Here is a 57,671-nt window from a genome sequence, read left to right as displayed (position 1 = left end):
GTTTGTTCAGTTGATGTAGATTCTGATGTAGACTTTTCATCACTATTGATTGCGTTATTTGGTTGACTAGTATCAACCTTTTTAGAGAAAGCATCAACATCAGCTAAAATTTTATCCAATTGTTCAAGATTTCCATTATCATTAGTTGTTGCATGCGTATTTGTCGTTTCTGCTGATGACGCGTTTGTCGTTTTATCTGAAGTGTTATCTTTAGAATGATCTGTCGTATCTTCTTCGGCTGACAACTGGTCTTCTTCTTTTGCATCACTTACAATCTTATTAATTTCAGATTCAGTTTTAGCAGCTTCAATATCTTCTTTGTAACTTTTCAATTCTGTAGCATCTAAATGTTTCAAACGATTAATATCTGTTTTCGCTTTAGCTATTGTTGTATCAAGTTTATTTTGAACTGAACTGACTTTCTCAGAAACATTATGAGTATTTTCGGATTGCGCAAATGCGTCCTTAGTAAACCCGTAACCTACCAATGATCCACTCAATAATAGCACTGAACATGACACTTTTAAGTACGAACTGAATTTAGAATTTTGTATATTATTCTTCACTCATGTCACCCTTTTTAATTTATATTCCCCTACATTATATAACATTTAATTTGAAACTTATACTTCTGTTTTTTGAAAACTACCGAAACATATTAATATTTTATGAATTTCTAATACTTATAATTTTATACGTTTAGTACTCACGTTTTTAATATCAGTAACTTTTACAGAATACTGATACCTATTTGTGATATCTATAAGCGACAAATATTTACCATGCCCTGCTCCAGTATCAATATCTAATAGATTTTTCTTTTTATATAACGCATCATTTTTTAAACCAAATCGATAATTTGGCACATGCCCGTGAATTAAATATTTATGTTTAGGGATATTACGATTTAAAGTATGATTATAATGTCCTGTCGTATACTCTTTAATTTGTTTATTTAATGGTTTGTCACTGTCTATCCCAGCATGCACAAATATATAATCATCTATAACCTCAATTGTAGATAGGCTTCTTAAAAAAGAGTGCCATCGTTTGACCTTTTTATCATTACGCTCTAACCAACGCATTTCATGATTACCAGCCAATGCCAATGCACCTTTACGCTTTAACCTTTTAACTAATTTGAGCGTACCAAATGAGTCCGGCCCATTATTAACATAATCACCCATTAATATGAGTTGGTCTCTTCTCGCATTATATTTCGCTGCTTTTAAAAGAGTAACGAGTGCTTTCCGATGTCCATGTATATCAGAAATCACAAGTATTCTTTCCTTCATGTTTCATTCTCTCCTTGCATCTAAACTTTCATTTATTATCTATATGTATTATAAAAACCACTGATTAACTAACTTTAAACAAAATATTTACGTAGCCTCAAAATTCTTTATTTATCATAGAAACTAGTGCAAACAAATTCTATACTTTGGGGAATCAAATTTATGAATACTAAGCAAATGTTAATCTTTAAACACTTTGTTGAAGCGCAAAATGAAAATATCGTGGCTGACAAACTTGGTATTACACAGCCTACTGTTACATTTCATTTAAAAAACTTAAACAAAGAATTAGGCGTTCCATTATATTTCAAAAAGGGTAAACATTTCAATTTAACTGAAGCAGGTGAATTGTTATACCTCAATTCTAATAAAATGTTGAATCTTATAGAAGAAACAACAGATATGTTAGAGGACTTTAAACAATCAAAGCGAGGGACACTACGTATTGGGGCAACACATGCACCAATCTATAGTATCTTGCCTACCGCCTTCAAAAATTATATGAATGAACATCCTAATATTGATATAAATCTGACAGTAGATACTGCACCTATCATTATTGAAAAAGTTAAAAACAGAAAAATAGATATTGGTATTATTTCTGAAAAAGGTTTTAACGAAAGCGAGCTACACGTGAAACGATTACAAAAGAATCCGTTAGTACTCGCAATGGATAAACGCCACCCGCTTGCACAACAAGAAACCATTACAATGGAAGATATTGCTAAGTATCGTTTCATTATTCACAATAGTGGATCCACACGAGACAGCATCGATGAGTGGTGTAATAAAAACTTTATCAATTTAAATGCTCATATGGAATCGAATAGCATTAATAGTATCCTTACTATTATTAAGGACTCCAATTATTTAAGTCTAGTTAGTTCAAATACGTTATACCATCATCCTAGTATTACTAGTAAAACGTTGCCAAATCCCCCAACAACTGCTTATGTATCATTATTATATCGTGAAGATCGCCATCCCACATCTGTAACTCAAAATTTCATTGACTTATTATAACGTTTAAGTCGTTGAATTTTCATATTAATAGTAGGGAGTGGGACAGAATTCTTGTTAAATTCGTCGTCCACTCCCAACTTGCTTTGCTTGTAGAATTTCTTAGTGAAATTCTCTTTGTTGGGGCCCCGCCCGCAAGGTGACTAGAACTGAAAAAAGCTTGATTTAAGCGCATTTTCAGTTCAGTCAGCTACTGCGAATTTTGCAGAATAACATTATTATATTATTTTGTCCCAGGCGCTTTCTTACATTATAAATAACTTCGTTTTAATTCTCAGATATCGATTCCTAGATACGAAATCATTACCAATTACAATTTGGTCCCATTTCTAATATGAATTCATGACATTTTTCGTTTATTTAAAAGCTTTGAAATCTCTCAATTTACTCATCGTGCAAACAACAAATCACCTAAAAATCATTACTTACTTTATAAATTGTTAAATTTACATAAAGTTTATTAATAAATATTCCTAAAAAGAATAACAATTTTACAATATATTAATATATAGCTATAAAAATATCGGAACACATAATATAATAAAGTTGAAAGACTTGTTCATACTTATCAATTTAGCAAAATAAACAATTATTGATTAAGGAGGCTGAGTTGATGTTCGCTCTTTCAATCATATTTTTACTTATTGGCATTATTTTAATCGTTATGAGTAGGTTTATTACTTATCGACGTGACATTGACATCAGAGAAAAAATATATATTCCAGGCGTAATATGTATCTTAATTGGTGCAATATTACTATTAGGTCACTTCGTCAATTAACATTATACATATCCCTTCGCACATCAGGTAAATTCTCATTAGATTACCTGTTTTTTTATTATCCACTTAAATCTCTATCTTATTATTCCAACAATTCTTTCATATTGTTGCATTTTCCGACGACCCACAAATTTTAATGGTACCAAATAAGGGTATAACTTGTTACATTGTCAAATGTACCATTTTAAATACGCTAAAATTTAGGTCATTAAACTCACATAAATGCTCACACATTATCAACATTATTTCCAGACCTTAGGCGTTAAAAATTATATAAATAGGAGGAAATGTCTTGGCAAAGCTATTATACAAACTTGGAAAGTTCATAGCTAAGAACAAATGGCTTAGCGTTATTGGATGGCTTGTTATTCTAGGCGTCATCATTACACCATTAGTGATGAATTCACCTAAGTTTGACAGTGACATCACAATGAACGGTTTAAAATCACTAGACACAAACGACAAAATTAGTAAAGAATTCCATCAGGATAGTGAAAAAGCCTCGATGAAAATCGTCTTCCATTCAAATAGACATGATGGATTAAAAAATGACGATACTAAAAAAGATATTGAAGATGCATTAGATAACATCAAACAAAAAGATGATTACATCCAAAATGTTTCAAGTCCTTACGATAGTGGACAAGTAAATGAAGATGGCGATACAGCAATCGCTAATATTAGTTATGTTGTCCCACAAACAGGATTGAAAGATTCGTCTAAAAAAATCATTGATAAAGAATTACAAGATGTAAAAGATAACCACAATGTACAAATCGAAAAAACACAAGGTGGCGCTATGGGCGGTGAACCTGGTGGCACTTCAGAAATTGTTGGTATCGTAGTAGCATTCGTTATTCTACTGATCACATTCGGTTCACTTATTGCTGCTGGTATGCCAATTATCAGTGCGATTATCGGCTTAGGTTCAAGTGTCGGAATCATTGGTTTATTAACATACGTCTTTGATATTCCAAACTTCACACTGACATTAGCTGTAATGATTGGTTTAGCTGTCGGAATCGACTACTCACTCTTTATTCTATTTAGATATAAAGAACTTAAGAAAAAAGGTCTTGATACGGTAGAAGCTATCGCAACAGCAGTAGGAACTGCTGGTAGTGCCGTTATATTTGCTGGTCTTACAGTTATGATGGCCGTATGTGGTCTATCACTTGTAGGTATCGACTTCTTAGCAGTTATGGGATTTGCCTCAGCTATCAGTGTGTTATTCGCAGTATTAGCAGCATTAACACTGTTACCAGCATTGATTAGCATTTTCCATAAAAGCATTAAAATTAAAGAAAAACCAACAAAAAGTAAAGATCCTAAAAATCATCCATGGGCTAAATTCATCGTTGGTAAACCTGTGATTGCGGTAATCGTAAGTTTAATCATTTTAATTCTTGCTGCAATTCCTGTAAGTGGCATGCGCTTAGGTATTCCAGATGATAGTTTAAAACCAACTAATTCATCTGCACATAAAGCTTACAATTTAATTTCAAATAACTTTGGTGAAGGCTATAATGGCCAAATTGTCATGTTAGTTAACACTAAAGACGGCGGTAGTAAAAAAACAATCGAACATGATTTAAACAATATGCGTAGCGACTTAAAAGACATTGATAATGTCGATACAGTGTCTAAAGCACGCCTTAATGACAATAATCACTATGCATTATTTACAATCATTCCTGAAAAAGGACCTAACTCTAAATCAACTGAAAACTTAGTATATGATCTACGCGATTACCATAAAGACGCTCAAGATAAATACAATTACAGCACAGAAGTTTCTGGACAAAGCGTAATCAATATTGATATGTCAGAAAAACTTAATAATGCAATTCCAGTATTCGCTGGCGTTATCGTAGTATTAGCATTCCTATTATTAATGGTAGTATTCCGTTCAATCTTAGTACCATTAAAAGCCGTACTTGGCTTCATCCTATCATTAATGGCAACATTAGGATTTACAACACTTATCGTTCAAGACGGATTCCTAAATGGTTTATTCGGTATCAGTAATACTGGTCCATTACTCGCATTCCTACCAGTTATCACAATAGGATTACTATTCGGTCTAGCCATCGACTACGAACTATTCCTAATGACACGTGTTCATGAAGAATATAGTAAAACACGAGATAATGATCACTCAATCCGTGTAGGTATTAAAGAAAGTGGTCCAGTTATCGTAGCAGCAGCACTTATCATGTTTAGTGTATTCATTGCCTTCGTATTCCAAGGCGATAGCTCAATTAAATCAATGGGTATTGCACTTGCATTCGGTGTCCTATTTGATGCCTTCGTAGTACGTATGACACTAATCCCTGCCCTTACTAAACTATTTGGTAATGCATCATGGTACCTTCCTAAATGGTTAGGCGCAGTGATACCAAACGTTGACGTTGAAGGTAAAGCTTTAGAAGATACTGATAATAATCAAGCCGCTTCTTCTGAAAAAGGTCATGAAGATGCACGCTATCAAGATTACGGTAGACCAGACAATCACAACGCTAGCTACCAAGATGATAGACGTAGCTACAATAATGATGACAACAACAGAAACCATCATTATGACAATAACTACTACAATGCCGGATACGTAGACAACAAATATTCTAACGATAACTATCGTGATAACAGTCAGCGTCCTCATTACAATAATGAAGATTACAACCATTCTGTACGATTAGATAGCGATCAAGCACAACCAAACAATCGCTACGACGACCGTCGTGACTACGACCGTCGTGAAACGCGTCAACGCGAAGAAGACGCAAGATATCAACAACGTCGCGATAATTATTACCGTTATGATGATATGCCGCAACGTGCTTATGAAAACGAACAACATCATGGTCGCCCATCTTATGGCCAACCTATGACACAACGTGACGATGTTGATTACGAATCACTCTATACTCAAAATGGTAATAGATACAGCCATGAAGGTAGAAATCATGAACAACATCATCAAGATTATCAATATAGATACAATGACCAACACCATAACGGCTATGCACACCAAGATTACAACGATGGCAGACAACATCATCATGAAGAACATCATGATTCAAGCTTTGATGAAACAACAAACTTATATAAAGATTTAACAGAAAATAATATTGACCAAGATGTATTATTTAAAGCATTAATGTTATACGCTCGTGAAAACAATAAAGGTGTTTACGATAGATATAACCAACAGTCTAATACAAATCGTCATGACGACGAACGTAGAGATTAATACTAAAAAGGAGGAAACACATTATGTTTAGACGACGTAGTTCGAAATTTCTAGGACTACTTGCCACACTTGCCTTAGTCGTTGTACTAAGCGCATGTGGTAATGGTGGCAGTGGTAGTGGTTCATCTGATGATAAAAATACGTCACTAGGTAGTAAAGATATCGAAATTCCTTATATTGCGAGTGATAACTCTACACCACGTTCACTAGTAATCGCAGAAGTATTGAAGAAAGCCGGATATGATGTGACAACTTCACCTGTACCTTCAAGCGGTCCGTTATATGCGACTGTTTCAGAAAGTACCGATTCATTCCATGCATCTGGTATCTTCCCAGATACTGATAAAAGTTACTATAATAAATTCAAAAGCAACTTATCATTATATGACGACAAACACTTAGTAGATGATGTAAAAGTTGGCTTAGCAGTACCTAAATATGAACAAGATATTGACTCAATCAGCGACCTTAAAAAAAGCGACTTTGGTAAATCTGTAGATTGGACCATTCAAGGTACTGATGCTAGAAACGGTGTTATGAAAGAAACTAAAGATGAACTTGATGGCGATGATTTAAATAAATATAGCTTGAAAGAAAGTTCTGACCAAGATCAATTCAAAACAATTCAAAAAGCATTTAAACAACAACAACCAATTGTGTTTACTGCGATGGAACCAAATTGGTTCTCTAAAGAGTTAGATATTAAAATGTTGAAAGATCCTGACAATATTTACGGTAACAATAATCAACATATTGATTTAGTATTTAACAAAGGATTCAAAGAAGCTCATCCAGCTGCATATACTATTGCTACACGTATGGCTGATGACTGGAGTCAAAAAGACGAAGAAACAATGGCTAAAAAAATCTTTGTTGATAAGAAAAATCCAGAACAAGTAGCTAAAGATTATGTTGACGATCATGACAACAAAGTAGATGAATGGTTAGAAGGTATTGATACGAAATAACCTTTCACATGGGAGAAATTAAATAAGGGGCATGCTTGCTTTATATAGCATGATTTAAAATGGGAGTAAAATAGAAATTTCTATCACAATTGATTTCTATTTTGCTCTCATTTTTTGTATTCATTTACCTTTCATAACTATAAACGTGTTACGCACATATTTTACTTTTTTATTTTTGATTCATATTCAATTGCACTATCCACATATGTAATCCCATTACATAATGGTTATTTTTGGAAATATAAAAGTCATTGTGATAAATTACTCTTATTACAATAGGCTATTTTTGTGGCTTGATTAAAGATATAGGAGAATCAGTTTATGCCGACTGCAAATCAAAAACGAATGATTAAACATATTCATGAAACTGTGTTTGTACTCTTACACGACTATCATTTTGATGAAATAACTGTACAAAAAATTTGTGAAGTAGCAGAAATTAACCGTAGTACGTTCTATAGATACTTTCAAGATAAGTATGATTTACTCTATACATTACCGGACTTTATTACGCATCAAATCATGGTCGACGGAAGTAAATCAGCGGATATCACGACCCCTGAATCATTTCAAGATTTCATATATTATATCGGTAATAATAAAAAGATATTCAAGCATTTATTAGTATCATCACGACAAGTTGATGTCTTTAGAAGTTTAACAAGTGTAAGTCGCGATATGATGCTTAATAATTCCAAACGTCAAGATGGTCCATTAGCTAAGAAGATTAGAGAAAGTAAACATCCTGAAATTGTGGCGGATTTTTATAGTAGTGGCGTGATTGAAGTGTTAAGACGCTGGGTTGAAAATGACTATAATTATACTGTTGAAGAAGTCTTTGAAACGTTAAATAATGTTCTTGAAACATCAATATATTGTTATAAAGAATAAAAGCAATCTCACGCCAATTAATAGTGAGATTGCTTTTTAATTGATTACTTCCGTTTTCTATCTCCTGTTGTTTTATAAATCATAAAGATACTATTAGCAACAATCAATATCGCTAAAATAACCATTAGCCAAGTACCTACACTACCAATATTAAATATAATAAGCACTATCATTAAAACAAGATTTAGTGCATTTGAAATCATCAATGATCTATCCACTAAAATCACCTCTTACTATGTTATAACCTAATCTATTAAATTTAATTGTTTTTTTACTTCTTCGGCAACTAATTTAGGTGACTGTGGATTTTGCCCTGTAATTAATCGACCATCAACTTGTACATATGGCGTAAATGGTAGTCGTCGGAATGAATAATGAGCACCACGTTTTTTTATTTCATTCTGTAAATGAAACGGTACTAATGTGTCACGGTTGGCTAATACTTCTTCTACGTTAGAAAAGCCTGTGATGTCTTTATCTTTAATTAAATATTCTCCACTGCTATTCTTGGCGTTGAGTAGTGCTGCAATACCATGACACACTGCTGAAACGATGCCACCTTTATTGTATATCGTTTCGATAGCGTTTTGTACGGCACTATTTTCCGGGAAATCAAACATCACACCATGCCCGCCTGTGAAGTATATGACGTCATAGTCTTCTACAAGGGCTTCAGATATTGGTTGTGCATAGCGCAATTGATTCATAAAGTCATTATCTTTATAATATGCTTTTGTTACTTTGTCTAACATAAATGGAGATAAACTAACTGGATCTATTGGTGTATTCCCACCAGTCATGTTATAAATATCAATATTTACATCCTCATTTTTGAATTGATTGTAAAAGTGGACAAGTTCTCCTAACCATAGCCCAGTTGGTTTATTATTATCACCAAAATAATCTGCACTTGTGTTCACTATCATAATATTTTTCATAAATTTAACACCTACCCTTCTTAATTATTCATTTCAATAATAATCTTACCTTTAGCACGACCACTCGTTGAATAATCTAACGCAGCCTGAGTATCTTTAAAATCAAACACTTTATCAATAATTGGTTTGATTTTGCCTTCTTCGATTAATTGACTAATTTCTTTTAATTGAGTGCCACTTGGATGCATAAATAAAAAGTCATAATTGACGTTAAACTGTTGGGCACGTCGTCTTAATTTATAAGAAGCAACGCGTAATAATGCTTCTTTACCAATATTTAGATTTAAATCTCTAGCATTTTTATCTGTTGGAACACCAGACACTGATGCAATTGTGCCACCTGTTTTCAAGATTTCGAATGATTTTTCTAAGTTATCTCCACCTAATGTATCGAAGACACCATCATAATCATTAAGTTCTTGTGCGAAGTCTTGTTCTTTATAATTAATAAATTGATCTGCACCGAGTGACTCGATAAGTGCTTTACCACGATGACTTCCTGTAGTAGCAACATATAGTCCCATAGCTTTTGCTAATTGAATCGCAAATGAGCCGACACCACCTGATCCCGCTTGAATAAATACTTTATCACCACGCTGTAATTGCATGACTTCATTAAGGGCTTGGTATGATGTTAAACCGACTAATGGAATACTGGCTGCTTCTTCAAAAGATAAGTTTTTAGGCATCGGTGCTATTTCTGACGCATCAATTGAAATATAGTCTGCAAAAGTACCAATTTTAGTTTTACGTGGTCGACCATAGACTTTATCACCGACCTGATACGCTGTAACATTAGCACCCACTTCTGTGATAATACCTGAGAAATCGTTTCCTAGAATTAATGGAAATTCATATTTCAACAGTATTTTAAGTCCGCCATCTCTAATTTTAAAATCAATTGGATTAACGCTTGCCGCTTTAATTTGAACACGAACCTCGTTAGGATTCATGTTTGGTAAAGGCATACGTGTTTCTTGTACTGGGTAATCACCATATTGATGTACAACCATTGCGCGCATATCCGTTTTCATAGGCACTTCTCCTTTATCTCTTTTTGAATTGTTATCCATTATAGTACGGTTGATAGTTGTTTACTAATAATCTGATTAAACAAAAAAGAGTGGAATAGAATTCATTCAGAATTCATTATTCCACTCTGTCTTGCATAGCTTGTAAAAGCTTTTTTGAGATTTTATATGTTAGATTCCTTTCCGCAAGGATAACTAAAATTTAGAAAAGATTGATATAAGCGGCTTGTTAGTTCAGGCAGCTACGATAACTTTGCAAAGCAGACTAATAATAGATGCGTTCGTTATCTTACTTCGTGTTTTCTACGTGGTAAAAATAAGGCAATAACAATCGCAATGATGCCTATACTTGCTATAATATTAAATTGCATCAAAAAGCTTGGCATTGTTTTTAACACGATACTTAATACTGGTGCAATTGCTGTACCTAAAAATAAGATAAACGTATTCACAGATAAGAAGAAACCTTGATTGCTATTAACAATCAGTCCTACTTTAGAAATCGTTGATGGAATCGCGAACGCTATACCACTCACAAAGGTTACACTCCAAATAGTTAGAAAGATGATATTCGTCGTTACTGACATCAAGATCAGTGATAGTGTACTTACGATAAGTGCACCTAAAATAACATTTTTAACACCAATACGATCACTCATACGTCCCGCAATCAAAGATAAGAGCATGCCAATAACACCAAACAATTTAGCATTAATTGCAGTTGTATCATTTCCTCCTATCGTGTCCGAAGTTACATAGTTATTAAATACCGTATACATACTAATAAACATTGTTAATAACGTTAAAGACACGCCATAACAGAGTAATACAGTTTTATTTGTTTTAAAATCACTAAAGTTATTTAAGAATTTGAGTAATTTAATTTGTGGATTTTTCACTGGGCTTTCAGGAATATTTTGAAGAATTACTAAAGCTAATACAATGTATAGTACCGTCAACGTAAAATAAACGACATGCCAATTAGAAAATCCAACTATGATTTCACTTAGGTTCTGTCCAATAATTCCTGATAACATGAAACTTGTACTAATAAAGCTAATCGCAGTCATACGTTTAACTGGAGAATATGTTTCAGTCACATATGTAATCGATATAGGTGAAAAGGCAGCCGCAAAAATGCCTTGTATCGCTCGTAAAATAACGAGTAAAGTGAACGAGTGTACTAATCCTATGACCAAGCAAATGACAACGAGTCCGCTAATACCAAATAGAATTGTACGTATGCGTCCAAATTTTTCCGAAATTGTACCATAGAATAGACAACTTACCGAATAAGTAATGGAGAATGCAACACCATTTAGCGTTGCAACCGATTGTGGAATTTTAAAGTCTTTGGCGAATTCAGCAGTTAATGGGATTGCAGTATATAAACTGCTCATAACAATGATTCCAGCAATGAAAAAAATTGTGGTTATTTTATTATAATTCATTGGCTTTTGTATGGACATTATGATTCTCCCTTCTCGATGTTTTATACAACATATCTATTATGCCACTTTAACCACTTTTACAAAAGACTACTCAAAATTGACGAAATACTTTTAAAGTTCATACATTAGCTCACTTAACCATATCTATAATTTAAAACTGCCCGCAGTCTTAATAATTGAAAAATGATAGACTCAACATGTTTCATCATAGCAGTGAAATAATTCGTTTAATCTTTTCAAAAAATAAAATCTCTAATTCGAAACATTTCTATTGACTATTGTCAAAATAAGGACTACAATTTCTAGTATAAATTTTATACCAATAGGAGGTGGCGTGTTGAAAATAGAATTAGGATTGACTTCATTTGCGGACAATGGCGATATTTATATGCCTGATGGTAAGCATGAAGCAGTTTCAAATGCTCAAAGAATTCGTGATATCGTTGAAGAAATAGAACTTGCAGATCAATTAGGCTTAGATATATATGGTTTAGGTGAACATCATCGTAATGATTATGCCGTATCAGATCCAGTCACTGTATTGGCTGCCGCTGCAGGACGTACAAATCATATCAAATTGTCTTCTGCAGTAACTGTTTTATCATCTGATGACCCAGTACGTGTTTATCAAAGATTCTCAACATTAGATGCTGTATCTAATGGTCGTGCAGAAATTATGATAGGTCGAGGGTCTTTCATCGAATCATTCCCATTATTCGGTTATAATTTAAATGACTACGAAGACTTGTTTAATGAGAAATTACAATTACTCTTAAAGATCAATGAACATGACGTAGTGAGTTGGAATGGTAAATTGCGATCTAGCTTTGACCCAACTGTTATTTACCCTCGTGTGGAACATGGTAAATTACCTATTTCCATCGCAACGGGTGGCACTCCTGAATCATCACTCAGAGCTGGTGCCTTTGGATTACCTATCACCTATGCTATTATTGGTGGTAATCCTAGACGATTTACACGCAATATTGAGATTTATAAATCTGTTGCTGCATCTTATGGACACAACCCAGATGAATTATCTGTATCCGTTCATTCATGGGGTTATGTAGCAGAGACAGATGAGGAAGCAAAGAAAGAATTCTTCCCTTCTTTGAAAGCACATCATGATGTACTAGGTCGCGAACGTGGTTGGCCTAGCTTCGATGAAAATATGTTAGAACGAGAAATCGGAAGTCAAGGTGCAATCTATTTGGGTAGTCCTGAAACGGTTGCCCAAAAAATTATTGATACTGTTGAAACCCTAGGTCTTAATCGTTTTATGATTCATACACCTGTAGGTTCTATGCCACATGAGTATGTAATGAAATCAATCCGACTATTTGGAGAACGCGTTAAACCTATTGTTGATAAATACTTTGAAAACAAATAAAAAGGAGAAATTCAAATTATGATTTTACGTTATGCTGCAAATTTAAAACTTGCTAAAGAATTATATAGCTCTGCTAAACCAAAATTAAAAGGTGATCAAGGTATGATCGATACATTCCAAAATGTATTTGGTTTACCTGAAAGTTCAGTTAAATTAGCTGGTGCTGTCGAAGGTGCTGCTGCCGCTTTCTTCGCTGCTAGTTTCTTAAACAAAAACTTATCACGTTTAGGTTCAATTTGTACTTTCGGCGTATTAGGTGTTGCTACTTATAAACACTTTGAAGCTGGCCATGGTAAAGAAGGCGCTCAACACGCTTTAGACTTATTAGGCTTAGCTGCTTTAAGTTTCGCTGATACTTTCGATTGCGATAACAAATAATATGATTTAACTATAATATGAAAGCAGGACGTGTGATTAATGCTATCACACGTCCTGCTTTCTTTATTTATCACTTTTCAAGAATTCCGGGAAGGTTTGTGGTTTATCATGGACAAGTTGTTCAAAGTCATCTGAATGTTGATCAAGTAAACCTCGGGCACCCGCTTCGTACATTGACGCCAGCAATGCACCAAATCCTTTCGGTTCATCGTACATTTCTGAGAATTCTTCCAAAGAAACAGGATCATATTGAATCTTCGTACCTGCTGCTTCAGACAATATTGCTGCCAACTCTGTCATAGAATAGCTATAGCCAGAAAGTAAATATCTTTGCCCAAATTTCTCAGGTTGTTGTAATAATGCTACGATTCCTCTCGCAATATCATCTCTAGAAATATAATTAACACGACCATCACCTGCTGGATAAATTAATTTCTGCATGTCCGCAAGTTCTGGTAAATACGGTTTCAATGGATCCATGTACATCGCCATTCTGACATAAGTGTATTTAATACCGCTAGAGGCGAGTAAACGCTCCGCATAACCAAAGTATGGACTCATATGGAATGGATTGTTATGTTGATCGGCATAGTATCCAATAAACATAATATGTGAGACATTTGCTTCATGTGCTGCACTCACTAAATTCTCAACTTCAGGAAGTCGTTTAAATGACGGATGTATGATACTTGGAATAAAGATAACTGTATCAACATCTTTGAATGCATGAACCATACTTTCTTTATTAAAATAATCTAAATCTCTAATGCCTACTTTTTCTTTCCAATGTGATGGTACTTTATCAGGATTGCGAATACCAATATTAAAATCAGGCAACTGTGTTTTAATCGCATGTTCAGTTATATGTGAACCAAGATGACCTGTCGCTCCTGTAAGTAAAATTGTCATATCTATCGCTTCTTTCTCTTTATATTTAAGTGACTATTATTTCGTAATTGGCTATAGTATTGTATTGCCTATATTTATCTTGTTATGCATATATTTTTGATGAAAATGAATTGAACCAACCTATACATGATAGGGCCAACTACAGCGACACCTTTTAACTAAAGATGTCTTTCCAACATTTCAGGGGAAATATGGCAGTATGCAATATCTTCTGGATATTTATCAAGTCGGTCTTGGTGTTCATCAGCGCTTGGAACATAGTTATTTAAAGGCAATACCTCAATAGCAATTCGTTCTTTATCAGGGCGCTGATTAATAAAATACTGTGCTTCTTCTAGATGTCTTGAATCTGTGCTATAAATTCCTGTACGATATTTAGGTCCTTCATCTACGCCCTGCTTATTAATACTATATGGATCTATAATCTCGAAAAGGTGGTTCATTAAGTCAGTTATTGTTAGTTGCGTTGGATCGAATGTCGTTTTTACACATTCTGCATAACCATCATAGTTATCACTCCGATGCGCAGAAGTACCATTTGCACGTCCCGCTTCAGTTTGGATGACCCCTGGTAATGTTTTAATGAATGCTTGCACACCCCATAAACATCCACCTGCAATATACACCGTTTCCAAGTTAAACACCCCATCTCCTATTAATTACTTAATGTTAATCATAACCATAAAAAAAGAGAAGTGAAACTAATAGAATTCAAATTTTTATAAAATGAATTCCTTGCTTCACTTCCACTTTAGATACACGACTTGCGTCTTGTACGTTCAATCCCTAATTTTGAACGGATTTGTATTAATACTGTTTATGCTATCATTTATGACAACTCATTTATTTCCGAACTAGTGCAATGATACCTGCCACAATAATTAGAATACCTGATAAATAACCAAAGAACCCTAATAAATATATATGAATAATCGATGCAATAATTAACGAAATTCCGACCAAAATTCTGTTCTTATTAATAATACAACTGAGTGCTAATGTAATCGCACACAAAACAATTGAACTTGTTGCAACTATAGTCATTAAACCAGTTAGTTCAGTGCCATATCTTCTATCATAATCAGTGAGTATTAATGTTATTAATCCTCCAATAATGCCAAAAACACTGCCGATTATTCCAAGAACCATTTCGATTATTATACTCGTAGGTTTAGGGCTGTTCATTTGTACATTTTCCATTGTTGTCTCCTTTTCTAAGCTGCGTCATCTTCGTCGCTAGCACTATCGTCAGTGTTTGTTTCATTCGTACTCTTTGCTTCTGATGGATCATCTGATCCAGGACCATTCGAATTACTATCATCTTGTGAAGTTGCTTCTTCTGATTGTGTATCATCTTGTTGGTCTTCTTGTTGAGCTTGTTCTTCTTTATCTAATTGGTCTTCATAATCTTGCATTGCTTTATCATATTCCGCTTGTTCTTTCGCATTTTGTTTTTCATACAATGCTTCTACACGTGCTTCTAATTGATCGTATTCAATTTCTAACACATCTTTAGACACATGATTCATCTTCTCGCCATCCGTAAGCGAATTATATTCGTCCACTAATTCGTTATACATATAAGCCGGATAAGTCACGCCTACATCAGCTTGATCTGAATCGCTTTCCTTTTTACTTGAATCTGTCTCTTTTGTACCTGTGCTTGTGCTACTGTCTTTAACCGAACTATTAGCTGAAGTATCTTTCGCACTATCTGCATTTTTAATTTCTGATTTGCTAATGACCCACTTAGCTCTTATTTTATTAAAATTAGGTACCGTATCTAACTCTAACGTATATTGATCACTATCTGGCACGTCATAGGTAATGTAGCCTGATGCTGTATTATTATGATTCAACTGATGGCTAAATCCTTCATGCATGTCTTCGCTACCATACCACTCTTCATAGTTTTCATTATTCACTTTCATACTAAAATCTGTATTATCCATTAAGACTTGATCATCGTTATTATTTCTAAACTTTATGTATACTCTCAAGGCTTTGCCATTTGTAGGTGCACTATACTCATCATAGTTATTAATAAATTCTGCTTTAACCACTTTAATATCTACACCGTCAGCATCCACGACTTGACCTATTTTAAATTTCTTCATTTTATCTGTAGCTTTAGCCTTGCTATTTGATTCTTCACCCTCTGCCTTATCTTTGTTGCCACTAAAGGAGCATCCTCCTAAAAAAACTAAAAATATAATACTTATAAAAAATAATCTTTTCATATTAGCCTCCTCATCTTTTTTTTGTAAATTGAAAAGATACTATTTACATATATTATTTTATATTTAAAAACTAGAAAAGCAATATATTTTTTATATTTAATTTAAATTTTTTAATTACTTTACAAATAAGAATTATCGTACTGGTATTTGTTTAACCTACACTTTTTTCTCTCAATTTAATAAGAAATTACTTTTTATTCATAACTTTTTCAGAATTGGTTTATAAACTTATATTACAAAATCAGATAAAGGAGTGCAGACAAATGACTAATATCATAGCTTCAATATTATTACTCATCTCAATGGGGAGTTTAGCAGTAGCATTTCTTACAGGAATTTATCAAATACTTTCGTGGTTAAGAGACAAAGATTATTCTCCTAGTTTTAAATTATCTATACTATTCTTTTTATTATACGTGGTATTCTATATCCCAACATTTATATTAATCAATTAAACATAAAGGTGGATTATATGAACGGTTATCATATTTTATTAGTAGAAGACGATGACACAATCGCTAAAAATCTTAAACAAATATTAGAACTAAATGGTGCACAAGTGTCACTAGATTATACTGGCGATAATGTGTTTAACGTGTTGGATAATATTCATCTCATTATTATGGATATCATGTTACCTAATAATGATGGTTTATCTATTACAGACGAAATAAGAAGAATTTCCTCTGTTCCTATTATTTATTTATCAGCTAGAGTTGATATCGATTCTAAAGTTAAAGGACTGGAAAATGGAAATGATTATTTAACAAAACCATTTAATCCTAGAGAACTTATTTCTAGAATAAATAATCTATTAATTATTTATTATTCAGATAAAGACATTCAATTTCATGATTTTATAATTAATGCAAAAGATAGGAACATTAAAACTAAAGATGGTGAATTACTATCATTGACGAAAACAGAACGTAGATTATTTTTCTATATGTATGAAAATAAAGATTTAATTTTAACTAAAGCGCAAATAATTGATTATGTTTGGAATTTTGAATCTGCTTCTGAAAATACATTGAATGCTTATATTAAAAAATTAAGAACTAAATTATTAGATTCTGGAACAATTATAGAAACAATTTATGGCATTGGTTATAGATTAAATGGAGGTTAAGTTATGGGGTTATTAAAAAAATATTATATGTTTATGGGGCTGGGTTTATTATCTATTCCACTCGTTTTTTTATCTATCAATAGCTTAATACTTTTAAGTATCTTATTCATTGAAAAATGTTTCAACCACCCACTTGATATAAACTTCAAATCAAGTGGTCTTACAATTATTTTTTATATTATTTTCTTCCTAACTTTATTTACATTAGTTATTATAGCTTCACGATATGTATATAAAATTGTTGAACGTCTTCGCTTACTAAATAATAAATTACTAGAAATCGCGAATAGCGACAATCTACCCAATAAGTTAGACATACCTTCAAATAAAAATGATGAAATCGATATGGTAGGTCAATCTATTAACGTTTTAATAGATAGATTAAGATATAGAGAAATAGAAATTATTGAAAATAAAAATAATGAACAAAACTACATTAATCAACTATCTCATGATATTAATACCCCTTTAACGGCATTGAATTTAGAACTATACCAACTTGGAATACAATATCAAATTAACGATAAAGATATTGAATTATCTTACGAAAAGATAAACTATATTTCCAATTTAATTAAGGCATTACCTAAAAAAGATGATATTTCTAAATTTTATACTTTTAATCATCAAGTAAATATACAAGAATGTATCAATAAAACACTTGATAAGTGGCATTATCTTTTACATTCAAAACATATTATCTCTGTCTTAAATGTTGAACATGATAATATTTATTGGATTGGTGACCAACTATGGTATGAACGCTTATTTGATAACATAATTTCAAATGTGTATAAACATTCGAAATCATCACGTATTACTATCTCACTTAATGAAGAGTGTATTACAATTCAAGATAATGGCATTGGCTTTAATAATAAATCCACACAATCAAAAGGATTAACTATCATTAAAAATATATGTGACAGATTCTCTTTAAGTTTAAATATTGAATCTGATTCAAATGGGACTTTAATAAGTATTAAAAAAACATCAAAGTAATATTATATATTAATGACTGATTCGTTTAACTTAGTCCACATTCTTTAAAAAATAAGCCAGCAAATGAATTTTTTATAAATCCATTTACTGGCTTATTTAATTTCATTCATGTTTATATCAACTCAAGTATTAAAGTACTTAAGTAAGTAGTTCTAAAATGGGTAATGGAACGTAGTTGAGCGACGCCTGAGGGAGTTAGAATTATTGACGAACGTAAGTGCACACACTTACGTAAATAGTTCTAAGATAGATAACGAAACAGAGTTGCGGAGACTCCTAGGGGAGCAGTAATTTTAATGAACCTAAGTGCAATAGCACTTAGGTAAGTAGCTCTAAAGATGGATAATAAATGGCGTTGCGCGACTCCTAGTGGAAAAGAAAGTGTCGAGTGACTACAGGCACGAGCCTTTCCCACAGGAAAGCGTCGCAACAAAAGAATATTATCCATCTAAGAGCTGCTTTAGAGACGGCACCCTAGGAACGCGAAGCAACTTATGTGAGTGTTTATCTATCTAAGAACTATTTTAAAATCATCTTTTAGAATTATTCCATCGCATTACTAATTGCTTTCTTAAAGGTATGTTGATCAATGCTATTGTTCTTATCTTGTTGTGCCTCGACACGTTGTTTAAATGCTTCATTATCGCGTGCGATTTCGCTCAGTATATCTATTAATTGCTGTGGTTCATTTTGCTGCGTCATATTCTTTTCAGCGATAAAAGAACGACGATGTGCAGTTTCGTTATAACCTAAAATTAATTGATTATTAAGCATTGCTCGTTCAACTGCATTGACAATTTCGCCACCATTATTGATATCTAAATAAATATCACATAGTTCAAATAACTTATCTGTTTTGTCTTGTGTGATGGTAGGATAAAGTTTCACATTCTCATATTTACCTAAATCAGTTAATTTAGCTGACATTTCCGTAATAGCACCAATATGAAATTCATAGTCATTACACTGTTGTATCATCGTTTCTAAATGTGGAATATCATCAGAATTTGTTAAATTAAGTATGCGTTTTGTAAATTTATTATCCTTTTGATAATCATAAAGATAACCAGATTGACAAATGCGTGAACGATATTGAGGTCCAATATTTGATGAAATAGCTTCAAATTCTGAACTATCTGGGATCATCACTTTTGCATTAAGCGCTTCATTATCTAACAATAACTTCATATTTCCCGGGACATTTCCATTACTTCGTTCTTGCCAGAATAGCACTACATTTCTCACACTAGATGAATCATAAATGACAAAGAACGGTGTCGCTAATGAATTAATGATAACATTCGATGCATCAACGTCTAACTGTTCTAAAAAGAACCCAATGAAGTCGTGTTTAGAAGCAAAGAAATACGATGCACCTTGCCAATCTAATACAAGGTCTTTTGTGACAAAGTTCTCATATAACACTTCTTTACCTTGGCGGTCCACATATGTCTTCAAAATCGCCTTATTATTTAAATCATATATGGTTTCCGCAAACTTGAAGCCATCTTTATTATAATGATCAACAGAACGAAGATGGCCTGTCGTATCAAACCATTCCACAAAACTGACAATTCTACTTTTAAAATGTTCTCGATAGAAAATACGACCTCTAATTTTACCATTATCCATAATTTCTGCTTGATTATGGTTGCCTTCAATTTCCCATAATGGCGGTATTTGAACGTCATTGAAGAATGCTGGTTTATCATGCGCAGTACGTTGATAATTCGCAAAAAATTGATAAGGCGAAATAAAATCGTCAGGTAAAAAGCCATCGTCATCCATGACAATTGTTTTATGCTGATTGCCTGCAAGTTGAAGTGAACGTTGAAGTTTTTGTGATGCTTCGTCATATTTTTCAAATAAATTAATCATATAGCACCTCATCAATTAGATTTTGCCATTTTTGCGTAATATGCTCTGTTTTAAACGGTTCTGCAATTTTATAAGACGCCTCATGTGGGAATTTAGGGCCATTATTAAAGTATTGTACAATTTTATCAGCCATATGATCTGTTATAACCTCAACATCTTGGTTGTCTTTATCGATGGGTATAAGGTATCCATTGTCACCATGGTTAATAAATGTTGGATTACCATAGTTAACATCGAAACCGATCATCCCTAGGCCCGAACCGATCGCTTCCATTAATGTCAAACCGAAACCTTCGCTTGTAGATGCAGACATAAACAAATCATAGTTGGCGTAGATATCATCTAGTTTCACATGCCCTTTCAGTTGAATATAATCTTGCGCATGATGTTCAGTGATAATCTGCTCAATTTTTGCTCTTTCGTTACCATGGCCGTATATGTCGAATGTTAATTGTGGAACTTCTTTTTTAGCTTTAATGACCGCTTTTACAATCCAATCTACATGTTTCTCACTGGCTAATCTTGAAGCTGTAAGCATAGAATACGGCTTTCTTTCTGAACTTGGATAACTCAATTGATGTAAGCTTCCCACAGGTATCGTACGGACCCGTGGTTGATGTTTCGTATATGTTTGAAACTGTTCAGATAGGACTTGATTTTGTAAATCTGTTGCTGTGATATAGAAATCAATATATGGTGCTTGTGAAAAGATATATTCATAGTAATTATTCCATAGAATATACTGCTCATTCGTCGCATTTTCACTGAAATGTTCTGCATGAACCACACTACCAACTTTACTTTGTCCCTTATTTTCCAAAATGGTTTGCCCAAACTTAGTCGAACGATCAATAATGACAATATCTTGTGCAGTTAAATGTAATTTCTTCAGGAAGTAAGCCACAAATTCTTGTTTACTGTATAGACGAGCGTCATCAAAGACATAAACACTTGAATCGCCATCAATATATTCTTTATAAACGATTGAACCATCTTCATTGTAAAATTGACGCATATACAATTTCGCACGGTTCTCACTTGGTGCGTAGTACTCTGAAAATGTACGTACATAACTGTAGTAATCTTTACGAATCAACATATCATTCACTACAAATTCAGCACGGTCAACAATATCTCGGTCTCCATCTTTCAAATAACAACTGACATATGAACGTGCATTCCCTATATGTAAACGAACTACCTTCCCTGTTTGATTTCGCGTTGTGACTGGGTTACCTAAATCGTTAATCAAATCATCAATCGTATAAGTTGTGGGCGCAATCGGAATATCGCTAAAATATTGATACAACCAAATTACTTCATTATCTTTGAACCCAATATTCTCAGTTAAAGTCTGGATATTTTCAGCTGAAATAAAATCTAAAAAGATAAATTTAGCAGGCTGATTTACCTCTCGTAATAATTTCGCACGGTAGGCCTGGGCATATTCCACACCACTGCTCGCCCATCCGATGCCAAAATTAATATTGTATACTGTCATCTATGAACACCTCATTTTAAGGAAAATGTACTACTAAATCGTTGTCTTTATCAAACGTTAAAATGCTCAAGCATAAATTACGGATTATATCGCGTTTCACTTTAATCATCATCATTTCATAGGTTTCCAAAGCCACTTTATGATACTCGAAAATCGCATTACGTTGACCGTTTTGTCGATTGTTGACACTCGCTTTAAGTTGCTGTAACTGATCAACTTGGTTAATCCATTCCAAGTCAATCGCTTTTAAAATCGCTTTTTGTAAGAAACGTAATTTGAAATAATCATCATTGGCAACCTGTAAATTACTTTGTAGTTGTTGATTAAACTGATGTACTAAATAATCAATTGTATCTTCACGACTTTGCATGTGTTGGCTGATATTGTCATCATTGAAACTAAAACTCAATTGCTTATAAATATAATGAATTATTTCATCTTCTGAACGAATATTCTGTGTTCTCAAATCATGTTCAAAAACATCTCGTGCTAAAGTATCAAAATTAAATGTGCTAAAGTCTGTTGTTTCTAGTATACGATTACGTTCTGCGTACACACGATCACGTTGGATTCCAATACTCTTTTCAAATTCATTTGCCATTTCACGTGTCATCATGGCAGTTTCTTCAGATACACGTTGGGCTTTTGTTACAATGCCGCGCACTCTATTTCTGAAAAATGGACTACTTTGCAATTTATCAGGGTCGATGTCTCCTAATTTTTCATTTTCAGCTAATTTAGCGTTACTCCAACGTTTCACAATATAATCATCTAATGAAACATAAATTTGCGATACACCTGGATCACCTTGTCGGCCTGAACGTCCTCGTAATTGTCTATCGACTCTGCTATTTTCCATATGTTCATTAATGATAACAGCCAACCCACCGAGTTCATGAACACCGTTACCAAGCTTAATATCCGTACCGCGTCCAGCCATACTCGTAGACACTGTAACCGCTCCAAGTTGTCCTGCCTCAGCAATCATTTGTGCTTCTTTCGCAACATTTTGTGCAATTAATAAATTGTTTGGAATATTTTGCTTAAATAATTGTGCTGAGAAATATTCGGCCGCTTCTGCCGTTCTTGTAATCAAAAGTATTGGTTGCTTTGTGGCATGAACTTCCATCACTTTCTTAAGAATTGCTTTATTTTTCTCTTCAGATTTAGCATATACGCGATCTTCTTTATCATGCCGTATGATAGGATGATTCGTTGGAATTTGCACGACTAATTTGGAATATAAATCAAAGAATTCTTTTTCGCCTAACTTACCAGTTCCCGTCATTCCTGAAAAGTCATTAAATAATTTAAATAAATTCTGGAAGGTAATTGTCGCCATTACACTTAAATCTTGTGATAATTCTACCCCTTCTTTAGCCTCAATGGCTTGATGCAGACCAGATTGTAGTTTCGTACCAGGCAACATTCGTCCAGTAATGCGGTCAATCAGTACAACTTCACCATTATAAATAAAATAATCCAAATTATCCTTGAATAGATATTTCGCTCGTAACGATAAATTGATGACACGCACTAAATCAAAATGTTTCGGTAAATACATGTTATTTACCTTGAAATAATGATTCGCCGCATCAATACCCTCATCAGTAAGCCAAACTTCTTTTTTATTTAGTTTTACTTTAAAGTGTTCATCTTCGACTAACGTTTCCACAAACATTTTTATAATATGAAATAGGTTAGATTGCACACGTGGTGCACCAGAAATAACAAGTGGTGTTTGCGCTGCGTCTAAGATAATAGAGTCAACTTCATCAATGATCGCAAAGTTCAATTCGGGTAAATATTTCGCATTGATATGGTCAGCTAAGTTATCAAATAAATAATCAAACCCTAAACGTCCATTGGTTGTATAGATAATGTCGTGATTATATAACATTTGTTTTTCATGATCACCATATTCGTAATCAGGAATGTCCACAAAGCCAAGCGATGCCGTTAGACCTAACCATTCATATAACGGTCTCATTTCTTGATAATCACGATTTGCTAAATAATCATTTGTCGTGATTAGAAATGCACTTTTACCTGTAAGCGCGTTTAAGTATAGTGGCATCGTGGCCGTTAATGTCTTCCCTTCACCTGTTTGCATTTCTGCAATATTACCTTGATGCATCACGATGGCACCCATCACTTGTACATCTTTAGGATACATACCTAGCACTCGTTTAGAGGCTTCACGAATCGTAGCATACGCTTCAGGCAATAACTTATCCAATGTCGTTTCACGCTGCTCTAAACGTTGTTTAAACTCTGCAGTCTTTGCTTGTAATGTTTCATCTGTACAGTTTTTCATATGTTCGCTCAACCGATTGACTTCGGTTAACTGCTTCTTCAGACGTTTCAGACGCATCTGATTGATCACCTGATTCACACGATTACCCATCTAGCCCACCTCGCATATACTCATTCTCATCAAACAACACTCGATTTAACACCTTAAGATTAACTTTATTTTCTACGATATCTTGATTCTCATCCGTTTCTGTTGGCATTTCTTCTATTTTTATATTTTTGAAAAGGAGGTCCGTTAATCCAGCATTAATTAATTCTATTTTATATGCATACGCTTCAACAGGAAATTGAAATTCTGCCATATCATCTTGAATAATCAAATATGAGTATTCTGTATCATTTTTGCGATAAAACGTTATTTTGACATAAGCGGCACCTTGCGGCTGAACATCATAATTCAACAAAATTTTATACTGTTGCCCCTTTTTCAAAATAGGAAGATACGGCACAGTCTTATCTTCATTAAATGTAGTTAACATATGCCAATCATGTATCACTGTTCCTGACGGCATCAATGGATTATGAAAGTACGTTCCTTCGTCTTTAAAACGCAATGTCGTACCATACATAAATGTTGTTGTATTAATGTGTCGCCAAGCTAATGCATAACTATTTAATGCTGACATTGCTATCTCTCCCGAATTGATCTTTTAAGATAATATTATAAAAATTGACGAACCAACTTGTGATTGTCGGCGAATCATCATTATGTCGACCAGTCACACCACGACTCATCACATGCGCACGCTGTTGACTTAGCACTGGTGATAATGACTGAAATGCCGTAGCATCATAATCATCGTCACGCATGTAAGCAATCGCAAATGTAGTATTAGATAAATTGCTATTTTTTAACTTTTCCCAAAAACGTGTATCCAAACGTTCAATATCTGCAGTAGAGATGCCACCTTCATTAGCTAACAACACATCATTCGCAGTACCAAACTCATTAGGTCGTAACAGTTTCATATTATCTGCAATGGTACCGATATTTAATAATGGCTTACCTACCACTACAGCAGCTGGTTCTAATCTTGTTGCGTAATACAAAGCACCAAACGATCCCATGGATAGTCCAGATAAGATAAGCTCATTATGTTTGAATCCTAAAAATTCAAGTGCATTGCGAATTATATCAAGCACACCCTTTTCAAAAGTTTCAGAGCCAAGATAGAATGAACCACCCTCAAGACGAGGGTCACCAATTAAAATAAATGGTGCATTCATCTTATTCATCATGAAATACCCTTCGAAACCTTCACCGGGGCGATACCCACTGAAATACACATTTAGCGGCGGTTTCATATCACCAGGATTAAAGTAATGTATAAATTCGTCACGCTTCGCATCCGCAAAACGTTGACCACCCATAATAAATTGTCCCATTTCAAGTCGTGACCAACGTTTATGAATTGAACCTATGCACAACTTACCTTTACCTTTCGCTTTAAGCGATACACTCACATTCGCTTTCTCAGACCACATCGGCAACTGAATAGGCGCTGTTAAGTCTTTATGCTCATAGCGCAACGTTATATCTGGAAATTCTGACGACCAAACCGGCGTTAATCTAAATGTATACTCAATTTCTACATCACCTTCAAATGAATACTCCGGCCAAAGTTCATTCACCATATCCTTATCACTCACTAAACTTTGCGTCCACGTGACAATTGGTTTAAATGATGCACCGAAATCTCCTTCTAACACAAGTGATTTATTACCTTCGTATTTATACTCCCCCTGAAAATGTGGATGAACTATCGCTTTAATTGGAGATACTCTATCGCCATATTGCCCAGGAAATGTCACCGCTAATAATTTATTACGCAACGCTTCTTCATTTTGATAGTTTAATTTTTTTACAAAATTACGTTGAATCAGTGGTGCGTCATCATATTCTGATGACCACATTTGGGCGTCGATGACTGTATTGTGTGGGGTTGTGACAAGATGTAATAAATCCATCAATTTAGTTGAGTAGTCACTTTGCACAAACACTAGATCAAAATTTCCATAAGTGTCTATAATACTTTTAACTGCATCAATATAACCACTTTCAAATGTAAATAGTGCATTATCTAAATAATCCCATTCTACATTTTTTTTATTTTCAAATAAGGATTCTAAATCTTCTCCGCCTATTTGTAAGACTCTAAACTTACGTGGCATTTGTATCACCTTCAATTAAGCTATTAAGCTGTTGAATAATAAATTCCGAACTAAATTCATCGCTCAATTTTATAGAATGTGCAAAAGAATAGTTCCAATTTTTTAAATTGAGTAAGAAATAATTCAAAGCTGTATGTAGGTCTTGAACATCTTCAATAATTAAACCATTTAATTTATCATCAACATAATCCGTTTCACGCATATTAATTTGAGGAACCCCAGCACTAATACTTGAAATTTGTAAATATAAATCTGGTTCTTTATTCAAATCTACAATAACCCGTAGTTGGGACATTGCTTTCATTAAATCTTCTTCAAATGGTACATAGACAATTTTAAATGTCTCTATATCTTCTTCAAGTTCAGTTTGTAAAATATCCTGCACTTCTGGCGAGAATGTATCTTTTGATTTATTTAATGCGGTGTTGCGTTGTTCTACTTCATCTTTTAACCATTGAGGTATGTCTGGTTCATTCAGTCGAGTTAACAAATGAATTAAGGTAGTATCGTGGTGTTCTACATATTGACTTAGATAATGCATTATATTCTTTAATTCCTCATTATTAAGCCCATCTATCCAAACACCCACATGCGTTTCATATAATTGACTACTTATATTTGGTAACATTTGTGCATCAAATGGTGTGACACGTAACATCTTGAATGGCTGATACTTGGGATATTGCGTGATATATTGTTGTACTGTCGTTTCATTATCTTCAGTATCAACTAAACATTGATTCGCTTTACCTATACCTTCTAACAACGTAACATCAATTTGTTGATTTCTTTGTTTGAAGATTGAGAAACAAATATTTTCAGGTTTAAATGTGTGCGTTAACAAACCATTGTGTCGCTGATCCACAGCAATAATTATTTTGTCGTCATCTTCTAAATTGGCAACATTGTATTGTTGAATTTTTTCATGAATTAACGCATCCATATTGTCATATTCTGTTTTTTGAAAAAGACTATAAAATTCCGACTGTATCGTTACTTTTTGTGTCATGAAATTTTGAGTCATTATCAGACGACCTTCTATATCTAAATAATATCTAGTTTTAGGTTCTTGATAAGTAGTATAGGTTTCAATAGAAGAGATAAATCCCCTATCATCAAATATAAACTTACGTTGTAGTGTCTTATTTTCGTAATCTTCGATAAAGAGTAAATAACCTTCCTGACTAAATATGATTTTAGAAAAGTGGTTATCATCTGTTATTGCCATTACTTGGAATGGTGTATAAATAAATTCTGTCGCTTCTGGCCAATTTAAATCTCTATAGTCAATCGCTACAGGTGTGAGATGTGCTGCGCCTTGTATATCATCAAACAGCGCCCAATAATTTATTTCGTAAAGTTCACGACGATGTAAAAATAATCGTAACATCGGATTATAGTTTAATACGATCGTGTTAAATACTTCATTGTTTTTATGATGCATCGACATCAAACTTACCATGTCGTCAAATTCTGTGGTTTTTCTTTTCCTGAAAAATGGCTCAACAGTACTATCCCACCAATTTTTTGAATCATACCATGCAGGTATAAACTGTTTCATAACTATCGCCTACCAATATTTATTCAAGATTTGCTTGTAACGGTCAAAGTATAAATATGTACGTATCGTTTCACCTATATTTATACTAATGTACACTAAAATGATTAACTGCATTGAAAAGTAAATTTCTGTCGACAGATGCGGTACGAGTAATGTCGAATATAAAGGTACAGCCAAAATTAATGACACTAAAATTGCACCTGTCCAACATACTCTTCGTGCTTTACTGTTTAGATAATGTTCTGTATCATATCCCGGACGTACAGCATCAAAATAATTTCCATTTTTAAGAAATTCTTTCGATTTTTTCTTTGTATTGATTAAAAAACGTGATAATAAATAACTCAAAATAATTTGTAGTACAACATAAACTGTGATGCCGATTGGATTAGCAAAACTTAGAAATTCTAAATTCCCATTTACACCAAACATCGACATGATTAAATTAATTAAGTTGTTCAATAATACATAAACTGACAAACTAATCATAATCGAAATACTGCCTGCAGGATTTAATTTCCATGCTAAGTATGTAGGTGTCTTATGCGTTGAATTATTCATAATATCTTTATAATTCAATCGATATTCTGATAACTCTATAAATAATAGGAAAAGTAACGCAATAGCTAAAGTCACAATTACAAATATTAACAATATGATGTTTACATCTAGTTTGACAAAGTGTTGATTACTAAATAACGACTTAATCAAACTTGTTAAGACAATAGGCATCGGTCCAGCAATTCCGTATGTGAAATTTTGATCAGCTAACCAAACCAATAACATTGTTCCAGTAACAAGAATTAACATGAGTAAAATAATATTGGTATCTTTAATAAAGTTATTATTAATATAAGTATGAATGACAAAATAACTTTGAAAAATAGCAAACACTATCGTTATAATTCTCTCTTTATAATGCTTTTCAGAACGCGTTTGCTTCGTTGCTTGGTCTAAATTACGATAATTCAGTAACATGATAATGACAAGTGACGTTAGCCATGGACCAAGACCTAATGAAAATATATTTAACGTATGAAGATCTCCACCTACATTTGAAACTGCTAGCTTGAAAAATGTATCCTTGTTATCATAAACACCTTTCGAACTTACAATTGAAATATTACTTCCGAAAATGTAGATAATTAATATAAAACATGTAAATAAAATCCGTTTGTATAAAGTCTTAACTTCTTGCTCCTTAAACATAATTTCACCCAAATTTTAAAAAATAAAGTTTCCTATATTATATCAAAGAGGCTAAAGACGTTAATTATTTTGGTATAAACATATAATGATTCAACCATAATTATACTTTAGCCTCTTTTTTAGAATTAGACAATAAACTTACTGGAAAGTAATGATTATAAAAATGTATTTCACTACACTATTACATCACTTTATTGTTCTGATCCTTTATTCTTTTATCTTTCTTATTTCTACGAGATTTTTTAACTAATCCTAATCCCGCTAACATTGCTACAACCGCTGATACTAATCCTGTTGAGTTAGAATCACTACCACCTGTTTCTGGTAAATCATCTTTAGCATCATGATGTTGTGTGTTGCTATGCATTTGTGAATCCGTGTTGCTTTGTGATTCTGAAGTGCTCATTGAAGTGCTTGTTGATGTACTTTCTGACATTGATGTTGATGTGTTTGCGCTTGATACATCACTTACACTTGTTGACGTTGAACCACTTAATGATGTACTTGCACTATTTGAACCACTCGCACTTGTTGAGCTTGAAGTTGAATCAAATTGTGAATGAGATGTACTCATTGAATTTGAAGTGCTACTTGAATGCGAAGTGCTCATTGAATTAGAAACAATTCCTGAGTGCGAAGTGCTCAATGTATGTGATGCACTTGTACTTGTTGAGTTACTCATACTTATCGATGCTGAATGACTTTGTGATGTTGTATTTGAACCTGAATATGAAGTACTACCTGAACTTGAAGCACTATTTGAATGACTGATTGAGTGTGAACCATTTTTAGATTCTGATGTACTTACTGATGTAGAAGTAGAATCAGAAATTGATGTGCTTGTACTTGATGAGTCTGATTGGCTCGTTGATGATGAATTACTCAATGATGTGCTTGTACTGTTTTGAGTCGCTCTCGCTTGTTGATAATGACGTGCTATTAGATATCGATGTACTTACTGAGTCTGAAGTACTCGCACTTTGTGATCCACTCAATGATGTGCTTATGCTATTGAGTCACTCACGCTTGTTGATAATGATGTACTACCTGATGTTGATGTACTTACTGAGTCTGAAAGACTCGCACCTTGTGATCCACTCAATGATGTGCTCGTGCTGCTTGAATCACTCACACTTGTTGATGTTGAGTCACTTAATGATGTGCTTGTACTATCTGAATTACTTTCACTTGTTGATGTTGAGTCACTTAATGATGTGCTTGCACTGTCTGAGTTACTTTCGCTTGTTGACGCTGAGTCACTTAATGATGTGCTTGCACTGTCTGAGTTACTTTCACTTGTTGACGTTGAGTCACTTAATGATGTGCTTACACTGTTTGAGTCACTCACACTCGTTGATGTTGAACCACTCAATGATTTGCTTGCACTGTCTGAGTTACTTTCGCTTGTTGACGCTGAGTCACTTAATGATGTGCTTACGCTATCTGAGTTACTTTCACTTGTTGATGTTGAACCACTCAATGATGTGCTTACATTGTTTGAGTCACTTACACTTGTTGACGTTGAGTCACTTAATGACGTACTTGCACTATTACTTACACTTGTTGACGTTGAGTCGCTTAATGACGTACTTGCACTATCTGAGTTACTTTCACTTGTTGTCGTTGAGTCGCTTAATGAGGTACTTGCACTATCTGAGTTGCTTACACTTGTTGATGCTGAGTCACTTAACGACGTGCTTGCACTATCTGAGTTACTTTCACTTGTTGACGTTGAGTCGCTTAATGATGTGCTTGCACTATCTGAGTTGCTTACACTTATTGATGTTGAATCACTTAATGACGTACTTGCACTATCTGAATTACTTCCACTTGTTGACATTGAGTTGCTTAATGACGTGCTTGTACTGTCTGAATTACTTCCACTTGTTGACGTTGAATCACTCAATGATGTACTCACTCTATCTGAATTACTTTCACTTATTGATATAGAATCACTCATAGATGTGCCAACACTTGTTGATATTGAATTACTATTTGATATTGAATCACTTGTATTTATTGATGTTGAATTTAAAGATGCGCTTGTGCTGTTTGAGTCACTCACACTCGTTGATGCTGAATCACTACCTGATGTTGATGTACTTACTGAGTCTGAGAGACTCTCACTTTGCGAACTACTTAACGACGTGCTCGTACTTGTTGAATCACTGCCACTTATTGATATTGACACACTATCGGATGCACTTGCACTGTTTGAGTCACTCACACTTATTGATGCTGAATCACTGCTTGATGTTGATGTACTTACTGAGTCTGAAAGACTTTCACTTTGTAATCCACTTAGCGAGGCACTCGTACTTGTTGAGTCGCTATCACTTGTGGATGTTGACACACTATCGGATGTACTTGCACTGTTTGAGTCACTCACACTTGCTGACATTGATGTGCTTGTCGATGCACTTGTGCTATTTGATTCACTTGTACTCGTTGACATTGAGTCACTATTCGATATTGATGTACTTACTGAGTTTGAAAGACTTTCACTTTGCGATTCACTTAGCGACGTACTTGTACTTGTTGAATCGCTGTCACTTGTGGATGTTGACACACTATCGGACGCACTTGCACTGTTTGAGTCACTCACGCTTGTTGACGCTGAGTCACTATCTGATGTGCTTGCGCTTACTGAGTCTGAAAGACTCTCACTTTGTGATCCACTTAACGACGTACTTGTACTTGTTGAGTCGCTGTCACTTGTGGATGTTGATACACTATCGGATGTGCTTGCACTGTTTGAGTCACTCACACTTGTTGATGCCGAATCACTATCTGATGTTGATGTACTTACTGAGTCTGAAAGACTTTCACTTTGCGATCCACTTAACGACGCACTTGTACTTGTTGAGTCGCTGTCACTTGTGGATGTTGATACACTATCGGATGCACTTGCACTGTTTGAGTTACTCACACTCGTTGAAGCTGAGCCACTATCTGATGTGCTTGCGCTTACTGAGTCTGAAAGACTCTCACTTTGCGATCCACTTAACGATGTGCTTGCACTGTTTGAGTCACTCACACTTGTTGATGCCGAATCACTATCTGATGTTGATGTACTTACTGAGTCTGAAAGACTCTCACTTTGTGATTCACTTAACGACGCACTTGTACTTGTTGAGTCGCTGTCACTTGTGGATGTTGATACACTATCGGATGCACTTGCACTGTTTGAGTCACTCACACTCGTTGATGCCGAATCACTATCTGATGTTGATGTACTTACTGAGTCTGAAAGACTCTCACTTTGTGATCCGCTTAACGATGTGCTCGCACTGTTTGAGCCACTCACACTTGTTGACGCTGAGCCACTATCTGATGTGCTTGCGCTTACTGAGTCTGAAAGACTCTCACTTTGTGACCCACTTAACGACGTACTTGTACTTGTTGAGTCGCTATCACTTGTGGAAGTTGATACACTATCGGATGCACTTGCACTGTTTGAGTCACTCACACTTGTTGACGCTGAGCCACTATCTGATGTGCTTGCGCTTACTGAGTCTGAAAGACTCGCACTTTGTGACCCACTTAACGACGTACTTGTACTTGTTGAGTCACTATCACTTGTGGATGTTGATGTACTTGTCGATGCACTTGCACTGTTTGAGTTACTCACACTCGTTGATGCTGAGTCACTATTCGATGTTGATGTACTTGCTGAGTCTGAAAGACTTTCACTTTGCGATCCGCTTAGCGACGTACTTGTACTTGTTGAATCGCTGTCACTTATGGATGTTGACACACTATCGGATGCACTTGCACTGTTTGAGTCACTCACACTTGTTGATGCTGAATCACTACCTGATGTTGATGTACTTACTGAGTCTGAAAGACTTTCACTTTGCGATCCACTTAACGACGCACTTGTACTTGTTGAATCGCTGTCACTTGTGGATGTTGATGTACTTGTCGATGTGCTTGTGCTATTAGATTCACTTGTACTCGTTGATGCTGAGTCACTATTCGATGTTGATGTACTTGCTGAGTCTGAAAGACTCTCACTTTGTGATTCACTTAACCACGCACTTGTACTTGTTGAATCGCTGTCACTTGTGGATGTTGATACACTATCGGATGCACTTGCACTGTTTGAGTCACTCACACTTGTTGATGCCGAATCACTATCTGATGTGCTTGCGCTTACTGAGTCTGAAAGACTTTCACTTTGCGATTCACTTAGCGACGCACTCGTACTTATTGAATCACTATCACTTGTGGATGTTGATACACTATCGGATGCACTTGCACTGTTTGAGTTACTCACACTTGTTGATGCCGAATCACTATCTGATATTGATGTACTTACTGAGTCTGAAAGACTCGCACTTTGTGATCCACTTAATGACGTACTTGCACTTGTTGAATCGCTGTCACTTGTGGATGTTGATGTACTTGTCGATGTGCTTGCGCTTAATGAGTCTGAAAGACTCACACTTTGTGACCCACTTAACGACGTACTTGCACTTGTTGAATTGCTATCACTTGTAGATGTTGATGTACTTGTCGATGTGCTTGCGCTTAATGAGTCTGAAAGACTCACACTTTGTGACCCACTTAACGACGTACTTGCACTTGTTGAATTGCTATCACTTGTAGATGTTGATGTACTTGTCGATGTGCTTGCGCTTAATGAGTCTGAAAGACTCACACTTTGTGACCCACTTAACGACGTACTTGCACTTGTTGAGTCGCTATCACTTGTGGATGTTGATGTACTTGTCGATGTGCTTGCGCTTAATGAGTCTGAAAGACTCACACTTTGTGACCCACTTAACGACGTACTTGCACTTGTTGAATTGCTATCACTTGTAGATGTTGATGTACTTGTCGATGTGCTTGCGCTTAATGAGTCTGAAAGACTCACACTTTGTGACCCACTTAACGACGTACTTGCACTTGTTGAGTCGCTATCACTTGTGGATGTTGATGTACTTGTCGATGTGCTTGCACTGTTTGAGTCACTCACACTTGTTGATGTTGATGTGCTTGTTGATGCACTTTGGCTATTCGCCGTGCTTGTTGACGCACTTTGACTATTAGATGTACTTGTTGACGTGCTTTGGCTATTCGCTGTGCTCGTTGACGCGCTTTGGCTATTCGCCGTGCTTGTTGATGCGCTTTGGCTATTCGCCGTGCTTGTTGACGCACTTTGACTATTAGATGTACTTGTTGACGTGCTTTGGCTATTCGCTGTGCTTGTTGATGCACTTTGGCTATTCGCTGTGCTCGTTGACGCGCTTTGGCTATTCGCCGTGCTTGTTGATGCACTTTGGCTATTCGCTGTGCTCGTTGATGCACTTTGGCTATTCGCCGTGCTTGTTGATGCGCTTTGGCTATTCGCTGTACTTGTTGACGTGCTTTGGCTATTCGCCGTGCTTGTTGACGTGCTTTGGCTATTCGCTGTGCTTGTTGATGCACTTTGGCTATTCGCTGTGCTCGTTGACGCGCTTTGGCTATTTGCTGTGCTCGTTGATGTGCTTTGGCTATTTGCCGTGCTTGTTGACGTACTTTGGCTATTTGCCGTACTCGTTGACGTGCTTTGGCTATTCGCTGTGCTCGTTGACGTACTTTGGCTATTTGCTATGCTCGTTGATGTGCTTTGGCTGTTTGCCTTGCTCGTTGAGGTACTGGTGCTATTTACCGTACTCGTTGATGTACTTTGGCTATTTACTACACTATTAGATTTGCTAGTTGATTGACTTGTTGAGGTACTTGGTTCCGTATTATTAATAGTACTGTTGTCAAAATAGTTCACATATGATGAATCTAATGCATAGCTAGCAGAAGGAGATAAATTAAATGATAAATCTCCGCTAGCATTATTTATAGGTACTGTAAATTCAGCAGTAACACCATTTCCTTGCCCCACATAATATTTACTTAAAGTTGCCCCAGTCCATGTATATCCAGTTCCGCTTTTTACGACAGTTGGATTAGTAGTATTAACAGTTGTAATGAAATTACCATTTGAATCAGTGTATCCTTGCGTAATTTTTGTTATTGCACCATAACCACTACCTAAAGTAATCATCGGCTTACTAGGATTAGTTACATTAGTATCTGTTGTCACTGCTGGTTTTTCAACGTTAGGAGTAGCTGGATTATCATAGGTGATTGTATATCTAAACGTTACTGTTCCGTTTCCATTATTAGTTACTGTTACCTTATAGTAAATCGGAAAATTTGTACCGTTAGTAAATTTTGTAGAGCCTACTCCAGTGTATGTGCTAGTTTGACTACTCGTTGCTGCTGCAGCTGCAAATGACTGAACGGCTAATTTGCTAAATGTTCGCAATTTAGTTGTACTTGTTGACGTACTTGTACTAGTAGAATTATTTATAAGTAATGTTGAGCCTAAATCATTATGTGCATTACTTTCTGTTGTATTCGTTGTTGATTTAGCAATAGTATTAGAAGTCGATTTATTAGTTTCATTTGACAATGATCCATCAGTTGAATCTGTTGATTTTGATATATCTTCTTTATTAGAAGTACTATTTGTTGATTCAGTCGCATTAGCTTTATCTGAAGTACTGCTTGTTGATTTTGAGGTATCTTCTTTAGTTGACGTATTACCTACTGTTGATTTCTCTTTTGTTTCAGATGTACTGACAGACTTACTATTTTCTGATTTATCCGTTGTACTTGTTGAGGAAGTCGTGCTCTTGTCTTCAGAAGTGCTGCTCACATTATCCTTTGAAGTACTTGAAGAATGTTGATCAGTATTTTTCTCAGAAGTTGAAGAGGTACTATTTGAATCTTTAGCCTCTGAAGTAGAATCGACTTTATCTGATGTTGACGCTATACTTGATGATGAATTCGTCTCATCTTTGGTTGCAGAAGTACTACTGATATCATTACTAGTTGATGTGCTTGCTTTAGAAGTAGATTCTGTAGTTTCTGATTTTGAAATTTCTGTTGAATTTTGATTAGCTACAGTCGCACTAGTAGATGAAATTTCTGACGTCAAAGGGGTTTCTGACGCTGCGAAAGCATGATGATCATTTAACATTGTAAATGTAAACGCACCACCTACTAGGCCAGTCGTTCTCAAAGCTTGCTTTTTAAAGTCTTTTACATTTTTATCTTGTAGGTCGTTAATATTTTCCACTTCTTTATTTAAAAATGGTAACCCTAACATTTTAAGCAATTGCATTTCTTTAATTCCGGCTTTCACCCAATGTTTACCGGATTTGTAAAGTTTAACTCTTGCTTTTTCTTGACCAAACGACCGTTTGAAGTCTCTTTCTCTTTTAGACATAATACTCTCCTCTCAAGTTACAAACATATGATTCGTAACAAAAGTAATTCGTTAAATTGAATTACTAACACTCCCATGTGATTTATACATTATATGCGCCTTTATATGTAAATAGCAATGTTATAAATGTAAAATTTAAAGATAATTTCTCACAATCAGATTGTGTAATTTTTAATTACGACAAATTTTATACATGTATATTTCTGAAAAATAATATTGCCTATTGAAAAATCGTAAGTATAAAGCCGTCAAATCAATGTTTATGGCCATTTCTAATATATTTCAAAAAATGGTTATTCATTCATATTAATGGTTTAAAATTCAATATTATCGTCTTATAACAATTTTGTTATACCTTTCAAAACTATCGATATTTAATCAATAAATACTTCAATAACAAGGGTTCAGTACAATTTCTGCATATTCATTGGCAATAACCTATATATTTTCCAGTATTTATTAAACTAAGTTGTGTTCATACTAAATATTAAAATAAACCTAGTTTCTTCCTATTTAAATATAAATTTTAAAAATCTATACTAAACTTTTATTAGAAATGAATAACGATATGTTTATAATTTATAATTTGTGAAATTTTTAAAAATAAAGGAGGTGCGTGGTGATGTTTATTACTAAGAAAGAAGATAGTCGTTTTATAGTTGAAAAGGCTGGAGGAGACACCCATGTAAGCTGTTATATTTTAACTGATAAAGAAACAGGTGTTCAATATTTGTCTAATTGGATAGGTTCAGGAGGTGGAATTACGCCGTTACTTGATCAAAATGGGAATGTATCAAAAGTTGATGTACGTCATCTGGATAATCTATAGATACGATTAGAACTTAAACTAAAGTGTCGTTAAAACAAATTTATTTATTTTAGATTTATAATAGAGTGCTATAACCGAGATAAGATATCTTTCTCAGTTATAGCCACTTTCTTATCGTAAATTTCTATATCAAGTGGAGATTTATAAATAAAGGAAGTTGAGATAAATTAATAACTTCAAATTGAACTCTGCCGCCTTCTCTATACTTCTTTCACTAAATTGTACCATTTGAGACCGGCATGTTGAGACTCTGATTCGCCTTCATTGATATAACCATATTTTTCATATAATGGAACAAGTTCTTGACGACATGTGAGCGTCACACCGTGTCTTGACTGTTGTTTAGCAAGGTTTTCAAATTGAGTTAGAAGTTGACCAGCTAAGCCTTGTCTTTGATAATCTTTAGCAACCACAAGTCCTAATATAGAAATATAACCTCCTATATCTGGATTAGGTTTAATTGTCTCAAACAAGTCATCAGTGATATATTTTTTAGAAATGACTGGTCCATTGATATATCCCGCAATTTGTCCGTCTTTTTCAGCAATAATAAATGTATCAGGAATGATATTAATACGTTCTTCAATGGCTTGAGGTGTAGCCGCTTCATCGGGTGTAAACCCTTGATTCTCCAATTCAACAATTGTCGAATAATCCTCTTTATTTACCTTACGAAATTTCATACTACATTCCCCCATTAAAATTTGAAAAGTTCTATTAAAGTAATACATGCATTTATGATCTCAGTATATAACAAAAATGTCATTCAGTTGATAGAAGTTATTAAGGTTGTATTTGATTTATTGTGTTAAGTTATAAATATACATAATTATGATATTTAAAAATGTTAAATTATTATATTTGTGTATGTAACACGTTAAATACTAAGGAGTGATTTCTTGATTAACAAACGTTTTAAATATGCTTTTGGAACAACGCTTGTTACCTCGTCATTATTACTGATGTCACATGGTCATGCTTTTGCGGCAACAAATAATACTGATAATGCGTTTAACCATGATAATGACGGCCAACCCGTTACAACGCAGGATAGTAATAACAATGTTGACGCTAGTTACAATCACGATGTTGATGACAATAACGACACTGATGCTGGTTACAATCATGATGTAAACAGTAACGTAGATACTGCTTCAGATGATAGCGACAACGTTGACCCTGGATACAATAACGATGTTGATGACAGCAATGATACTGATGCTGGTTACAATCATGATGACATTATCAGTGAAGATACTAATGCTGACGGCGTATATAACGACACATTAGATGAACCTGGAACTTTCCCTTCAATCGATGACATACATTATGGCTTCGGCGAGACAACAGATGAAAATGGTAATATTATTTATTTGGAAAATGCTGAGCAGCAAAATACTGCCCCAGTGATGGCAACACAACAAGATTCTGCTAAACATCAAGCTGAAAATAACGACATGGGATTCAATGGCTACGCTGAACAACAAGGTTTAGTTAAAAACCAACCTGCAAATAATTCACAACAAGATCCTGATAAATACCAAGCCGAAAATAACGACATGGGATTCAATGGCTACGTCGAAAAGCATGATTTAATTAAACAACAAGCGCAATCATCAAATTTACAAACGAATACTCCCCTTAGTACACAAGCAAAACATGATGAACAAATGAATCACACTTCATCACATCACGAATTACCTGTAACAGGCGAACGCACTTCTACTACACCGTTAGTTATCAGTATTTTATCATTTATATTAGGTGTAGGTGTCATGAGCCTTAGACGTATAATGTCAAAAAAACAATAACTATTTATTTCTAAGTAACTGTTACTTTTATTACTTAAACATTTCTTTTATGCCTATTAATTTTAAAAGAGCTATTGCCCTTGTGAAGATGACAAGCGCAATAGCTCTCTTATTTTCCAAAAAATTAAACTAATAATAATTTAATACCTCTAACAATATTTAAGATAAATAGATATACACCTGTAACAGCTAATATCACCGCTACTGTCCATGAACCAAATACGATCCAGCTTTCTACATTTGTTGAGGCATTTCCCATGACACCAGCAGATAACATTAATGCTAGTGGTGCTAATGCAAAACAAACCCAAGTGAATATATGATTAAATAATGCGTTACGTGCATGTGTTGAAACTGGTTTGTCAGCGATAATCCACATGACAATGGGTAAAAGTACAGGTGCGAAAAATACACTTAAATAACTAATTGAAGATGCAATATTTTCATTTCTACTGCCATAATAGTTATCTTGTTTATAATAATGACGATGTCTTATATTCTCCATATTTAATCACCTCACTTAAATATAAACACATTTAGTGAGTAATTATTAGGATAACCGTCCAAAATTACAACTCTGTAAGTTTCAAGTACCTTTTTAATTTAATCAAATACATTTTCTGCTAAAAATTAAACCATGATTCACATCCTAAAAAAATATAATCAAATGCTATTTCTAGTACAAATTAAAATAATTATGTCGCTACCACATTTTATTTATTGTTATAATACAATTATTAAACTTATGAAGAAAATGTGAGGCAATACTATGGCAGATCAATTAGTAAGTGAATGGTTAGCGTTTACGTCAAAATATAATAGCGTTTCAAAACAACTTGAGCATGATTTGATGTCTCGCCATAATCTTGCGTTAAAAGAATTCTATGTCTTGATGTATTTAGATTGTGCTGAGAATAATCAGTTGCCATTAAAAGAATTACAAAACAAAGTGGGATTAAGTCAAAGTGCAATGTCACGTCTTGCGACTAGAATGGAATCAAAAGACTGTGGCGTCATACGTCGTCAAGGCTATGGGGACGATAGACGTGGTGTCTATGCAGCGCTTACAGACAAGGGTCATCACTTTTATGATGAAGTAAAAGTAACTTTTGAAGAAACGCTACGCAATGTTTTTAAATAAATGCGATAAAATGGATACACATAAATAGTCACCCCGTTAAGTTGGTTCATTACTGCAACTTAACGGGGTGCCTTTTAATATCCTCATTACCTATATCAATGTCGCTACTTAATTACAATTGCTCTAAGGCTTCTCTTACGTTTGTATTACCTGATTGGATATAAACCACTTGTTTATCTAACTTCGCTACGTCTAATGCGTTGATTAATGTTGTTGCAACGTCATCACGTGGGATTGTGTAGCCATTTGGATCTCCTTCAATTGAGAAAGAAGCATCGATTTTGCCAGTACCTTCATCATCTTGTAATGGTCCTGGACGTACGATTGTATAATTCAAGTCTGATTGTTCAATATAATAATCAGACATATGTTTAGCAACAGCGTATGGTCTCATCACATCGGACTCGTTATCTGGGTCTGGACTATCTGTCGCACTTAATTGTACTAATTTTTTCACGCCATTTTTGCTTGCTGCATCGACCACTTTTTTAGAACCCCAAAGGTCCACAAGAAGTGTTTTATCTGCGCCAGTACTACCACCAGATCCAGCTGCAAAGATAACTGCATCAACGCCATCAAAGGCATTAGAGATGTCACCTTCTAAGTCAGCAACTACGACTTTATCTGCGCCTACACTTTCTAATTCAGATACTTGTTCGTCTTTACGTACCAAAGCTACGGATTTATGTTCAGTGTCTTTCAACTGCGCTACTACTTTACGTCCTACAGCACCGTTTGCGCCTACAACTAATACATTCATTATATATCTCCTTTCATTTTGAAAATGCACACCCACATTCATGCATGTGCATGCATTTTATTAACTACTCTATGTATTACCGACTCTCTATATTTTAAACATCTCTATATAAAAAGAGTCGAATAAATACGTTTTAATATTTACTCGACCCTATCCAATCTATACAATTCGTTTACGTATAGCACCTGAAATTAAATCAACAATGGCTACCATAATCACTAAACCAATTAAAATAATTCCTACACGGTCCCAAGAACGTGTTTGAAGTGCAAAAATTAAAGGTGTACCGATACCGCCAGCACCAATCAATCCTAAAATCGAGGCTGAACGTAAATTTAACTCGAAACGATATAATACGAGTGATAGAAATGATGGTAATATTTGTGGTATGACTGCAAAGATAAGTGTCTTCGTCTTATTCGCACCACTCGCTTTTAAAGCTTCTACTGAAGTAAAATCTAATCTTTCAATATCTTCGACGAATAATTTTCCAAGCATACCGACTGAATGAATACCTAATGCTAATACACCTGAAAATGATCCAGGACCAACCGCCTTAATGAAGATTAAAGCCATGACAATCTCTGGAAACACACGGATGACACTAAGGATAAATTTTGTAACACCTGTTACTGGGCGTACTTTGATTAAATTTCGTGCACCTAAAAAGGCAAATGGAATACAAATAATAGCAGCAATAAATGTACCTATCACCGCGATTGCAAATGTTTCAAGTAATCCACGTAATAAATCTTCACCAGCTGGAATATAAACATAACCCCAATCTGGATGGAAAAGTCCGTTAAAAATTGATTTTAATATTTCAATAGATTTTGATTTTAATTCCAATGCGGGCATTCCCGCAAATCCCCACACAATAATTGCTAAAACAACTATTGTGATAACCCAATTTTTAATTATTTTTTGTTTATGCTGTTTCGTTTTTACTGGATACCTATGTTCTAAATTGTACTGTGATTGTGTCATGCGAGTTGTTCCCTCACTTTCGTACTTACATAATCAATGATAACGACAATGACTAATGTAAATAAGATAATCATCGCTGTTTTAGGATATTGGAATAACCCTAACGTCGAGTCATAAAATAATCCAATACCACCGGCACCTACAAGTCCTAATACAGCGGATGCACGGATATTAATTTCAAATGCAAATAGTACATATGAAAAGAAAGTTGAAAGTATTTGAGGTACAACACCAAACATAATCCACTTTACTTTATTAGCACCAGCTGCCGTCATAGCTTCCATTGGCCCTGAATCAATCGTTTCAAGAGATTCATATAATAACTTAGCTATGACACAAATTGTTAATATAAAAAGTGCTAACACCCCTGGAATTTGGCCGATACCAAAGACAGCTACGAATACAGCAGCTAATAATAAATCAGGAATCGTACGCACAATATTTAAAATAAATCGAGCAGGAATAGTAATCCATTTCGTCTTCACAATATTACTCGCACAAATTAGCGCAATTGGTACAGACACAATCGCACCTAAGAATGTACCAACGATAGCCATTCGAATAGTATCTAACATGGGTTTTAAAATTGTACTTAAATAGCCCCAATCTGGTGGAACCATTTGTCCGAAGAACGAACTAATTTGAGGTAAACCAACCATTAAATCTCCAAAGCTAAACCCTGTATATAAGAAACTCCATACAACTAAAGCAACAATAATAAGTATTGTGAAACTTGTTTTAAGCGACATTTTTTTATTCAAATACTGATCATATTTATGAGTAGTAGGTGTTGCCATATCAATCCACCCCTAATTTCTCATCATCTTTAAGTTTACGACCGTAAATATCATTAAAGACCTCTTCTGTTGCTTCTTCAGTTGGCCCATCATATACAAGTTCTCCTGCACGAAGACCTATAATTCGTGTACCATATTCAAGCGCTAAATCTACAAAGTGTAAGTTAATAAGAATCGTAATCCCTAATTCTTCATTGATTTTCTTTAAATCGTCCATCACTTGCTTTGTTGTCAAAGGATCAAGTGACGCAACAGGTTCATCGGCTAATATAATTGCAGGCTCTTGAGCCAACGCTCGCGCAATTGAAATACGTTGTTGCTGACCACCAGACAATTCATCGGAACGTTGATCATATTTATCTAGAATATTTACACGCTCTAACGCATTCATCGCTTTAATCTTATCTTCTTTTGGAAAAAGTCCCAACACCATCTTCCAAGTTGGATGATAGCCTACACGTCCACTTAGGACATTACGTAATACAGATGATCGTTTCACTAGATTAAAATGTTGAAAAATCATACCAATATTACGACGCATCATTAATAATTCTTTTCCTTTAGCTTTAGTGATGGATTTGCCTTCAATTGTAATTTCACCTGAAGTAATATCATGTAACCGATTGACGGATCTTAATAGCGTTGATTTACCTGCACCTGAAAGACCAACAATGACGGCAAAATCTCCCTTTTCAATATTTAAATTGATGTCCTTTAACCCCACATGTCCATTTGGATAAACTTTGCTGACATCTTTAAATTCTATTTGACTCATTTAAATAACACCCTTTATTTTTGCAAAGAAGGGCATGAGACAGAATTCTTCAAGAATACGTCTTATCCCCAACTTGCTTTGCTTGTTGAATCTCTTTCGCGATTTTTTATGTTGGGTCCCCGGCCGCATGAATGACTAGAACTGAGAAAGCTTGATTTAAGCGCCATCTCAGTTCAGTCAGCTACTGCGAATTTGCTGAGTAGCCTCAAAAATATTATTTTTGACCTTGCCCTTCTTTGTTTCTTGTTAATCTACAATGTTTATTCGTCTAAATTTACATACTTTTTTTAGTAGTAATAAAGTTTCTATTTCTCTTTAACATGACTCTACGCTTATTTCATATCTTGAACTTGTTTTTCATACTTTCTCACAATATCAAAGTCTGAATCTTTCGCGCTTGTGTATCCTTCATGAGAATAAACTTCACTGATAATTTTGTGACCTTCTTTTGTTTTTGCGATATCTTTAAATGCTTTTTTAAGTTTAGCTTGGAAATCTTTATCCATATCCGGACGTACTGAGATTGTGTCGTTTGGAATAGGCTCAGTTAATTTAATAATCTTAGTGTCTTTAAATACATTAGGTTGATCTTTTTTTACAATGTTACGTGCATCTTGGAATACTGCTGCCGCGTCAACGTCACCATTAAGTAATGAAATGACTGCTTGGTCATGCCCTTTCATATTTACAATTTTCATATCTTTCGTAGCGTTAATACCAGCCGCTTCTTTAAGTGTCGCAATTGGGAACGTGTAACCTGCTGTAGAAGTTACATCTTGTAATGCGATTTTTTTACCTTTTAAATCTTTCAAATCTTTAATTCCAGAATCTTTTTTGACTAATATTTCTGATTTGTAGTCTTTAACTAGTTTATCTGAGTTAGAACCGTCTTTGTTTACACCATAACGTTGTGCTTGTAATAACAAGTTTGCTGCTTTTTGATCATGTGCTAACGTGTACGCTGTTGGTGGTAAGAAGCCAACGTCTACTTTTTTAGATTTCATCGCTTCTACGATTGTATTGTAGTTAGTTGATACAGATACTTTTACTGGAATACCTAATTTTTTTGATAATAATTTTTCAAGTGGTTTCGCTTTTGCTTCAAGTGTATCCGCATTTTGAGAAGGCACGAATTGTACCGTCAATTCTTTAGGTTTGTAACCATCTTTTCCTGAATCTGAACCACTATCAGCGCTTTTATTCTTGCTGTCTAATGAGCTATTATTTCCACACGCCGCTGCAAAAATAATAACTGTTAAAGCAAGTACTAAGAGATACTTCAATTGCTTCATAACTGTAATGCCCCCGTTCAATATGTATAAATTTCGTGTAATTTGTCAATTCTTATGACAACATAAGATTAGCACAATATTAATGCAAATAGTATTTAATTATTGTGAAATTTATATAAAATATATTTATATCTTTAAACTATTGTAAATTATTTCTAAAAATTCTCTTTAAAATCTAATCTGTCTAACTTTTTTACTATAATTTCTTTATATAACATTTATTCAAGACGCATTCACATGCATATCTTATAATGATAAGTATTAATTACTGTCTTCAATGAAAGGATGTTTCATATGACGCAACTCGGTTTTTATATCGTTAGTGATGTACACGGCTATATTTTTCCTACTGATTTTTCACAAGCAAACCAACAGTTACCTATGGGTTTATTATATGCGAATCAGTTAATTGAAAAATCAAGTAAACATGACGATATTCACTTCAAAATTGATAATGGCGATTTTCTACAAGGGGCACCTTTATGCAACTATTTAGTATCAGAGTTACGCTCTAGCAAACCATTAACAGCGATATATAACCGCTTAAATTTTGATTTGGGAACGATTGGTAATCATGAATTTAACTATGGCTTACCATACCTTAAAGACACACTACCAAACCTTAACCATCCAGTGCTTTGTGCTAATATTTTAGACTCAAAACAACACCCTTTTACAGGTGAAGGTGTGCATTATTTTGAAAAGGGAGACCTAACCGTGGGCGTGATTGGTCTAACTACACAAAATATTCCAAACTGGGAACAACCACATCACATCGAGGGCTTAACATTTAAAAGCGCAGTTGAAACACTCACACAAGTATTACCAAATGTCCGTAATAAAGCTGACATCGTCGTCGTGTCATACCATGGCGGATTCGAGTGTGATATAGATACAGATGAGCCAACTGAAGATTTAACTGGGGAAAATGAAGCATCTGAAATTCTGCATCGTTTCCATGAAAGTATCGATGTCTTAATTACAGGTCATCAACACCGAGATATCGCAACAGTGAAGTATGACACCGCCGTTATACAACCTGGAACTCGTGCCACTCAAGTCGGTAAAATAACGCTAACGATTGATGATCATAATCAAATTATTCATAAACAAAGCGAATTGATACCGATAGTAGCGGATTCAGAATTTAATCTTTCACTAGACGATACTAAGCTATTAACAAATTTAGAAGATTGGTTAGATACTGAAATCACAACGCTATCCGAACCTATGTTAGTAAAGGACAAGTTTATGGCACGCATCACACCGCACCCACTTGTTAATTTAATTAATGTTATGTTATTAGAGAAGAGTGATGCTGATATAGCAAGTACGGCACTCTTTGACTCGGCAGCAGGATTTAATACACGTATTACAATGCGAGATATCATCAATAATTATCCATTTCCAAATACGTTCCAAGTTTTGAAACTAACTGGTGCAAGTATTAAAGACGCTTTAGAAAAATCAGCAAGCTATTTCGCACTTAACGACACAAACGAAATAATCATTAATGACGCATTTTTATATCCGAAACCACAACATTTCAACTATGACATGTACGGTGGTATCACTTATACCATTCATGTTAGAGAACCTATTGGTCAACGTGTAACTGACATTAAAGTTGGAAGTGAACCACTTAACAGCGATAAAACTTATACCATTTGCGTCAATAACTATCGAGCTGTAGGCGGTGGTAATTACAACATGTTCGCCGAGGCACCTGTTGTCAAAGATATTCAAGAAGAAGGCGCACAACTTTTAATTGATTTCATTACCAATAATGATATGTCTAATATACCTCAAGTCCTTAACTTCAAAGTCGAACAATAATTTTTTCTCTTATAGCGTTGAAATAATGTACAATTATAAGTGTAAATATTCTCATCGAAAAAGGAGTTTATTATTATGAGTGAATTTTTAGCAGCCATTGTCGGAGGTATCTTTGCGCTAATTGGTACATTTTGGGGGATTAAATATCAAATCACTAAAGAGAAAGAAGAAAAACGTGAAGATTATAAAAATGACATTTTGAGTATGATTGATTTAACTGCATACAAAGCATCTAAAATAAGTAAAATTCATTTAAGTGAAACTAATGCTTTAATTAACAAACCCCATACGTTAGAGAAGTGTGATGACGTGGAGGAACTTTTTGTAAAATTAGATGATCAAATTCAAGAATTATTGGGTACTATGAGTCACCATGAAGAAGACTCAAATAAACCTATTCGTGATTTATTAAATTGCTATGAGTCTTTGGAGCATTATATTTCTAAGTTCTCAGTAGCTGCGAGAATCTATGATGATAAGTATGAAACCAACTCGGAAGAAAAACGTATTATCATTGTTAAAACTAAAGAAAAATTAGACCGTAATATAAATACATTTATTAATGATTTACGTCAATTTTCTAAACGCCACTTCAATCATGAGATGTACGAACCAACGTTAAAATTCGAATCTGATTAAATATAATCAAACACCTCTAACATCAGTAAAATGACCTACTGACATTAGAGGTGTTTCTTCAACTCAACTTTCATGCTTCAAATTGGATATGTTTCTTTTCATAAAAATAATTAACTGTATTAATTAAAATACCTAGAATAATAATGCCACCTGATACAAAGGTAATCATTAAATAAGGTAATCCGACTGATAGTAATATTGAACCAATAATTGCGCCTAAGAAGTTAGCTACATTAAAAATAGACGCAGCTAGTGTGCTCGCAAGTAATGGTGCTTCTTTGGCACTTAATATAATCTTACTATTTAATAATGGTGTCGTACCAAATGTACCAAATCCGAATAAGAAACAAATTATAATTGCTAAAATTGCATTATGCACGAAAGTGACAAATAGTACGATGGTTAAAAATAGTAATAAAAACGTATAGAATAGATATTTAGTTAGTTTAGGTTCTGGCACATTTCCTGTAATTAAGTTACCTAACACACCACCTAAACCAAACATAAATAGACAAATGGTTAACCCTACTATTTTAAAAGGTGCAAAGTCATGAATCATTGGCTCCATAAACGTGTATGTTGTGAATACACCTGAATATCCAAAGACGATAATAGACATTACAATTAAAATGTGTGGGTTTTTAAATACTTTCATTTCATTTTTTACATTTGATTCTGTGCTTAAAGATACATCTGGCACAAATTTCAACATACCTAGCATCGTAATCACAGCTAAACCAATCATAACGCCAAAGACGACTCTCCAGTTTGCAAATCCACCCAAGAATGAACCAAATGGTACACCAATCATAACCGCAATGGTTAAGCCTGCTTGAACGAGTGCAATGGCTTGTGGTTGTCTACCACGAGGTGCAACAGCTGCAGCGACACTCATACACACGCCAAAGAACGGTGCATGCATTGACGCTGACAACAATCTAGATAACAGTAATACTTGAAAATTAGGTGCCAACATACCTATCACATTGCTACCGATAAAAATGGCAACTAAAATAGGTAATAAGCGTTTGGCACGTACATTCATTGTAAATATACGCATGAATGGTCCAATTAACGCAACACTCACGGCATACACACTAATTAATAATCCTGCACTTGAAATTGAAACTTTCATATCACTTGCGATTTGAGTTAATAATCCTGTCACCACATATTCTGCCATACCGACTGTAAATGTACCTAACATGAATATGAAGAACATCATTCTGTTACCTTTCATCATTGCTACCTCCTTTTTAGTCGCTCTCAAAAATAATACGAGTGCTATATTACAAAAAATTAGATACCATGTGAAGAGGTTTGTTCAAATTTTTTTATTTTTCTTAAGTCAGTATTCGCAAGTTTTCATATATTTTCATTGTATTAAAATTAAGACAATTTTAAGTATGAAGAAAGTCTTATAAAATTATATTTTGTAATAGACGCATTAAACTTTCCCGAAAACTATTCTATCTACGTGTCATTTTCAATCAAAAAATGACTATGTTAATCTTATTACAAAAGGAGTGATTCGGTGCCTGAATATAAAAAAGAGAAGACAAAAAATACATTCTGGGAAGTCGTAATCAACTTTATCCCAGAATTATGTAGTGCGATGATACGATTTTTCAAACATTTAATACCTTAATTTCTTAAGTGATGTGGTGAATAATTAATCACAATCAATGCGATCACAACACACAAGCCACCTATCATAATGTGTAATGTGAAGGGTTCACCTAATCCAATCACAGAGAAAATGGTCGAAAATAAGGGCACTAAAAATAGAAAACTGCTCGAAATCGTAGCACCTCTTAAATTTAAACTGCTAAACCATAATCCAAATGATCCAATAGACGCAGGAAACACAAGCCACCAAAACCATAACCATCCCCAACCATTCAATTGTTCAATGTGATAGTGCTCTCCTAACAATTGGCTAATCAAGAACATGATGATGCCACCAAATAATAGCTGCCATCCCGTTAATACCCATGCACCTTTATCAAATTTAAATTGCTTAGTCACGACAGTATTACATGACCAACATAGTGAACCAAGTAATGCGACACACGCACCCCACCCTAACAAAGTACGGTCTAACCCTAGACATATCGTAACCCCAATCACACCAATCACGAGTGCAACTATTTTAATCATTGTTAATCGCTCTTTCAGTATGAAATGCGCAAGAACAGCTAACCATAATGGATTGGTAAACAGTAAAACAGCAGACATTGAAGAGGATACACCCAATGACATTGCTATATTTAACAATCCCATTGTTCCAGCCGTTTGTAATAAACCGATTGTAGCGACAAATATAAAGCCTTTATAACTATTATGATCAATTGAAGGCAATACGTTTTTAATTCCCCTTTTCATAAGTAAGACCAATAAGATAATGCATCCTGCGATGGTAAAACGCCATCCACCTAGTAACATAGGTGGCACGTGTTCAATTGAGATGAGGTACTTCCCAGTTGGAAAAGAAGAGCCCATACATAGGGTCGTTAAAATAATACATATATAGAAGTATAAATGCGAACGTTGATGTAAATTCATAGATGTCATCTCCAAGTCATTTATTAAAGATAATTAAGATATTCGTTGTCTTTAAATAGTATTATAATGCACCCTTTCTATTTTTCAATCATAATATATAAAAATTTTATATTATATTTTATAATGAAAGAAACGTCTATCATTGGAGGACTGTTATGAAATTATCTAAAGGATGGGAACAAGCCGTCTATGTTCTATTAATGCTGAATCTACTACCCAAACATAGCGTGATGACCTCTACTGCTTTAAGTGATCGTTTAAATGTTTCTGATTCTTATTTAAAGAAGATTATTAAAGCACTTGTTAAAGAAGGACTAGTCAATTCTACTACAGGCAAGCATGGTGGTTTCTCATTAAGCAAACCTTTAAATCAAATCACGTTTTATGATGTTTTTCTAGCAATAGAAGGGCGCGACATAATTTTTGCAAGTCAGCAATTATTGAAACCTTTCTTAGGTGAAAAAGAAGGCCAAAAAGCAGAAATATGTGTAGTTAGTCATGCTTTAAATACAATTGAACATACACTTATCTCCACTTTATCTTCAATTACATTGGATGAAGTGAATCAAACCATCGTCACAAAATATCATCTTAACGATCTAAATCAATGGGTCCTATCAAATCGCAAAGTACGGTAAAACAAGCCTCCAGGATGTCTAACTTCAGACAACCCGAAGGCTACTTTTATGCATATTTTGACAAAAATATAGGTCTTTTTGACTAATATAGTTGTCAAAATGACAAAGATAATGTAACGTAATAGTCAAGGAGTTGATGAATATTGCGAAATCGTCTTAAAGAATTGCGTGCTCGCGATGGCTTCAATCAAACACAACTCGCTAAGAAAGCCGGTATCTCACGGCAAACAGTTTCTTTGATTGAACGGAATGATTTTATGCCGTCCATTTTAACAGCCGTTAAAATTGCGCGTATATTCAATGAACCAGTTGAAAATGTCTTTATATTTGAGGAGGGAGATTTATGAAAGTAAAGCGCTATTTACTTTTACTTGTACTCGGTGGAATTATTGGTGGTATTGTAGGTTCTTCAATGGGACGTATTAGTACGTTTCTATCAAATGTTAATTTTGCGCATAGCCATATTGGGTTAATTATTTGTATCATTTCATCACTACTTATCATTAGTCTTACATTTTATTTATGGAAAGTTCAAAAAGATGCGCTTAAATTTAAATCACAAAGTTTGAATTCAATTGAAGATGATGATGCCGATTTATACGAAAAGAAATCCTATTTAAACTTTAATAAATCTAGTATCATCATATATATTCAGATGATTATAAGCTTTATTGCGCTTTTATTAATCGTATTCGGCCATGGTTCAACATATGATGTATCGTACGCGATCATCCCTATTATGTTGACCATCATGCCTTCAATAATGATGGGCTTTTTTAATCGTCATTTCGATTCACGCTATCCTAAAATAGGAGAAAAAAATTATACCGAAAAAACTTTAGCCATTTTGGATGAAGGTGAGCGTCATATCAATCTAGTAAGTATGTATAAAAACTACGTAGTAAATCTATCACTACTCATGTTAGCAATTATATTTTTAGGTCTTTTTTCAATTGATACTGGCTCAAATCAAACACTTGGCATATTATTCTTAATCATTATTTTCGCATACAACAGCCTAGGTTATATGTTAAAAGTACGTAAATTTTACAAATCATAGTTATTTATTAATTAATCTATATTATGATAAAAGTAACTAATCTTTATTTGAATTAAATCCAAAACCTAATCAACAGAAAGAGAGGATTATTATGGAACATCTTTTGCAAGTGCAACATCTCAACAAGTCGTATAAGAAATCGAATTTCCATTTGAAAGATATTTCTTTAACACTTCAACCTGGCGAAGTGATTGGTTTAATTGGTAAGAATGGTTCAGGCAAATCAACATTGATTAACACTTTAGTAGGTAACCGTTTTAAAGATTCTGGTGAGATTTCATTTTTTGATCAAGTTGTCTCTGATAAAGATCATGCATACAAAGAACATATTGGCGTTGTATTTGATGACTTACGTGTGCCTGATAAACTCGAAATCAAAGATATGGATAAGGTTTTTGCGAATATTTTCAAAACATGGAATAGTGATCGTTTCTTTGAAGTGATTCAACGCTTCGAATTACCAACTAATGCTCAAATTAAGACGTTCTCAAGAGGAATGCGCATGAAAGCAGCCTTAGCTATGGCTTTAGCCCATGATACAAAGCTACTCATTCTGGATGAGGCTACTGCTGGTATGGACGTATCTGGACGTGAAGAAGTCATTGAAATGTTAGAAGACTATATTTCAGAAGGTAATGGCATACTCATTTCATCTCACATTTCTGAAGACATTGAACATCTTGCCACACAATTGATCTTTATGCGTGATGGTGAAATTGTACTTCAAGAAAGTAAGAAAGAATTGTTAAATCAATACGGTATTGTTGAAATTGATGAACAAGATGATTTAGACATTCCACAAGATATCATCATTGCCTCAAGAGTAAGACAAGGCAAACGCCAAATCTTAATCAATGATTGGTCTAGCGTAACGAACGCGCACCCACTTAACAATATTGATGACGCAACAAAATTAATTATGAGAGGTGATAAATAATGAAAGGTCTTATATTAAGTAGTTTCTATGCATCTAAAAAGTCACTTATCACATATTTAATTGTAGCCGTTGTAGCAAGTTTCCTATTTGCCTTTATAAATCCAGCAATGGCATGTTTCTTACCAATGATTTTCTTATTGTCACCAGTGACGGATAACTTGAAACGTGAAAAAGATTCTAAGTGGATGTATTATATCTCAACATTGCCATCACATCGTAGCGCTTATATTAAAAGCTACTTTGCATTTTACGGCATACTCATTTTCATCGGATTAATCATTGGTTTAATCGCAGTATTGGCAATACATCAAAATTTAATGTTAACACTTATTTCAGGTTTAGTCGGTATAGGTGCTGCAGGCACATACGCTATTATGTTCCCGTTAACATTTAAATTTGGTCCAGAGAATTCAAATGTCATCATGATTTCAACATCTGTTATCGTTCTCATTTTATTCTTTATTACTTACTTTGGTGTAATTATGTCTGCCATTGTACGTTCAGGTTCATTTTCTGACTTAGGAAATAACCCTACAGATGTTATCTTTATCGGTTTATATGCATTACTAGGCATAATTTGCTTAGTTGCTTCTTACTTTGTTTCATTAGCCATTTTCAACAAGCAAGAGTTATAAATCTCAATTTATAAAACATGAATACACATACAATTGGTTCTAAACACTAGGAAGAAATCGCTATCCAGTGTTTAGAACTTTTTCTATGCAACCTAACACCTATATGCGTCATTCTTTCATTATAGGGTATGGATTAATAAACACGTTTAACAAAGGAGTCCTCATCTAATGGATATTCAAGCTATCGAACACTATTTGAATATTGATGCATCAAAATATCATGAACCGTCACTTGAAGCCCTCAATTATTACATTAAACACTATATGTTGACGGTGCCTTTTGAAAATATCAATGTCCAAAATGGCGTACCTATCTCCGTAGAAATTGATGATTTATACGATAAATTTATAATTAGACATCGTGGTGGTTTCTGTTATGAGATGAATCATTTCTTCGGTACTTATCTTGAAGCCAAAGGATTTACCGTATATCGGATGTCTGCAACCGTCGAACAACCTAATGGTAAGCGTAGCCCTGAAGGCTCACATATGTCACTCGTAGTCCCTATTAATGGCGTGAATTATGTAGCTGACGTAGGTTTCGGTGATTTACCTCTTCAAGCATTACCCATTACAAATCTAGATCCAACGCATCCAGTGATTGATATCACAGGCGAATTTAGAGCTATTTCTGAAAATAATAACGCGTACTGCGTACAAAAGCTTGAAGATGATGAATGGACAACACGTTATCAAGCACGTTTCCAACCTAAACAAATGGATGACTTCAAAGAGATGATTGATTATAACTCAAGTAATCCAGAATCTATCTTTGTACAACAACTTATCATTACAAAACCACAATCATTTGGGCGTGCAACGATGTCTTTACAACACCTTACGCTAAGCAAACAAGATAGCAAAGTTAAACATGATGTGACGTCTGATAACTATCAAGATATTTTAAAAGAATACTTTAATCTTGATGTTCAAATCAAACCACTCGAAGCATAATTTAATATGAGCAACTTGCGATGTATTCCAGATTTATGAGGTGAAATTTATGGCTAATATAGAAATTATCGGTGCCAAACAGAACAACTTAAAAAATATAAATGTAACGATTCCAAAGCATCAATTAACAGTATTTACAGGTCGTTCAGGCTCGGGGAAGTCTTCCCTCGTCTTCAATACTGTAGCTGCAGAATCTGAAAGATTGTTAAATGAAACGTATTCAAGTTATGTGCAACATCAACTAACACAATATGAGAAACCAGATGTTGACCAAATTAAACATCTTCCAGTAGCGATGATTATTAATCAGAAACGTCTTGGTGGTAACTCTCGTTCAACTGTAGGTACAATTTCTGATATTTACGCATCCGTACGTCTTCTATGGTCACGTATTGGCGAACCCTTTGTTGGCTATTCAGATATCTTTTCATTTAATAACCCTAAAGGTATGTGTGAAACTTGTTCAGGTTTAGGTTATGTCGAAGATATTGATTTAAATGAACTACTTGATTATGATAAATCACTGAATGAGGATGCGATTAAGTTCCCTTCATTTAGACCGGACAGTTGGCGTGGTAAACGTTATTTATACACTGGTTTATTTGATAATGATAAGAAATTAAAGGATTACACGAAAGAGGAGATGGATACTTTTCTTTATACCGAACCGACTAAATTAAAAAATCCACCATCAAATTGGCCGAGAACAGCGAAATTTGAAGGATTAATTCATCGTTTTCGTCGCTCATTTCTACTCAATGATAATTTTGAAAAGAAACGTTTTAAGGAAGACATAGACCGTGTCGTATCTAAGCATGATTGTCCTAGTTGTCATGGTCAACGATTGAATGACACTGTGTTAAGTTGTAAAATCAATGGTTTAAATATTGCTGAATTTACAAATTTACAAATTGATGAGGCGTTAGCCTTTTTAAGAAAAATAAAATCTAACAAGGCGCGTGTGATTATAGAGCCACTTAAACAACAATTAGAAGCCTTAAGTTATATCGGATTAAACTATTTAACACTTGCGCGTGAAACGACTTCCCTATCAGGTGGTGAATCACAGCGTATTAAACTCATTCGTCATCTTAATAGTCCCTTAAGCGACCTTGTATATATTATCGATGAACCAAGTGTTGGGCTACATCCTGAAGATATACAGCGTATAAATGAAATTATTCAATCATTAAAAGATAAAGGCAATACAGTACTCGTCGTGGAACATGATCCAGATGTTATCAAGACTGCAGACCATGTTATTGATTTAGGTCCTTTAGCAGGCAAAAATGGCGGTAAAATTACATTTACTGGCTCGTATAATGAATTACTCAATTCGGACACAAGTACTGGTCGAGCGTTAAATCGTGAACATCAACTTAAAAAAAGCCCACGAAAAGCAAAAGACATGCTCCAAATTTCTAATATCAATCGTAATAACTTACAAACTGTCTCGACTGAACTACCTAAACATGCCATGACAGTTGTTACAGGCGTTGCTGGTTCTGGTAAAAGTTCACTCATCACTGCAGGATTTGAACGTGAACAAGAAGCTATCTTTATTGACCAAAAACCTGTTCATGCATCCAATCGTTCTAATTTACTTACTTATTTAGATATCTTTGATGATGTACGTCGTTTCTTCAGTCAACATACTGGTCTTAAAAAAAGTATGTTCAGCTATAATTCAGAAGGTGCATGTCCAGAATGTCATGGTAAAGGGGTCTTAAAAACAGAGCTTGCGTTTATGCCAGACTTTTCCCAAGTATGTGAATTATGTGGTGGTACACGATATCGTCCAGAAGTGTTAGAAGCTAAAGTAGAAGGTTATTCTATCGCGGACATTTTAGCATTAACCGTGGATGAGGCGATTGAGAAATTTAACGACAGTCCAAGTATTACACGACCGCTTCAAGCATTGGCAGATACGGGGCTCAATTATATGACGTTAGGACAATCATTAGATACCCTTTCAGGTGGTGAAATCCAACGTGTGAAACTAAGTCGTTACCTTACTCAAGACGTGACTGATAAAATCTTTATCTTTGATGAGCCAACAACTGGGTTACACGAGGATGATTTACCAATTCTTATCGATTGTTTTAATCATCTCATTGAAGAAGGCAATACGGTTATCTTGATTGAACATAATTTAACCATGATGACTCAGGCGGATTGGTTAATTGATATCGGTCCTTACGCTGGTGATAAAGGCGGTCAATTACTTTATGCCGGCGAACCCGATGGTATTTTTGATATTGAAAATTCAGTAACCGCTAAACATTTAAAGCGATATATTAGTCAATAAATAAACAAAACAAACACCCCCACATGCTAATTCGTCATGTGGGGGTGAAATTTTTATCTACACTTATAGTAACTTGTGTTGTTGCAACAATTCTTCAACATAGGTGCCTTTAATTTTCTTCAAGAAAGCGTTGAGCGCAAGTTGCTGTATTTTATTTTGTTCGGTGAGTTCGAATAAATCTTTATGATCATTGAGTTCGTATAAGGCCTCCATCAATATGCGAAGATCAAATTCTGTTGCAACCACTTCAGGGACACCTCTATCTATGTCCAACAATTGGTATACTGCTTCCATAGCAGTTCTTACCGAATATTCAGTGGTAAAGACAGTATCTCTTTCTGTTTCTGCAAAATTACCAATAAAGGCTATGTTGCGAGATTGTTTAGGCACGACAAGTGGTCTATCTCCAACGGCTCTTGGCATAAAATAGGAACAGATATAAGGCATATAGACAGGAATCGTATTACATTGTGTTTTAGCGAGGTCTTCTATTTGATTGATAAGTATGCCCATATGATATAACCATTCTTGGCAAATTTCATTTCCACTACATTCGACAATCGGCTTATTGATAAAATCACCTTTAACGTTAGAGTACAATGCATATATCCAAACGCTTACTTCATCTTCGGGTTGGCTTTTAAATTGTTGTTGTCGATTCACAGTAAAACTCATTTGCCAGTTAGAATCATTAACTGTAACAATGCCACCTGTAACGGTTTTGCCTGCTAAAGGATCACGTTTACAAATACGTTCAATTCCTTCAATGATTGTCTTGTTATTGGTTGTCGCAGTCGCTGATACAAACCAACTTTTGTCTGGTAAATTTTGATAGAACTTCTCAGGGCAACCAAACTCTGGGCTTTGTTTCGCAAGGTTACGCCATAACGTCCAACTGCCACCGATGTCTTTTGTAGGGGGTGCCGGTGTATCGTTATCTCCATAAGTTGAACTTTCAGTAATACTACCATTCGTAACAAAGACCAAATCATCAGGCGTCAAATGAATGGTTTCATCTTTGCCTAGACGTTTCAGTTGTATTTCACGCGCAACTTTCTCTTTCGTTGTGACATCTACTTTAATATCAACCACTTGCACATCATATTCAAATTGCACAC

49 protein-coding genes and 1 pseudogene (2 of these 50 cut by a window edge) are annotated in these 57,671 nt (G+C 34.5%); 22 read left to right on the top strand and 28 right to left on the bottom strand.

What is annotated here, in order from left to right; translation table 11 throughout:
- Window positions 1–566, bottom strand: the start of a protein-coding gene (locus tag HYI43_01595) for a hypothetical protein (GenBank protein ID UDI77305.1). It extends 1,576 nt beyond the left edge of the window; only the first 566 of its 2,142 coding nucleotides appear in the window; the start codon lies at window positions 564–566; its stop codon lies off the left edge, out of view.
- A gap of 117 nt (window positions 567–683) precedes the next feature.
- Window positions 684–1,295, bottom strand: coding sequence for a serine/threonine protein phosphatase (locus tag HYI43_01590; GenBank protein UDI77304.1), 612 nt, complete (start codon window positions 1,293–1,295; stop codon window positions 684–686).
- Window positions 1,296–1,457: 162 nt separating this feature from the next.
- On the opposite strand from HYI43_01590, the gene HYI43_01585 reads away from it, so the two are divergent.
- The 5 genes from HYI43_01585 to HYI43_01565 all read left to right on the top strand — a co-directional run bounded on the left by HYI43_01585 (window position 1,458) and on the right by HYI43_01565 (window position 8,208).
- Window positions 1,458–2,318: a LysR family transcriptional regulator gene (locus HYI43_01585; GenBank protein UDI77303.1), complete on the top strand. Its 861-nt coding sequence runs from the start codon at window positions 1,458–1,460 to the stop codon at window positions 2,316–2,318.
- Between the two features lie 610 nt (window positions 2,319–2,928).
- Window positions 2,929–3,096: a hypothetical protein gene (locus tag HYI43_01580; GenBank protein ID UDI77302.1), complete on the top strand. Its 168-nt coding sequence runs from the start codon at window positions 2,929–2,931 to the stop codon at window positions 3,094–3,096.
- Window positions 3,097–3,388: 292 nt separating this feature from the next.
- Window positions 3,389–6,349: an MMPL family transporter gene (locus tag HYI43_01575; protein UDI77301.1), complete on the top strand. Its 2,961-nt coding sequence runs from the start codon at window positions 3,389–3,391 to the stop codon at window positions 6,347–6,349.
- A gap of 23 nt (window positions 6,350–6,372) precedes the next feature.
- Window positions 6,373–7,317, top strand: a complete 945-nt coding sequence (locus HYI43_01570) for an ABC transporter substrate-binding protein (GenBank protein UDI77300.1) — start codon at window positions 6,373–6,375, stop codon at window positions 7,315–7,317.
- 321 nt (window positions 7,318–7,638) lie between these two features.
- Window positions 7,639–8,208 (top strand): TetR/AcrR family transcriptional regulator, encoded by a 570-nt coding sequence (locus tag HYI43_01565; protein ID UDI77299.1) that lies wholly within the window; start codon window positions 7,639–7,641, stop codon window positions 8,206–8,208.
- A 44-nt stretch (window positions 8,209–8,252) separates the two neighbouring features.
- Here the strand turns inward: HYI43_01565 and HYI43_01560 are convergent, their stop codons facing one another.
- From HYI43_01560 to HYI43_01545, 4 genes are all read right to left on the bottom strand, one after another.
- Entirely contained in the window at window positions 8,253–8,426 is a 174-nt protein-coding gene (locus tag HYI43_01560; protein ID UDI77298.1) for a hypothetical protein, read from the bottom strand.
- Between the two features lie 27 nt (window positions 8,427–8,453).
- Window positions 8,454–9,146 carry a type 1 glutamine amidotransferase domain-containing protein gene (locus tag HYI43_01555; GenBank protein UDI77297.1) on the bottom strand — a complete coding sequence of 231 codons (693 nt, stop codon included), beginning with the start codon at window positions 9,144–9,146 and terminating at the stop codon, window positions 8,454–8,456.
- A 20-nt stretch (window positions 9,147–9,166) separates the two neighbouring features.
- Entirely contained in the window at window positions 9,167–10,168 is a 1,002-nt protein-coding gene (locus tag HYI43_01550) for an NADP-dependent oxidoreductase (GenBank protein ID UDI79249.1), read from the bottom strand.
- Between the two features lie 293 nt (window positions 10,169–10,461).
- Window positions 10,462–11,640, bottom strand: coding sequence for an MFS transporter (locus HYI43_01545; GenBank protein UDI79248.1), 1,179 nt, complete (start codon window positions 11,638–11,640; stop codon window positions 10,462–10,464).
- Window positions 11,641–11,965: 325 nt separating this feature from the next.
- On the opposite strand from HYI43_01545, the gene HYI43_01540 reads away from it, so the two are divergent.
- A complete protein-coding gene (locus tag HYI43_01540) occupies window positions 11,966–13,018 on the top strand; it encodes an LLM class flavin-dependent oxidoreductase (GenBank protein ID UDI77296.1) in 1,053 nt (350 codons plus the stop codon).
- An 18-nt stretch (window positions 13,019–13,036) separates the two neighbouring features.
- On the top strand, window positions 13,037–13,396 hold the full coding sequence (locus HYI43_01535) for a hypothetical protein (protein ID UDI77295.1): 360 nt from the start codon (window positions 13,037–13,039) through the stop codon (window positions 13,394–13,396).
- Between the two features lie 63 nt (window positions 13,397–13,459).
- Here the strand turns inward: HYI43_01535 and HYI43_01530 are convergent, their stop codons facing one another.
- From HYI43_01530 to HYI43_01515, 4 genes are all read right to left on the bottom strand, one after another.
- Window positions 13,460–14,305, bottom strand: coding sequence for an SDR family oxidoreductase (locus HYI43_01530; GenBank protein ID UDI77294.1), 846 nt, complete (start codon window positions 14,303–14,305; stop codon window positions 13,460–13,462).
- A gap of 158 nt (window positions 14,306–14,463) precedes the next feature.
- A complete protein-coding gene (locus HYI43_01525; GenBank protein ID UDI77293.1) occupies window positions 14,464–14,940 on the bottom strand; it encodes a peptide-methionine (S)-S-oxide reductase in 477 nt (158 codons plus the stop codon).
- A gap of 208 nt (window positions 14,941–15,148) precedes the next feature.
- On the bottom strand, window positions 15,149–15,505 hold the full coding sequence (locus HYI43_01520; GenBank protein ID UDI77292.1) for a hypothetical protein: 357 nt from the start codon (window positions 15,503–15,505) through the stop codon (window positions 15,149–15,151).
- A gap of 14 nt (window positions 15,506–15,519) precedes the next feature.
- A complete protein-coding gene (locus tag HYI43_01515) occupies window positions 15,520–16,545 on the bottom strand; it encodes an RNA-binding protein (protein UDI77005.1) in 1,026 nt (341 codons plus the stop codon).
- Between the two features lie 263 nt (window positions 16,546–16,808).
- Here HYI43_01515 and HYI43_01510 point away from each other — a divergent pair, with 263 nt between their 5' ends.
- From HYI43_01510 to HYI43_01500, 3 genes are read left to right on the top strand one after another with little or no spacing between them, the layout of a single operon-like run.
- Window positions 16,809–17,000 carry a hypothetical protein gene (locus HYI43_01510; GenBank protein ID UDI77291.1) on the top strand — a complete coding sequence of 64 codons (192 nt, stop codon included), beginning with the start codon at window positions 16,809–16,811 and terminating at the stop codon, window positions 16,998–17,000.
- A gap of 17 nt (window positions 17,001–17,017) precedes the next feature.
- Window positions 17,018–17,674, top strand: coding sequence for a response regulator transcription factor (locus HYI43_01505; GenBank protein UDI77290.1), 657 nt, complete (start codon window positions 17,018–17,020; stop codon window positions 17,672–17,674).
- A gap of 3 nt (window positions 17,675–17,677) precedes the next feature.
- On the top strand, window positions 17,678–18,676 hold the full coding sequence (locus HYI43_01500; protein ID UDI77289.1) for a HAMP domain-containing histidine kinase: 999 nt from the start codon (window positions 17,678–17,680) through the stop codon (window positions 18,674–18,676).
- Window positions 18,677–19,219: 543 nt separating this feature from the next.
- Here the strand turns inward: HYI43_01500 and gtfB are convergent.
- The 8 genes and pseudogenes from gtfB to HYI43_01460 all read right to left on the bottom strand — a co-directional run bounded on the left by gtfB (window position 19,220) and on the right by HYI43_01460 (window position 36,589).
- Entirely contained in the window at window positions 19,220–20,554 is a 1,335-nt protein-coding gene (gtfB, locus tag HYI43_01495) for an accessory Sec system glycosylation chaperone GtfB (protein UDI77288.1), read from the bottom strand.
- The gene (gene gtfA / locus HYI43_01490; GenBank protein ID UDI77287.1) at window positions 20,547–22,055 is read right to left on the bottom strand and encodes an accessory Sec system glycosyltransferase GtfA; all 1,509 of its coding nucleotides are present in this window, start codon (window positions 22,053–22,055) and stop codon (window positions 20,547–20,549) included. The genes gtfB and gtfA overlap by 8 nt, the downstream gene beginning before the upstream one ends.
- A 16-nt stretch (window positions 22,056–22,071) precedes the next feature.
- Complete coding sequence (gene secA2 / locus HYI43_01485) at window positions 22,072–24,462, bottom strand: accessory Sec system translocase SecA2 (protein ID UDI77286.1); 2,391 nt, start codon at window positions 24,460–24,462, stop codon at window positions 22,072–22,074.
- Window positions 24,455–24,997, bottom strand: coding sequence for an accessory Sec system protein Asp3 (asp3, locus tag HYI43_01480; protein UDI77285.1), 543 nt, complete (start codon window positions 24,995–24,997; stop codon window positions 24,455–24,457). Before asp3 ends, secA2 begins: the two co-directional genes overlap by 8 nt.
- Entirely contained in the window at window positions 24,981–26,543 is a 1,563-nt protein-coding gene (asp2, locus tag HYI43_01475; protein UDI77284.1) for an accessory Sec system protein Asp2, read from the bottom strand. Before asp2 ends, asp3 begins: the two co-directional genes overlap by 17 nt.
- Window positions 26,533–28,104: an accessory Sec system protein Asp1 gene (gene asp1, locus HYI43_01470; protein UDI77283.1), complete on the bottom strand. Its 1,572-nt coding sequence runs from the start codon at window positions 28,102–28,104 to the stop codon at window positions 26,533–26,535. The genes asp2 and asp1 overlap by 11 nt, the downstream gene beginning before the upstream one ends.
- 9 nt (window positions 28,105–28,113) lie before the next feature.
- Window positions 28,114–29,313, bottom strand: coding sequence for an accessory Sec system protein translocase subunit SecY2 (secY2, locus tag HYI43_01465; GenBank protein ID UDI77282.1), 1,200 nt, complete (start codon window positions 29,311–29,313; stop codon window positions 28,114–28,116).
- A 181-nt stretch (window positions 29,314–29,494) separates the two neighbouring features.
- Window positions 29,495–36,589 (bottom strand): annotated as a pseudogene (locus HYI43_01460) (KxYKxGKxW signal peptide domain-containing protein).
- 622 nt (window positions 36,590–37,211) lie between these two features.
- Here HYI43_01460 and HYI43_01455 point away from each other — a divergent pair.
- Entirely contained in the window at window positions 37,212–37,418 is a 207-nt protein-coding gene (locus HYI43_01455) for a hypothetical protein (GenBank protein ID UDI77281.1), read from the top strand.
- A gap of 200 nt (window positions 37,419–37,618) precedes the next feature.
- On the opposite strand, the gene HYI43_01450 is transcribed toward HYI43_01455, so the two are convergent.
- Window positions 37,619–38,101, bottom strand: coding sequence for a GNAT family N-acetyltransferase (locus HYI43_01450; protein ID UDI77280.1), 483 nt, complete (start codon window positions 38,099–38,101; stop codon window positions 37,619–37,621).
- Window positions 38,102–38,317: 216 nt separating this feature from the next.
- Between HYI43_01450 and HYI43_01445 the strand changes: the two genes are divergently transcribed.
- Window positions 38,318–39,229 carry a hypothetical protein gene (locus HYI43_01445; GenBank protein UDI77279.1) on the top strand — a complete coding sequence of 304 codons (912 nt, stop codon included), beginning with the start codon at window positions 38,318–38,320 and terminating at the stop codon, window positions 39,227–39,229.
- Between the two features lie 124 nt (window positions 39,230–39,353).
- On the opposite strand, the gene HYI43_01440 is transcribed toward HYI43_01445, so the two are convergent.
- A complete protein-coding gene (locus HYI43_01440; protein ID UDI77278.1) occupies window positions 39,354–39,734 on the bottom strand; it encodes a hypothetical protein in 381 nt (126 codons plus the stop codon).
- Between the two features lie 264 nt (window positions 39,735–39,998).
- Here HYI43_01440 and HYI43_01435 point away from each other — a divergent pair, with 264 nt between their 5' ends.
- Window positions 39,999–40,370, top strand: a complete 372-nt coding sequence (locus tag HYI43_01435; GenBank protein UDI77277.1) for a MarR family transcriptional regulator — start codon at window positions 39,999–40,001, stop codon at window positions 40,368–40,370.
- 112 nt (window positions 40,371–40,482) lie between these two features.
- On the opposite strand, the gene HYI43_01430 is transcribed toward HYI43_01435, so the two are convergent.
- The 5 genes from HYI43_01430 to HYI43_01410 form a co-directional block, all read right to left on the bottom strand.
- Window positions 40,483–41,130, bottom strand: a complete 648-nt coding sequence (locus HYI43_01430; GenBank protein ID UDI77276.1) for an SDR family oxidoreductase — start codon at window positions 41,128–41,130, stop codon at window positions 40,483–40,485.
- 159 nt (window positions 41,131–41,289) lie between these two features.
- Entirely contained in the window at window positions 41,290–42,117 is an 828-nt protein-coding gene (gene phnE / locus HYI43_01425) for a phosphonate ABC transporter, permease protein PhnE (protein UDI77275.1), read from the bottom strand.
- Window positions 42,114–42,920 (bottom strand): phosphonate ABC transporter, permease protein PhnE, encoded by an 807-nt coding sequence (phnE, locus tag HYI43_01420; protein ID UDI79247.1) that lies wholly within the window; start codon window positions 42,918–42,920, stop codon window positions 42,114–42,116. The genes phnE (HYI43_01425) and phnE (HYI43_01420) overlap by 4 nt, the downstream gene beginning before the upstream one ends.
- On the bottom strand, window positions 42,916–43,689 hold the full coding sequence (gene phnC, locus HYI43_01415) for a phosphonate ABC transporter ATP-binding protein (protein UDI77274.1): 774 nt from the start codon (window positions 43,687–43,689) through the stop codon (window positions 42,916–42,918). The genes phnE (HYI43_01420) and phnC overlap by 5 nt, the downstream gene beginning before the upstream one ends.
- Before the next feature lie 332 nt (window positions 43,690–44,021).
- Window positions 44,022–44,981 carry a phosphate/phosphite/phosphonate ABC transporter substrate-binding protein gene (locus tag HYI43_01410; protein UDI77273.1) on the bottom strand — a complete coding sequence of 320 codons (960 nt, stop codon included), beginning with the start codon at window positions 44,979–44,981 and terminating at the stop codon, window positions 44,022–44,024.
- Between the two features lie 294 nt (window positions 44,982–45,275).
- Here HYI43_01410 and HYI43_01405 point away from each other — a divergent pair, with 294 nt between their 5' ends.
- Together HYI43_01405 and HYI43_01400 are read left to right on the top strand one after the other, a co-directional pair.
- Entirely contained in the window at window positions 45,276–46,817 is a 1,542-nt protein-coding gene (locus HYI43_01405) for a bifunctional metallophosphatase/5'-nucleotidase (GenBank protein ID UDI77272.1), read from the top strand.
- A gap of 75 nt (window positions 46,818–46,892) precedes the next feature.
- Entirely contained in the window at window positions 46,893–47,456 is a 564-nt protein-coding gene (locus tag HYI43_01400; protein ID UDI77271.1) for a hypothetical protein, read from the top strand.
- Between the two features lie 70 nt (window positions 47,457–47,526).
- Here the strand turns inward: HYI43_01400 and HYI43_01395 are convergent, their stop codons facing one another.
- Both HYI43_01395 and HYI43_01390 read right to left on the bottom strand, forming a co-directional pair.
- Window positions 47,527–48,696, bottom strand: a complete 1,170-nt coding sequence (locus HYI43_01395; protein UDI77270.1) for an MFS transporter — start codon at window positions 48,694–48,696, stop codon at window positions 47,527–47,529.
- 404 nt (window positions 48,697–49,100) lie between these two features.
- Window positions 49,101–50,021 carry an EamA family transporter gene (locus HYI43_01390; GenBank protein UDI77269.1) on the bottom strand — a complete coding sequence of 307 codons (921 nt, stop codon included), beginning with the start codon at window positions 50,019–50,021 and terminating at the stop codon, window positions 49,101–49,103.
- Between the two features lie 155 nt (window positions 50,022–50,176).
- Here HYI43_01390 and HYI43_01385 point away from each other — a divergent pair, with 155 nt between their 5' ends.
- From HYI43_01385 to HYI43_01355, 7 genes are all read left to right on the top strand, one after another.
- On the top strand, window positions 50,177–50,659 hold the full coding sequence (locus HYI43_01385; protein UDI77268.1) for an Rrf2 family transcriptional regulator: 483 nt from the start codon (window positions 50,177–50,179) through the stop codon (window positions 50,657–50,659).
- Window positions 50,660–50,802: 143 nt separating this feature from the next.
- Window positions 50,803–51,006, top strand: coding sequence for a helix-turn-helix transcriptional regulator (locus HYI43_01380; protein ID UDI77267.1), 204 nt, complete (start codon window positions 50,803–50,805; stop codon window positions 51,004–51,006).
- Window positions 51,003–51,719 (top strand): DUF3169 family protein, encoded by a 717-nt coding sequence (locus HYI43_01375; protein ID UDI77266.1) that lies wholly within the window; start codon window positions 51,003–51,005, stop codon window positions 51,717–51,719. The genes HYI43_01380 and HYI43_01375 overlap by 4 nt, the downstream gene beginning before the upstream one ends.
- Before the next feature lie 91 nt (window positions 51,720–51,810).
- Window positions 51,811–52,656, top strand: a complete 846-nt coding sequence (locus HYI43_01370) for an ABC transporter ATP-binding protein (GenBank protein ID UDI77265.1) — start codon at window positions 51,811–51,813, stop codon at window positions 52,654–52,656.
- Window positions 52,656–53,291: an ABC-2 transporter permease gene (locus tag HYI43_01365; GenBank protein ID UDI77264.1), complete on the top strand. Its 636-nt coding sequence runs from the start codon at window positions 52,656–52,658 to the stop codon at window positions 53,289–53,291. The genes HYI43_01370 and HYI43_01365 overlap by 1 nt, the downstream gene beginning before the upstream one ends.
- Before the next feature lie 168 nt (window positions 53,292–53,459).
- Window positions 53,460–54,245 carry an arylamine N-acetyltransferase gene (locus tag HYI43_01360; GenBank protein UDI77263.1) on the top strand — a complete coding sequence of 262 codons (786 nt, stop codon included), beginning with the start codon at window positions 53,460–53,462 and terminating at the stop codon, window positions 54,243–54,245.
- Window positions 54,246–54,294: 49 nt separating this feature from the next.
- Window positions 54,295–56,553: an excinuclease ABC subunit UvrA gene (locus tag HYI43_01355; protein ID UDI77262.1), complete on the top strand. Its 2,259-nt coding sequence runs from the start codon at window positions 54,295–54,297 to the stop codon at window positions 56,551–56,553.
- Between the two features lie 63 nt (window positions 56,554–56,616).
- Here the strand turns inward: HYI43_01355 and HYI43_01350 are convergent, their stop codons facing one another.
- A protein-coding gene (locus HYI43_01350) for an oleate hydratase (protein ID UDI77261.1) crosses the window boundary here: on the bottom strand, window positions 56,617–57,671 show its 3' portion. The gene runs 721 nt beyond the window's last position; 1,055 of the gene's 1,776 nt are visible here — the last part of the coding sequence; its start codon lies off the right edge, out of view; it ends in the stop codon at window positions 56,617–56,619.

This window comes from Staphylococcus taiwanensis, assembly GCA_020544305.1.
Taxonomy (GTDB): domain Bacteria; phylum Bacillota; class Bacilli; order Staphylococcales; family Staphylococcaceae; genus Staphylococcus; species Staphylococcus taiwanensis.
The sequence above is the reverse complement of the archived record's forward strand: the minus strand, read 5'-3'. Positions and strand labels throughout refer to the sequence as shown.

What these genes read in the sequence shown, in the direction of transcription:
- gtfA (UDI77287.1), bottom strand. Translation starts at nt 22,055, where the DNA reads ATGACAGTATACAATATTAATTTTGGCATCGGATGGGCGAGCAGTGGT.
- HYI43_01505 (UDI77290.1), top strand. Translation starts at nt 17,018, where the DNA reads ATGAACGGTTATCATATTTTATTAGTAGAAGACGATGACACAATCGCT.
- HYI43_01410 (UDI77273.1), bottom strand. Translation starts at nt 44,981, where the DNA reads ATGAAGCAATTGAAGTATCTCTTAGTACTTGCTTTAACAGTTATTATT.
- HYI43_01535 (UDI77295.1), top strand. Translation starts at nt 13,037, where the DNA reads ATGATTTTACGTTATGCTGCAAATTTAAAACTTGCTAAAGAATTATAT.
- HYI43_01355 (UDI77262.1), top strand. Translation starts at nt 54,295, where the DNA reads ATGGCTAATATAGAAATTATCGGTGCCAAACAGAACAACTTAAAAAAT.
- asp2 (UDI77284.1), bottom strand. Translation starts at nt 26,543, where the DNA reads ATGCCACGTAAGTTTAGAGTCTTACAAATAGGCGGAGAAGATTTAGAA.
- HYI43_01530 (UDI77294.1), bottom strand. Translation starts at nt 14,305, where the DNA reads ATGACAATTTTACTTACAGGAGCGACAGGTCATCTTGGTTCACATATA.
- HYI43_01405 (UDI77272.1), top strand. Translation starts at nt 45,276, where the DNA reads ATGACGCAACTCGGTTTTTATATCGTTAGTGATGTACACGGCTATATT.
- HYI43_01455 (UDI77281.1), top strand. Translation starts at nt 37,212, where the DNA reads ATGTTTATTACTAAGAAAGAAGATAGTCGTTTTATAGTTGAAAAGGCT.
- HYI43_01590 (UDI77304.1), bottom strand. Translation starts at nt 1,295, where the DNA reads ATGAAGGAAAGAATACTTGTGATTTCTGATATACATGGACATCGGAAA.
- phnE (UDI77275.1), bottom strand. Translation starts at nt 42,117, where the DNA reads ATGACACAATCACAGTACAATTTAGAACATAGGTATCCAGTAAAAACG.
- phnC (UDI77274.1), bottom strand. Translation starts at nt 43,689, where the DNA reads ATGAGTCAAATAGAATTTAAAGATGTCAGCAAAGTTTATCCAAATGGA.
- HYI43_01520 (UDI77292.1), bottom strand. Translation starts at nt 15,505, where the DNA reads ATGGAAAATGTACAAATGAACAGCCCTAAACCTACGAGTATAATAATC.
- HYI43_01565 (UDI77299.1), top strand. Translation starts at nt 7,639, where the DNA reads ATGCCGACTGCAAATCAAAAACGAATGATTAAACATATTCATGAAACT.
- HYI43_01395 (UDI77270.1), bottom strand. Translation starts at nt 48,696, where the DNA reads ATGAAAGGTAACAGAATGATGTTCTTCATATTCATGTTAGGTACATTT.
- HYI43_01510 (UDI77291.1), top strand. Translation starts at nt 16,809, where the DNA reads ATGACTAATATCATAGCTTCAATATTATTACTCATCTCAATGGGGAGT.
- asp3 (UDI77285.1), bottom strand. Translation starts at nt 24,997, where the DNA reads ATGTCAGCATTAAATAGTTATGCATTAGCTTGGCGACACATTAATACA.
- HYI43_01450 (UDI77280.1), bottom strand. Translation starts at nt 38,101, where the DNA reads ATGAAATTTCGTAAGGTAAATAAAGAGGATTATTCGACAATTGTTGAA.
- HYI43_01375 (UDI77266.1), top strand. Translation starts at nt 51,003, where the DNA reads ATGAAAGTAAAGCGCTATTTACTTTTACTTGTACTCGGTGGAATTATT.
- HYI43_01390 (UDI77269.1), bottom strand. Translation starts at nt 50,021, where the DNA reads ATGAATTTACATCAACGTTCGCATTTATACTTCTATATATGTATTATT.
- HYI43_01400 (UDI77271.1), top strand. Translation starts at nt 46,893, where the DNA reads ATGAGTGAATTTTTAGCAGCCATTGTCGGAGGTATCTTTGCGCTAATT.
- HYI43_01515 (UDI77005.1), bottom strand. Translation starts at nt 16,545, where the DNA reads ATGAAAAGATTATTTTTTATAAGTATTATATTTTTAGTTTTTTTAGGA.
- HYI43_01430 (UDI77276.1), bottom strand. Translation starts at nt 41,130, where the DNA reads ATGAATGTATTAGTTGTAGGCGCAAACGGTGCTGTAGGACGTAAAGTA.
- HYI43_01500 (UDI77289.1), top strand. Translation starts at nt 17,678, where the DNA reads ATGGGGTTATTAAAAAAATATTATATGTTTATGGGGCTGGGTTTATTA.
- HYI43_01555 (UDI77297.1), bottom strand. Translation starts at nt 9,146, where the DNA reads ATGAAAAATATTATGATAGTGAACACAAGTGCAGATTATTTTGGTGAT.
- HYI43_01360 (UDI77263.1), top strand. Translation starts at nt 53,460, where the DNA reads ATGGATATTCAAGCTATCGAACACTATTTGAATATTGATGCATCAAAA.
- HYI43_01580 (UDI77302.1), top strand. Translation starts at nt 2,929, where the DNA reads ATGTTCGCTCTTTCAATCATATTTTTACTTATTGGCATTATTTTAATC.
- gtfB (UDI77288.1), bottom strand. Translation starts at nt 20,554, where the DNA reads ATGATTAATTTATTTGAAAAATATGACGAAGCATCACAAAAACTTCAA.
- HYI43_01440 (UDI77278.1), bottom strand. Translation starts at nt 39,734, where the DNA reads ATGGAGAATATAAGACATCGTCATTATTATAAACAAGATAACTATTAT.
- HYI43_01570 (UDI77300.1), top strand. Translation starts at nt 6,373, where the DNA reads ATGTTTAGACGACGTAGTTCGAAATTTCTAGGACTACTTGCCACACTT.
- HYI43_01365 (UDI77264.1), top strand. Translation starts at nt 52,656, where the DNA reads ATGAAAGGTCTTATATTAAGTAGTTTCTATGCATCTAAAAAGTCACTT.
- HYI43_01585 (UDI77303.1), top strand. Translation starts at nt 1,458, where the DNA reads ATGAATACTAAGCAAATGTTAATCTTTAAACACTTTGTTGAAGCGCAA.
- asp1 (UDI77283.1), bottom strand. Translation starts at nt 28,104, where the DNA reads ATGAAACAGTTTATACCTGCATGGTATGATTCAAAAAATTGGTGGGAT.
- HYI43_01550 (UDI79249.1), bottom strand. Translation starts at nt 10,168, where the DNA reads ATGCGCGCAATGGTTGTACATCAATATGGTGATTACCCAGTACAAGAA.
- HYI43_01370 (UDI77265.1), top strand. Translation starts at nt 51,811, where the DNA reads ATGGAACATCTTTTGCAAGTGCAACATCTCAACAAGTCGTATAAGAAA.
- HYI43_01435 (UDI77277.1), top strand. Translation starts at nt 39,999, where the DNA reads ATGGCAGATCAATTAGTAAGTGAATGGTTAGCGTTTACGTCAAAATAT.
- secY2 (UDI77282.1), bottom strand. Translation starts at nt 29,313, where the DNA reads ATGTTTAAGGAGCAAGAAGTTAAGACTTTATACAAACGGATTTTATTT.
- HYI43_01385 (UDI77268.1), top strand. Translation starts at nt 50,177, where the DNA reads ATGAAATTATCTAAAGGATGGGAACAAGCCGTCTATGTTCTATTAATG.
- secA2 (UDI77286.1), bottom strand. Translation starts at nt 24,462, where the DNA reads ATGGGTAATCGTGTGAATCAGGTGATCAATCAGATGCGTCTGAAACGT.